The organism is Bradyrhizobium manausense, assembly GCF_018131105.1.
GTDB classification, from domain to species: domain Bacteria; phylum Pseudomonadota; class Alphaproteobacteria; order Rhizobiales; family Xanthobacteraceae; genus Bradyrhizobium; species Bradyrhizobium manausense_B.
Window position 1 is genome coordinate 168345 of the sequence record NZ_JAFCJI010000003.1, and the last position, 54488, is coordinate 222832.

At 64.3% G+C, this 54488-nt stretch carries 60 protein-coding genes (2 of these 60 cut by a window edge); 26 read left to right on the forward strand and 34 right to left on the reverse strand.

Annotation, left to right across the window (positions count from 1 at the left end; translation table 11 throughout):
* The 4 genes from JQ631_RS27490 to JQ631_RS27505 all read right to left on the reverse strand — a co-directional run.
* Positions 1 to 351: the 5' end (the start) of a glycosyltransferase family 39 protein gene (locus JQ631_RS27490; protein WP_212332071.1), read on the reverse strand. 1155 nt of this gene lie to the left of the window's left edge; the window shows 351 of its 1506 coding nt (coding positions 1–351); the start codon lies at positions 349 to 351; its stop codon lies beyond the left edge, outside the window.
* An 18-nt stretch (positions 352 to 369) separates the two neighbouring features.
* A complete protein-coding gene (locus JQ631_RS27495) occupies positions 370 to 1497 on the reverse strand; it encodes a glycosyltransferase (RefSeq protein ID WP_212332074.1) in 1128 nt (375 codons plus the stop codon).
* A gap of 243 nt (positions 1498 to 1740) precedes the next feature.
* Positions 1741 to 1944, reverse strand: a complete 204-nt coding sequence (locus tag JQ631_RS27500; protein ID WP_212332076.1) for a hypothetical protein — start codon at positions 1942 to 1944, stop codon at positions 1741 to 1743.
* 86 nt (positions 1945 to 2030) lie between these two features.
* A complete protein-coding gene (locus tag JQ631_RS27505) occupies positions 2031 to 2411 on the reverse strand; it encodes a hypothetical protein (protein WP_212332079.1) in 381 nt (126 codons plus the stop codon).
* Between the two features lie 116 nt (positions 2412 to 2527).
* On the opposite strand from JQ631_RS27505, the gene JQ631_RS27510 reads away from it, so the two are divergent.
* Positions 2528 to 3349 (forward strand): DUF72 domain-containing protein, encoded by an 822-nt coding sequence (locus tag JQ631_RS27510; RefSeq protein WP_212332082.1) that lies wholly within the window; start codon positions 2528 to 2530, stop codon positions 3347 to 3349.
* Between the two features lie 9 nt (positions 3350 to 3358).
* Positions 3359 to 3820, forward strand: coding sequence for a DUF488 domain-containing protein (locus JQ631_RS27515; RefSeq protein ID WP_212332085.1), 462 nt, complete (start codon positions 3359 to 3361; stop codon positions 3818 to 3820).
* Between the two features lie 30 nt (positions 3821 to 3850).
* On the opposite strand, the gene JQ631_RS27520 is transcribed toward JQ631_RS27515, so the two are convergent.
* From JQ631_RS27520 to JQ631_RS27550, 7 genes are all read right to left on the reverse strand, one after another.
* Positions 3851 to 4765 carry a PhzF family phenazine biosynthesis protein gene (locus tag JQ631_RS27520; protein ID WP_212332087.1) on the reverse strand — a complete coding sequence of 305 codons (915 nt, stop codon included), beginning with the start codon at positions 4763 to 4765 and terminating at the stop codon, positions 3851 to 3853.
* Positions 4766 to 4949: 184 nt separating this feature from the next.
* On the reverse strand, positions 4950 to 5150 hold the full coding sequence (locus tag JQ631_RS27525; protein WP_212332090.1) for a hypothetical protein: 201 nt from the start codon (positions 5148 to 5150) through the stop codon (positions 4950 to 4952).
* Between the two features lie 116 nt (positions 5151 to 5266).
* The gene (locus JQ631_RS27530; RefSeq protein WP_212332093.1) at positions 5267 to 6574 is read right to left on the reverse strand and encodes an adenylate/guanylate cyclase domain-containing protein; all 1308 of its coding nucleotides are present in this window, start codon (positions 6572 to 6574) and stop codon (positions 5267 to 5269) included.
* 30 nt (positions 6575 to 6604) lie between these two features.
* A complete protein-coding gene (locus tag JQ631_RS27535; RefSeq protein ID WP_212332096.1) occupies positions 6605 to 7768 on the reverse strand; it encodes an ABC transporter permease in 1164 nt (387 codons plus the stop codon).
* A gap of 5 nt (positions 7769 to 7773) precedes the next feature.
* The gene (locus JQ631_RS27540; RefSeq protein WP_212332099.1) at positions 7774 to 8709 is read right to left on the reverse strand and encodes an ABC transporter ATP-binding protein; all 936 of its coding nucleotides are present in this window, start codon (positions 8707 to 8709) and stop codon (positions 7774 to 7776) included.
* The gene (locus tag JQ631_RS27545) at positions 8706 to 9494 is read right to left on the reverse strand and encodes an HlyD family secretion protein (protein WP_212332102.1); all 789 of its coding nucleotides are present in this window, start codon (positions 9492 to 9494) and stop codon (positions 8706 to 8708) included. The genes JQ631_RS27540 and JQ631_RS27545 overlap by 4 nt, the downstream gene beginning before the upstream one ends.
* The gene (locus JQ631_RS27550) at positions 9491 to 10174 is read right to left on the reverse strand and encodes a TetR/AcrR family transcriptional regulator (RefSeq protein WP_249161131.1); all 684 of its coding nucleotides are present in this window, start codon (positions 10172 to 10174) and stop codon (positions 9491 to 9493) included. The genes JQ631_RS27545 and JQ631_RS27550 overlap by 4 nt, the downstream gene beginning before the upstream one ends.
* 108 nt (positions 10175 to 10282) lie before the next feature.
* On the opposite strand from JQ631_RS27550, the gene JQ631_RS27555 reads away from it, so the two are divergent.
* Genes JQ631_RS27555 through JQ631_RS27565 form a run of 3 tightly spaced genes read left to right on the forward strand, consistent with a single transcriptional unit; the run spans position 10283 to position 11505 of the window.
* Positions 10283 to 10618, forward strand: a complete 336-nt coding sequence (locus tag JQ631_RS27555) for an ArsR/SmtB family transcription factor (protein WP_212332105.1) — start codon at positions 10283 to 10285, stop codon at positions 10616 to 10618.
* Positions 10615 to 11079 carry an SRPBCC family protein gene (locus JQ631_RS27560; RefSeq protein WP_212332108.1) on the forward strand — a complete coding sequence of 155 codons (465 nt, stop codon included), beginning with the start codon at positions 10615 to 10617 and terminating at the stop codon, positions 11077 to 11079. Before JQ631_RS27555 ends, JQ631_RS27560 begins: the two co-directional genes overlap by 4 nt.
* 12 nt (positions 11080 to 11091) lie before the next feature.
* Positions 11092 to 11505: a GFA family protein gene (locus tag JQ631_RS27565; RefSeq protein ID WP_212332110.1), complete on the forward strand. Its 414-nt coding sequence runs from the start codon at positions 11092 to 11094 to the stop codon at positions 11503 to 11505.
* Between the two features lie 151 nt (positions 11506 to 11656).
* On the opposite strand, the gene JQ631_RS27570 is transcribed toward JQ631_RS27565, so the two are convergent.
* Positions 11657 to 12067: a DUF2000 domain-containing protein gene (locus tag JQ631_RS27570; RefSeq protein ID WP_212332420.1), complete on the reverse strand. Its 411-nt coding sequence runs from the start codon at positions 12065 to 12067 to the stop codon at positions 11657 to 11659.
* Positions 12068 to 12268: 201 nt separating this feature from the next.
* Here JQ631_RS27570 and JQ631_RS27575 point away from each other — a divergent pair, with 201 nt between their 5' ends.
* Positions 12269 to 14080 (forward strand): CYTH and CHAD domain-containing protein, encoded by a 1812-nt coding sequence (locus JQ631_RS27575; protein WP_212332112.1) that lies wholly within the window; start codon positions 12269 to 12271, stop codon positions 14078 to 14080.
* A gap of 6 nt (positions 14081 to 14086) precedes the next feature.
* On the opposite strand, the gene JQ631_RS27580 is transcribed toward JQ631_RS27575, so the two are convergent.
* The 9 genes from JQ631_RS27580 to JQ631_RS27620 all read right to left on the reverse strand — a co-directional run bounded on the left by JQ631_RS27580 (position 14087) and on the right by JQ631_RS27620 (position 21416).
* Positions 14087 to 14476 (reverse strand): DUF4189 domain-containing protein, encoded by a 390-nt coding sequence (locus JQ631_RS27580; RefSeq protein ID WP_212332113.1) that lies wholly within the window; start codon positions 14474 to 14476, stop codon positions 14087 to 14089.
* A 96-nt stretch (positions 14477 to 14572) separates the two neighbouring features.
* Entirely contained in the window at positions 14573 to 16177 is a 1605-nt protein-coding gene (locus JQ631_RS27585; RefSeq protein WP_212332118.1) for an NTP transferase domain-containing protein, read from the reverse strand.
* The gene (locus JQ631_RS27590; RefSeq protein WP_212332122.1) at positions 16174 to 16875 is read right to left on the reverse strand and encodes an XdhC family protein; all 702 of its coding nucleotides are present in this window, start codon (positions 16873 to 16875) and stop codon (positions 16174 to 16176) included. The genes JQ631_RS27585 and JQ631_RS27590 overlap by 4 nt, the downstream gene beginning before the upstream one ends.
* Before the next feature lie 2 nt (positions 16876 to 16877).
* Entirely contained in the window at positions 16878 to 17201 is a 324-nt protein-coding gene (locus JQ631_RS27595; RefSeq protein ID WP_148751517.1) for an XdhC family protein, read from the reverse strand.
* Between the two features lie 11 nt (positions 17202 to 17212).
* Positions 17213 to 18415, reverse strand: a complete 1203-nt coding sequence (locus JQ631_RS27600; RefSeq protein WP_212332125.1) for a vWA domain-containing protein — start codon at positions 18413 to 18415, stop codon at positions 17213 to 17215.
* Positions 18416 to 18540: 125 nt separating this feature from the next.
* Positions 18541 to 19446: an AAA family ATPase gene (locus JQ631_RS27605; protein WP_212332128.1), complete on the reverse strand. Its 906-nt coding sequence runs from the start codon at positions 19444 to 19446 to the stop codon at positions 18541 to 18543.
* A gap of 62 nt (positions 19447 to 19508) precedes the next feature.
* A complete protein-coding gene (locus JQ631_RS27610; protein ID WP_212332136.1) occupies positions 19509 to 20315 on the reverse strand; it encodes an FAD binding domain-containing protein in 807 nt (268 codons plus the stop codon).
* Between the two features lie 30 nt (positions 20316 to 20345).
* Positions 20346 to 20831, reverse strand: coding sequence for a (2Fe-2S)-binding protein (locus JQ631_RS27615; RefSeq protein ID WP_212332137.1), 486 nt, complete (start codon positions 20829 to 20831; stop codon positions 20346 to 20348).
* A 138-nt stretch (positions 20832 to 20969) separates the two neighbouring features.
* Positions 20970 to 21416, reverse strand: coding sequence for an SRPBCC family protein (locus JQ631_RS27620; protein ID WP_212332141.1), 447 nt, complete (start codon positions 21414 to 21416; stop codon positions 20970 to 20972).
* Positions 21417 to 21589: 173 nt separating this feature from the next.
* Here JQ631_RS27620 and JQ631_RS27625 point away from each other — a divergent pair, with 173 nt between their 5' ends.
* The 3 genes from JQ631_RS27625 to JQ631_RS27635 all read left to right on the forward strand — a co-directional run bounded on the left by JQ631_RS27625 (position 21590) and on the right by JQ631_RS27635 (position 24246).
* Positions 21590 to 22945, forward strand: coding sequence for a 3-carboxy-cis,cis-muconate cycloisomerase (locus tag JQ631_RS27625; protein WP_212332143.1), 1356 nt, complete (start codon positions 21590 to 21592; stop codon positions 22943 to 22945).
* Positions 22946 to 22960: 15 nt separating this feature from the next.
* The gene (gene pcaD / locus JQ631_RS27630) at positions 22961 to 23743 is read left to right on the forward strand and encodes a 3-oxoadipate enol-lactonase (RefSeq protein WP_212332144.1); all 783 of its coding nucleotides are present in this window, start codon (positions 22961 to 22963) and stop codon (positions 23741 to 23743) included.
* A gap of 110 nt (positions 23744 to 23853) precedes the next feature.
* Positions 23854 to 24246, forward strand: coding sequence for a carboxymuconolactone decarboxylase family protein (locus JQ631_RS27635; protein ID WP_008137537.1), 393 nt, complete (start codon positions 23854 to 23856; stop codon positions 24244 to 24246).
* Here the strand turns inward: JQ631_RS27635 and JQ631_RS27640 are convergent.
* Together JQ631_RS27640 and JQ631_RS27645 are read right to left on the reverse strand one after the other, a co-directional pair.
* Positions 24208 to 24738, reverse strand: a complete 531-nt coding sequence (locus JQ631_RS27640) for a hypothetical protein (protein ID WP_212332145.1) — start codon at positions 24736 to 24738, stop codon at positions 24208 to 24210. The genes JQ631_RS27635 and JQ631_RS27640 overlap by 39 nt on opposite strands.
* A 177-nt stretch (positions 24739 to 24915) precedes the next feature.
* Positions 24916 to 25095 (reverse strand): hypothetical protein, encoded by a 180-nt coding sequence (locus JQ631_RS27645; RefSeq protein WP_212332146.1) that lies wholly within the window; start codon positions 25093 to 25095, stop codon positions 24916 to 24918.
* Positions 25096 to 25383: 288 nt separating this feature from the next.
* Between JQ631_RS27645 and JQ631_RS27650 the strand changes: the two genes are divergently transcribed.
* From JQ631_RS27650 to JQ631_RS27670, 5 genes are all read left to right on the forward strand, one after another.
* The gene (locus JQ631_RS27650; protein WP_212332147.1) at positions 25384 to 26301 is read left to right on the forward strand and encodes an ABC transporter permease subunit; all 918 of its coding nucleotides are present in this window, start codon (positions 25384 to 25386) and stop codon (positions 26299 to 26301) included.
* Positions 26302 to 26314: 13 nt separating this feature from the next.
* Positions 26315 to 27640, forward strand: coding sequence for a high-affinity branched-chain amino acid ABC transporter permease LivM (gene livM / locus JQ631_RS27655; protein WP_212332148.1), 1326 nt, complete (start codon positions 26315 to 26317; stop codon positions 27638 to 27640).
* Entirely contained in the window at positions 27637 to 28470 is an 834-nt protein-coding gene (locus tag JQ631_RS27660; RefSeq protein ID WP_212332151.1) for an ABC transporter ATP-binding protein, read from the forward strand. The genes livM and JQ631_RS27660 overlap by 4 nt, the downstream gene beginning before the upstream one ends.
* The gene (locus JQ631_RS27665) at positions 28467 to 29210 is read left to right on the forward strand and encodes an ABC transporter ATP-binding protein (protein ID WP_212332153.1); all 744 of its coding nucleotides are present in this window, start codon (positions 28467 to 28469) and stop codon (positions 29208 to 29210) included. Before JQ631_RS27660 ends, JQ631_RS27665 begins: the two co-directional genes overlap by 4 nt.
* Positions 29211 to 29380: 170 nt before the next feature.
* Positions 29381 to 30499 carry a branched-chain amino acid ABC transporter substrate-binding protein gene (locus JQ631_RS27670; protein WP_212332156.1) on the forward strand — a complete coding sequence of 373 codons (1119 nt, stop codon included), beginning with the start codon at positions 29381 to 29383 and terminating at the stop codon, positions 30497 to 30499.
* Positions 30500 to 30572: 73 nt separating this feature from the next.
* Here the strand turns inward: JQ631_RS27670 and JQ631_RS27675 are convergent, their stop codons facing one another.
* Complete coding sequence (locus JQ631_RS27675) at positions 30573 to 30962, reverse strand: response regulator (RefSeq protein WP_212332160.1); 390 nt, start codon at positions 30960 to 30962, stop codon at positions 30573 to 30575.
* Positions 30963 to 31216: 254 nt separating this feature from the next.
* Between JQ631_RS27675 and JQ631_RS27680 the strand changes: the two genes are divergently transcribed.
* Together JQ631_RS27680 and JQ631_RS27685 are read left to right on the forward strand one after the other, a co-directional pair.
* Positions 31217 to 34021 (forward strand): PAS domain S-box protein, encoded by a 2805-nt coding sequence (locus JQ631_RS27680; RefSeq protein ID WP_212332171.1) that lies wholly within the window; start codon positions 31217 to 31219, stop codon positions 34019 to 34021.
* Between the two features lie 57 nt (positions 34022 to 34078).
* Positions 34079 to 35074: a P1 family peptidase gene (locus tag JQ631_RS27685; protein WP_212332174.1), complete on the forward strand. Its 996-nt coding sequence runs from the start codon at positions 34079 to 34081 to the stop codon at positions 35072 to 35074.
* Positions 35075 to 35089: 15 nt separating this feature from the next.
* On the opposite strand, the gene JQ631_RS27690 is transcribed toward JQ631_RS27685, so the two are convergent.
* Positions 35090 to 35893 carry an EF-hand domain-containing protein gene (locus JQ631_RS27690; RefSeq protein WP_212332176.1) on the reverse strand — a complete coding sequence of 268 codons (804 nt, stop codon included), beginning with the start codon at positions 35891 to 35893 and terminating at the stop codon, positions 35090 to 35092.
* A 253-nt stretch (positions 35894 to 36146) separates the two neighbouring features.
* Here JQ631_RS27690 and rpe point away from each other — a divergent pair, with 253 nt between their 5' ends.
* The gene (rpe, locus tag JQ631_RS27695) at positions 36147 to 36848 is read left to right on the forward strand and encodes a ribulose-phosphate 3-epimerase (protein WP_212332178.1); all 702 of its coding nucleotides are present in this window, start codon (positions 36147 to 36149) and stop codon (positions 36846 to 36848) included.
* Between the two features lie 504 nt (positions 36849 to 37352).
* Positions 37353 to 37544, forward strand: coding sequence for a hypothetical protein (locus JQ631_RS27700; protein WP_212332180.1), 192 nt, complete (start codon positions 37353 to 37355; stop codon positions 37542 to 37544).
* Positions 37545 to 37550: 6 nt separating this feature from the next.
* Here the strand turns inward: JQ631_RS27700 and JQ631_RS27705 are convergent, their stop codons facing one another.
* From JQ631_RS27705 to JQ631_RS27725, 5 genes are all read right to left on the reverse strand, one after another.
* Positions 37551 to 38999 (reverse strand): bifunctional serine/threonine-protein kinase/universal stress protein, encoded by a 1449-nt coding sequence (locus JQ631_RS27705; RefSeq protein ID WP_212332183.1) that lies wholly within the window; start codon positions 38997 to 38999, stop codon positions 37551 to 37553.
* A gap of 6 nt (positions 39000 to 39005) precedes the next feature.
* Positions 39006 to 39746, reverse strand: coding sequence for a metallophosphoesterase family protein (locus JQ631_RS27710; protein ID WP_212332186.1), 741 nt, complete (start codon positions 39744 to 39746; stop codon positions 39006 to 39008).
* A 118-nt stretch (positions 39747 to 39864) separates the two neighbouring features.
* Positions 39865 to 40470 carry a hypothetical protein gene (locus JQ631_RS27715; RefSeq protein WP_212332189.1) on the reverse strand — a complete coding sequence of 202 codons (606 nt, stop codon included), beginning with the start codon at positions 40468 to 40470 and terminating at the stop codon, positions 39865 to 39867.
* Positions 40463 to 41149, reverse strand: coding sequence for a DUF2135 domain-containing protein (locus JQ631_RS27720; protein WP_212332192.1), 687 nt, complete (start codon positions 41147 to 41149; stop codon positions 40463 to 40465). The genes JQ631_RS27715 and JQ631_RS27720 overlap by 8 nt, the downstream gene beginning before the upstream one ends.
* The gene (locus tag JQ631_RS27725; protein ID WP_212332196.1) at positions 41146 to 41931 is read right to left on the reverse strand and encodes a MotA/TolQ/ExbB proton channel family protein; all 786 of its coding nucleotides are present in this window, start codon (positions 41929 to 41931) and stop codon (positions 41146 to 41148) included. The genes JQ631_RS27720 and JQ631_RS27725 overlap by 4 nt, the downstream gene beginning before the upstream one ends.
* A gap of 181 nt (positions 41932 to 42112) precedes the next feature.
* Here JQ631_RS27725 and JQ631_RS27730 point away from each other — a divergent pair, with 181 nt between their 5' ends.
* From JQ631_RS27730 to JQ631_RS27740, 3 genes are all read left to right on the forward strand, one after another.
* The gene (locus JQ631_RS27730; RefSeq protein ID WP_212332199.1) at positions 42113 to 43480 is read left to right on the forward strand and encodes a sensor histidine kinase; all 1368 of its coding nucleotides are present in this window, start codon (positions 42113 to 42115) and stop codon (positions 43478 to 43480) included.
* Positions 43481 to 43487: 7 nt separating this feature from the next.
* On the forward strand, positions 43488 to 44138 hold the full coding sequence (locus tag JQ631_RS27735) for a response regulator (protein WP_212332202.1): 651 nt from the start codon (positions 43488 to 43490) through the stop codon (positions 44136 to 44138).
* Between the two features lie 109 nt (positions 44139 to 44247).
* Complete coding sequence (locus JQ631_RS27740; RefSeq protein WP_212332205.1) at positions 44248 to 44553, forward strand: hypothetical protein; 306 nt, start codon at positions 44248 to 44250, stop codon at positions 44551 to 44553.
* Between the two features lie 11 nt (positions 44554 to 44564).
* Here the strand turns inward: JQ631_RS27740 and JQ631_RS27745 are convergent, their stop codons facing one another.
* Positions 44565 to 45152 (reverse strand): TetR/AcrR family transcriptional regulator, encoded by a 588-nt coding sequence (locus JQ631_RS27745; RefSeq protein WP_212332208.1) that lies wholly within the window; start codon positions 45150 to 45152, stop codon positions 44565 to 44567.
* 651 nt (positions 45153 to 45803) lie between these two features.
* Between JQ631_RS27745 and JQ631_RS27750 the strand changes: the two genes are divergently transcribed.
* Entirely contained in the window at positions 45804 to 46976 is a 1173-nt protein-coding gene (locus tag JQ631_RS27750; protein ID WP_212332223.1) for a M20 aminoacylase family protein, read from the forward strand.
* A gap of 74 nt (positions 46977 to 47050) precedes the next feature.
* Here JQ631_RS27750 and JQ631_RS27755 read toward each other — a convergent pair whose 3' ends face one another.
* Entirely contained in the window at positions 47051 to 48958 is a 1908-nt protein-coding gene (locus JQ631_RS27755; RefSeq protein ID WP_212332226.1) for an acyl-CoA synthetase, read from the reverse strand.
* Positions 48959 to 49206: 248 nt separating this feature from the next.
* Here JQ631_RS27755 and JQ631_RS27760 point away from each other — a divergent pair, with 248 nt between their 5' ends.
* Together JQ631_RS27760 and JQ631_RS27765 are read left to right on the forward strand one after the other, a co-directional pair.
* Entirely contained in the window at positions 49207 to 50298 is a 1092-nt protein-coding gene (locus tag JQ631_RS27760; protein ID WP_212332240.1) for a SecDF P1 head subdomain-containing protein, read from the forward strand.
* Positions 50299 to 50556: 258 nt separating this feature from the next.
* On the forward strand, positions 50557 to 51363 hold the full coding sequence (locus JQ631_RS27765; protein WP_212332242.1) for a Crp/Fnr family transcriptional regulator: 807 nt from the start codon (positions 50557 to 50559) through the stop codon (positions 51361 to 51363).
* A gap of 5 nt (positions 51364 to 51368) precedes the next feature.
* Here JQ631_RS27765 and JQ631_RS27770 read toward each other — a convergent pair whose 3' ends face one another.
* Positions 51369 to 52010 carry a glutathione S-transferase family protein gene (locus JQ631_RS27770; RefSeq protein WP_212332245.1) on the reverse strand — a complete coding sequence of 214 codons (642 nt, stop codon included), beginning with the start codon at positions 52008 to 52010 and terminating at the stop codon, positions 51369 to 51371.
* Between the two features lie 189 nt (positions 52011 to 52199).
* Complete coding sequence (locus JQ631_RS27775) at positions 52200 to 52751, reverse strand: cytochrome b (RefSeq protein ID WP_212332249.1); 552 nt, start codon at positions 52749 to 52751, stop codon at positions 52200 to 52202.
* Between the two features lie 170 nt (positions 52752 to 52921).
* Here JQ631_RS27775 and murI point away from each other — a divergent pair, with 170 nt between their 5' ends.
* On the forward strand, positions 52922 to 53719 hold the full coding sequence (gene murI, locus JQ631_RS27780; protein WP_212332251.1) for a glutamate racemase: 798 nt from the start codon (positions 52922 to 52924) through the stop codon (positions 53717 to 53719).
* A 61-nt stretch (positions 53720 to 53780) separates the two neighbouring features.
* Positions 53781 to 54488 carry the 5' portion of an HpcH/HpaI aldolase family protein gene (locus JQ631_RS27785; protein ID WP_212332259.1) on the forward strand. It continues 66 nt past the right edge of the window, so the window shows 708 of its 774 coding nt (coding positions 1–708); the start codon lies at positions 53781 to 53783; its stop codon lies beyond the right edge, outside the window.

Consider the following 54488-nt stretch of genomic DNA (forward strand, 5'->3'; position numbering starts at 1 on the left):
GACCATCATGGTCACGTTGAGCAGAATCGCACTCGTCGCGGCGACCCGCGCACCGCCAAACAGGATCGCGGCGGAGCGATAGATCGCATAGCTCATCGGCAGCGCGAGCAGGATCGAGACCAGGCGGACGCCGAGCTCGGTATCCCCGGCGATCATCGTGCCGGCGCGGATCACATAGGCGACCATCGGCGGGTGGTCGTAATAGCCGCCCGCCAGATTCTTCGACCACATCCAGTAATAGGCTTCGTCGAAGGTGATCGGCGTGAAGGCGGCCGCGACCAGCCGCAACACGATCAGCGCAAGGATCACCAGCGCCGTATTGCGGACGATCCGCGCGTCAGCTCCGCCCATACCTGAATCCTTGGCGCGCTATTTCTTGCGCCAGACGAACAGTCCGGACATCGCGTAATTCCACACCACGCCCATCAGCGCGCCGGCCATGCCGGCCAGCCACCAAATCGGCTCCTGGTCGTAGACCGAGAAGGCGACGCCGACATTGGCGAGCAGCCCGACGCTGCACACGATGTAGAACATGATCAGGCCACGCAGGACCCCGAACCCCCTCAGACGCTGGTCGCGATAGGTGAGGAAGTTGTTCATGACGAAGTTGGTGGTCATGGCGACGATGGCGCCGCCAGCCTGCGCCTCGGCGAACGGCACCTTGATCAGCTCAAGCGCGATGAACAGCGTGGTGAGATGCACCACGAGGCCGATGCCGCCCACCATCGCGAACAGGATGAAGCGCAGCGAGACGACGTCGTTGGTCAGCTTCGCCAGCACGAGGCCGAGGAAGTCGAGCGCGACCATGGAGTCGAGCTTGCTCTCGCCGTGCTGGCGGGCACCGAACGTGTAGGGAATCTCGACCGCGCGCAAATTGCCCTGCGCGGTGGCGACCAGATCGAGCAGGATCTTGAAACCGTGCACCGACAGTTTTGGCGCCAATTGCTCGAAGCGGTCGCGGCGGACCATGAAGAAGCCGCTCATGGGATCGGCGATCTCGACCCGGAGCATCTTCCTGGCGACCTCGGTTGCCAGCGCACTGGCGCCGGCGCGCTGCTTGTTGAAGCCTTCGGTCTTGTAGCCCTCGATGTAGCGGCTGCCGACGACGAGGTCGGCCTGGTCGCTTGCGAGCAGCAGCAGCATCTTCGGCAGCTGGGTCTCGTCATGCTGGAGGTCGGCGTCGATCACGGCGGCATAGGGCGCGCTCGAGGCCAGGATGCCCTCGATGCAGGCGCCCGACAGGCCGCGGCGGCCGATGCGGCGGATGCAGCGCACGCGGCTGTCCTTCAGGGCCAGCTCGCGCACGACGTCCCAGGTGCCATCGGGGGAATTGTCGTCGACGAACACGACTTCCCAGGCGACGTTGACGAGCGTCGCTTCCAGCCTCCGGTACAGCACGGTGACATTGTCGCGCTCGTTGAAGGTCGGGACGATGACCGACAGTTCCGGCCCCTCTTGAGCCTGACTGTGGGCGTCCGGTCTGATCGCTTCATTCATGACGCAGCGTATATCCGCCGCGTCCTGCGATGCCAAGCCGGGGTTTTCTCAGGGAAGCAGGCCAAAAGGGGCCCTAAAATGCCAACGACCCCGGAACGGCAGACCGCGCGTACATCCGGCGCGAGCCCAAGCAATTCCAAGGTCGTCCCAGCGCCGGAGCTTTTGGCTCAACGTCGCCGTTAAAAACTAGATAGGAACGCGAGATCGGCTTCGCAAGAGGGCGAAAGCACCCATTTTCAGGGCTTACTGGTTCGGGACTTCCCGGATCACCGGACCCCGCGGCGCCGGCGCCGCAGGGGCGGCGGGCGCCGTGGCGGCGGGAGCCGGCTCGACCTTCGGCTTGGGGGGCTTGCCGTACTGCCCGATCGGTCCGTAGGCGACGGCGACCGCAAGCACGGTCGCCGCGACGATCACGCCACAAATGCCCCCCACCGACTCAGACGCCATGCCAGCCCGCCCCTGTTCCAGATCCCAGTCATACCACGGATGAACACGGGGCCGGAAGGGCTGCCGGACCGCATCGGTGAAGGCCGCTATTTCTGCGGCGGCCTGTGCTTGACGAAGGCGGTCACGATATCCTTTTGCGCCGACTCCACCGCCCTGTTCGCGGTCGCCAGATGAGCGCCGGAATCGATGTTCGGGTATTGCGCGGTGAGATAATCGAGCAGCGCCACCCGGTAATATTGCCGCTCCGACGGGCAAGCACCGGCGACCGAACGACCAAAAGCCTGCTCCGAAAGGCCCTGATTGCTGTCGCGCGAATATTCCCGCGCCAGGCAGTGCCAGTAATCATCGCGGCCCTGCATGGCGAGCTTCTGCGCACCCTTGGTGTCGTCGTCATCCGCCATCGCAGAACAGGTCATGGCAGCAGATGTCATCATGACGAGCGCAGCTCCCAGCATCAGCATCCGCATCTTGTTCTCCTTTTTGCGCAGATCGGGCGGAAGCTTAGACGGGAAGCGACAACTGGCCAATCACTTCTGGTTTGAATAGGATGCAGCCCTTCCCTCCCCGTCGATGCGAGATTCCCGTGGCCAAAGCAAAAACCGCGACCAAAAAATCCGGCAACATCTATATCGGCATCGGCGGCTGGACCTTCGAGCCCTGGCGCGGCGTGTTCTATCCGGAGAAGCTGACGCAGGCAAAGGAGCTGTCCTACGCGGCCTCGAAGCTGACGTCGATCGAGATCAACGGCACCTACTACGGCTCGCAGAAGCCGGAGAGCTTTCGCAAATGGGCGAGCGAAGTGCCCGAGGGTTTTGTATTTTCGGTAAAAGGGCCGCGCTTTGCCACCAATCGGCGCGTGCTCGCCGAGGCCGGCGATTCCGTCAAGCGCTTCTATGATTCCGGCGTGCTGGAACTCGGCGACCATCTCGGACCCGTGCTGTGGCAGTTCGCGCCGACCAAGAAATTCGACGGCGCCGATTTCGGCAAGTTCCTGGAGCTGCTGCCGCGCAAGCTCGAAGGCCGCGCGCTGCGTCATGTCGTGGAGGTACGCCACGACAGCTTCTGCGCACCTGATTTCATCGCACTGGTTCGCGAATTCGAGACGCCGGTCGTGTTCGCCGAACACGGCAAATATCCCGCGATCGCCGACGTCGCCGGCGACTTCGTCTATGCCCGGCTTCAAAAGGGCAATGACGAGATCAAGACCTGCTATCCGCCGAAGCAGCTCGACGCCTGGGCCGGGCGTTTCCAGGCCTGGGCCGAGGGAAGCGAACCCGACGATCTGCCGAAGGTCGACAAGGCGAAGCCGAAGAAGGAACCGCGCGACGTGTTCGCCTATGTCATCCACGAGGGCAAGGTGCGCGCACCGCATGGCGCCATGGAATTGATCGCGCGAGTGAGTTGAGGATCACTCATGGCCAGGGCGAAGAAGCTCTTCACCATCGGCTACGAGCAGACGCCGCACAAGGCTGTGCTCGACGAGCTGGAGCGGGCCGGCGTCAAGCTCCTCGTTGACGTGCGCGCCGTGACGTCGTCGCGTCGGCCGGGCTTTTCCAAGAAGCAGCTCGCCGCAGGCCTGGACGAGCGCGGCATTGCCTATGTTCATCTCGCAGGCCTCGGCACGCCGAAGGAAGGACGGCTTGCGGCCCGCAGCGGGCAGTACGATGTGCTGGAAAAGATCTTCGCAAAGCATCTGAAGACGCCGGAAGCGAGAGAGCAAATGGACGAGCTCTCCGCACTGGTGATGAAGGCCGGCCCCGTCTGCCTGCTCTGCTACGAGCGCGACCACACCCATTGCCACCGCCAGATGATCGCGGAGATCATCGAGGAGCGCGATGGTGTGGCGGTGACGAATCTGGCGGGGCGGCAGGTTTGAACGACTTCTCCGTCATGGCCGGGAGAGAGCTCAGCCCTCCCCCGCCAGCCTGAACGTCCCCTCCATCATCTGCACACAGCTGCCGCCGACATGCGCTGATACGATCTTGCCGTCCTGCTTGCGCACGCGGGTCCGGAGGATGCTGGGCCGGCCCATGTCAAAGCCCTGGCCGACCGTGAGCTTCAACTCGCCGTCGCTGACGGAATCGAGGTCGGCGAACAGCGCGGCGGCTGCGACGGTCGCGCTGCCGGTGGCGGGATCCTCGGCGAGGCCGCCTGCGCCGCGCATGAACATGCGCGCCTGCCGTTCGCTCGGCGCCTCCGACGCGGGCACATCGCGGGTATAGAACCACACCGAGCGGGCGTCGTCGCGCGGAAAGATCCTGCCGAACGCGGCAGCATCCGGCCGTGCACGCTTGAGCGCATCGCGCGAATGCACCTCCGCCACCAGGAACGGCGTTCCGACGCCAACCACTTGCGGCGCATGATGTTCAGTCCTGATATCATCAGCCGTCAACGAGATGCAGGCCGCAACATCAGCGGCGGAAACTTCCGCCAACCGGGACAGCGGCTGCGGCGCAGTGAGCTCGGTGCTGATGACCCTTCCCTGCTCGCGAAAAATGTCGACCGGCACGAGACCCGCCTTCTCCTCGAACAGCAAGCGCGGCTTCGGTTCCTTCGCGAGGCTCGCCAGCACGAAGGAGGTGCCGACATTGGGATGCCCCGCGAACGGCATCTCCCTGACCGGCGTGAAGATACGGACTTCGGCATCATGGGCCTTGTCGCGCGGCGGCAGCACGAAGGTCGTCTCGGAATAATTGAACTCGGTCGCGATCGCCTGCATCTGCTGCGTGGAGAGCCCGCCGGCATCCAGCACAACGGCAAGCTGGTTGCCGCCGAAGGCGCGGTCGGTGAACACGTCGACAGTGACGTAGCGGCGCTGCATGTCTAGCCCTCACGCAAATTGCGGCCGCAGACCGGCCACCTCGCGCAGCACTCTACAAGCGCGTCACATCGCCCGTCATGCCCCAAAATAGAGAGCAATCGGAGCAATCGCGCTCGCGTGTCAGAGGTGGAAAAATATGTGAGGCCGAGCCGGCGACCCTCGCCAACCCGGCCTGTCTCATCGTTCAGTTCGTTGTCTTCGGCATGCAGGGTGGCTCCTTGTAAGGCGCGGTCGCATACGCGCCGACCGCCGGCGCCCTGACGCAATCCGTCGTCGCGTGCACCGCACCGCGTCGCACAGGCGTGACGTCGCGGGCGGACGCGGCCTCGATTTGATAAGCAGAGGCGGCAATCAGGGCAGCCGAGACAAGGCTCAATCGGATCATGGATTTTCTCCGCGTGGCAAACGGATGTCGAAACAATTTCGACGTCCTGGATGCAGGAGCCGGGAGCCAGCCGGGATATTTCCGCGCGCATCTTCAAAGAAACGCGAGCGGTCCCCTCACCCCAGTTGAAACACCGCGACCGGCTGCTCGTAGCCGCGCACCGTGACATTGCCGAGCGCGACGGCATCGTCGCCGTCGTCGCCCAGCGCCTCGCGCACCGACGCCGAGATCAGGAGTTGCGAGCCGAACTCCTTGTTCAGCGCCTCGAGCCGCGAGGCGAAGTTCACGGTGTCGCCGATCACGGTGTATTCCTTGCGCCGGGGCGAGCCGATATTGCCGGCAACGACCTCGCCGAAATGAATGCCGATGCCAATTCGAAGCGGCCAGCTCGTCTGCGCATTGATGCGGTCCATCGCGGTCAGCATCTCGCGGCCTGCAGCGACGGATCGATGGGCCGCGTCGGACGCCTCCAGCGGCGCGCCGAACAAGGCGAGAAAGCCGTCGCCCAGGAACTTGTTCACGATGCCGCCATGCCGGTCGAGAATATCGACCAGCACCGCGAAAGCGCCGTCGAGCCGGTCGACCACCTCCTGCGGCGTGCGCGACTGGGCGCCCGCGGTAAAGCCGCGGAAATCGACGAACATCACGGCGACGCGGCGGAGATCGCCGGCAACGCTCGTCCCCTCCGCCATCAGCCGCTCGACCACTTGCGGCGAGACGTGCTGGCCGAACAGATTGGTCACCCGATCACGGGCGGTGGCGGCCGAGATGCTGGCAGCAAACTGCCGCCGCAGCTGTGCACCGACCGAGCCCGCGAGCACGCCGCAAACCAGGATGACGATGCTACGCACAACGTGGAAATAGATCAGCGGTTCGCCGGTGTCGCTGACCGAATTGTAATACAGCGCGACAGCCAGGAGCTCTGCTGCGGCGACAAATCCGGTGAAGGTAGACAGCCAGAAGTCGAGCCGCAGCGTCGAAAGAATGACGAAGATGAAATAGACCAGCGGCAACACGAAACCGAGCGCCTGGCTCGCGCCCATGCTGCGGATCTGAAGGATCAGAATGAACGTCGGCAGCGACGTTTCGATCAACGTCCCGATATAGCGCCTGATCACCGGCAGGTCGCGATCGAGCTTGAGGTTTCGGCTGATCTGGCCATGGACCCAGACTTCGAACAGCAGGAAAACCGCCAGCAGGGCGTATTCGCGGACCATGCCCTCGGTCCCGTGCCAGATCCGGTTCACGATGGCGGGGTCGACCAAGAAGGTTGCCGTGATCAAGACCAGCATGACCAGGCCCGTCATGATCAGCGCCTTCACCCGCAGCAGTTCGGTGCGCAGCACCTCGCGCGTCAGCTCGCGCTCGAACTCCTCCGACAAGACGGCCTTCGGCCGGGCTTTCCCGCTTGCAAGGCTAACCATTCCACCCCCTCGATTCCGGGGCAGTCTGCCTCAATCCAGCGTGCGGCGGAAGCGCGTCACGGCGATGGTCATGGCGACCAGCATCAGGACGGCGAGCGCCGCCGCGTCGAAACGCAGATTCGGCATGGACGCACCCTTCAGCATGATGGCGCGAACGATGCGCAGATAATGCGTCAGCGGCAGGCATTCGCCGACATATTGCGCCCAATTCGGCATGCCGGCGAACGGGAACATGAAGCCGGACAAGAGGATGCTCGGCAGGAAGAACATCATCGACATCTGCATGGCCTGGAGCTGGTTCTGCACGAGCGTCGAAATCGTGTAGCCGATCGACAAATTGGTGGTGATGAACAGCGTCGAGAGCAGCGCCAGCAGGAACAGGTTTCCGAGCACGGGCACGCCGAACAGGAACACGCCGATGCCGATGATCAGGAATGCCTGGACGAAGCCGACCAGCACGTAAGGAATGATCTTGCCGAACATCACCTCGACCGGCTTGATCGGCATCGACAACAGGCTCTCCATCGTGCCGCGCTCGACCTCGCGTGTCACCGACAACGCGGTGAAGATCAGCATGGTCATGGTGAGGATGGTGCCGACCAGGCCTGGAACGATGTTGAGGCTGGAATTCGCTGCCGGATTGTAGCGGGCATGCGCCCGGATCTCGAACGGCATATCAGGGGGATTTCCGATGTAGAGATCGTGCGCAAGCGCGGTCTGCACGATCATGCCGAGCGAACCGAGCGCGGCGCTCGCCGCGACGGGATCGGTAGCGTCCGCCGCGACCAGCAGCGCGGGCTTGTCGCCGCGCCGCACCGCGCGCTCGAAGCCGCGCGGGATCTCGACACCGAACAGCACCTTGCCGGATTTCAGCAGATTGTCGAAATCGTCGACGTCGTGGACCTCATAGATGAAGCGGAAATACTTGGTATTCTCCAGCGCCTTCAGGACCGAGCGGGCGAGATCGGAATCTTCCTGGAGCAGCACGGCGCTCGGCAAATTGTGCGGCGTGGTGTTGATGGCGTAGCCGAACAGCAACAGCTGCATCACCGGCAGCATCACGATCATCGCAAACGAGACACGATCGCGCTTGAGCTGGATGAACTCCTTGATCAGCATCGCATAGGAGCGCTTCCAGAAGCCGAAGCGCTCCCGGATTTCGTGCGCGGACGTCGGGTGATCGACAGCGCTCATTGACACTATCCTTGAAAATTGTCCTTGGAGCGGCCCATCAGCTCGATGAAGACGTCTTCCAGCGAGGGCGCTGACTTGTGCCAGTGCAGACCGCTTCTGTCGCGCCACGGCGCGATGCTGGCCTCGAGCGCGGCAACGTCGCGCCCCGAAACGTGCAGGGAGGTGCCGAACGGCGCCACCATGTCGACACCGGGCTTGCCCGTCAGCGCGGCCGTGAGATCATTGAGATCCTCGCCGGTCACGGTGTAGGTCGTGAGTTTGGATCCCGCGATCACCTCATCCACCGTGCCATGTGTCAGCAAATGGCCGTAGGCGATGTAAGCAATCTCGTGACAGCGCTCGGCCTCGTCCATGTAATGGGTCGAGACCAGCACGGTGAGCCCTTCGGCGGCGAGCGCATGGATCTCGTTCCAGAAATCGCGCCGCGCCTTGGGATCGACGCCAGCCGTCGGCTCGTCGAGCAGCAACAGTTTTGGACTGGGCAGTGTGCAGGCGCCCAACGCCAGGCGTTGCTTCCAACCACCCGAGAGCTCGCCGGCAAGCTGCTCCTCGCGACCGGAGAGCCCGAGCCGCTTGATCATGTCGCGCGCCGCACCGCGCGCGTCGGTCAGGCCGTAGAGCCGCGCGACAAATTCGAGATTCTCGCGCACCGACAGGTCCTGATACAGGCTGAAGCGCTGCGTCATGTATCCGACCTGGCGCTTGATCTTGTCGGCGTCCTTCAGGATGTCGTAGCCAAGACAAGTCCCCTCGCCGCTGTCGGGCGTCAGCAGGCCGCAGAGGATGCGGATCGTCGTGGTCTTGCCCGAGCCGTTCGGCCCGAGGAAGCCGTAGATCGAGCCGCGCTTCACCTGCATCGACAGATCATGCACGACCTCGCGGCCGCTGAACGACTTGGTCAGGCCCTTGACGTCGATCGCGATGTCGTTGCCGGCGTTCATCGCTTGTCCGCCACCGGAGTCTTTGGGTTGAGATAGACGTCGATCGGCTGCCCCACCCGCAACGCGTCGGGGCGCGACGGCCGCGCCTGAATGAGATAGACGAGCTTGTTGCGCTCTTCGAGGCTGTAGATGACAGGTGGGGTGTATTCGGCCGAGGTCGCGATGAAATAGATCTTTGCGGTGAGGTCGGCGGCGCAATTGTCGCAGGCAACCCGCACCTCGTCACCGATCGACAATTTCGGCAACTCCGTTTCCGGCACGAAGAAGCGCAGCTTCATGTTGCCGGGCGGCATGATCGAGAGCACCGGCCGCTGCGCCGCCACCATCTCGCCCTCGCGGAAATAGATCTGCTGGATGGTGCCTGCGACAGGCGCAAAGCCCTTGCGCCGCGCCAGCCGCGTCTCCGAGGTCACCACCCGCGCCTGCGCCACCCGCAAATCCGAGACGGCGGAATCGAGCGCGGCTTGCGTGCCCGAGCCGGTCTTGCGCAGGGAATCCGCGCGATCGAACACCTGCTGCGCATTGGCCAGCGTCGCCTTGGTCTGGTTGAGATCGGCAAGCTGGAGGTCGTCGTCAACCGAATACAGGGGATCGCCAACCTTCACCGCTTCGCCTTCGCGGATATCCAGCTTGGTCACCCGCCCGGCCTCGTCCGGGCTGACATAGATCATGTCGGCCTCGACCCAGCCCTGGAAGCCGGGATCGCGCTTCTCCTTGCAACCGGCAAGCGCGGTTGCAAGGACGGCGGCCAGTGCGATTGCAAATATTCCTTGCGACGACCTCATGTCGTCCTCCGTTCGCCAAAAATCAAATCGAGATGGACGCGCAGCATGTCCTGCGCATCGAGCGGCGCGTGCCGCGCAAACAGGCTCTGCCAGATCACCGCGATCATCGCGGGCGCGACCAGGATCTGCGGATAGCGCGCGAGGTCCTTCTCGCGGATCTCGCCGCGGGCAATGCCGAGCTCGATCAGCGCGCGCATGCCGGCAATCCCGCGCGAAACCACCTCGCGGTAGTAGAAGTCAGCCACCGATGGAAAGCGCGGTCCTTCCGCCACGATCAGACGGACGAGATCGCCACGCCTGGTGCCGATCACCTCCCTCAGGAAGTTGCCGGCAAACGCTTCGATCAGATCGCGGACCGAGCCCGTTGGCGGCGGCAGCGCATTCAGCTTCGCCACAACGGGTACGATCACGGTGCGGACAAGCTCCTCGAACATCGATTCCTTGTCCTTGAAGTGCAGATAGATCGTCCCCTTCGCGACGCCCGCGCGCTTGGCAATGTCGTCGAGCCGGGTCGCCGCAAAGCCGCGCGCAATGAACTCCTCCATCGCCGCCTCGACGATCGCATTGCGCCGTTCCGCCGCGCGCATGGCGCGGCTCGACACCGGCGCGGCGTCTCCGCCGGCTTCGGGCTTCCGACTTGCTGCCTTGGCAGCAACCGCTTTGGTGGGCTTCTTCGTCATTTCTTATTTATGACTGACTAGTCAGTCATAGTCAATCAAGATCATGCCAGCAGCGACAGGCAACAAATTAGCGTTGACTAATGAATTAGCATTCGCTAATTGATTGGCATGATGGAAGCCGCCTCAAACCCAGTTACCGCCGTGATGCGCGCCCTCGCCGATCCGACCCGTCGTGCCGTGTTCGAGCGCGTGTTCGACAGCAAGGAAATCAGCGTCGCCGAACTGACGCGCGGCAGCGGCGTGACGCAGGGCGCAATCTCGCAACATTTGAAATCGTTGAAGCAGGCGGGCCTCGTCGCCGAGCGCGCCGAGGGCCGCAACGTCTATTACCGCGCCGCGCCGCAAGGACTCGAGCCGCTGGTCACCTGGATGGACCATTACGGCGTGTTCTGGCGCGAGCGCTTCCAGAACCTGCGTGACCTCTTGAAGGAGATCGACCCGTGAGTACAGCCGCGTTGAATGCCGAGACCAAGAACATCGTGATCGACGAGGTGCTCCCTCATGCGCCGGGGACTGTCTGGAAGGTACTGACCAGCGCGCAACTGATCGCACGCTGGCTGATGAAGCCGACCGGTTTCGAGGCTGTCGAAGGCAAGGCCTTCACGTTTCAGACCACGCCGGGCGGCCACTGGGATGGTGTCATCCATTGCCGCGTTCTCGAGGTCGTTTCTGGCAGACGCCTCGTCTACGCCTGGAGGGGCGGCGACGAGCGCAACACCGGTTACGGCGCGCCGCTCGACACTGTCGTGACGTGGTCCCTCACCCCTGTCGAAGCCGGCACGCGAATTCAGCTCGTTCATGCGGGCTTCGTCATGCCCAGGAATGAGAGCGCCTACAGCGTCATGAGCGGCGGCTGGAAGAAGGTGGTCCGGCAGCTCGACGAAATCAGCGGCGAAGACCGTTAAGGAGGCATCACGATGGACAAGCCCTACACCGGCGGCTGCGCCTGCGGCGCGATCCGCTATTCGATCACCGGAGAGCCCCTGTTCTCCAACCATTGCCAATGCCGGGACTGCCAGCGCGAGAGCGGCACCGGCCACGGCTCCTACGCTACCTTCCCGCGTGCCGGCGTCACGGTGACAGGCGGGGCCAAGACCTGGGACATGACCGGTGACAGCGGCAACGTGAAGACGCGCGCGTTCTGTCCCGCATGCGGCGTGGCCGTCTATATGACCTTCAAGGCCATGCCCGACATATTCACCATCCGTGCGGCCAGTCTCGACGAGCCCGCCCGCTACAAGCCGCAAGCGATCACCTACGCCGTGCGGTCATATGATTGGGATCGGCTCGGTCCGGATCTGCCGAAGTTTGAGGGCATGCCTCCGGGGTAGCAACGCGCTGCGTCATTCCGAGTAGCTCGTGACAAAATTGCGCAGCAATTATGTACTGAAGCGACAAAGCAATCCAGAAAGCCTTCGAGAAACGTTTCTGGATTGCCTCGCTGCGCTCGCAATGACGATGCGGAAGCGGTCGATCAACCCGTTAACTGTGGAACTTCAGTCCATCGACGATTTTGTCGATGACTTTGCGTTCTCCGCGCATAGCGATGCCTACGAGATTGAGATCGGCGCGCGCAACCACCCTCACCGCTTCGCGATTTGCGGCATCATGCGTGGTCTTGAACATGTCCTCGGTATAGACCGCAGGCATGACATTACGCGTGAGCGCACGATCGAGCGCGCGTGACAGCGCCGCACCATCTGCACCATAGATCAGGATCGGCTGGCCGATCAGTGCAAGATATTTCGTGGACGAAGCGTCCTCATAAGCATCACCGATGCACTCCGGAAAGGCAGCAGCGACGCCGCCCGACAAGAACGATGCGACATTGAGCTTCTGCCAAGCCTGAAGATCGTTGCGAATGACAACGGCAATCTTTGTATCGAACTGCATGAATTCTCCCAACACTCATCCAAGCGTCGGGAAAGAAAAGAAAATTCCGCACGCCGAGATCATGACTGTGAATGTAACGCGGATTGGCCAATTGGGCACAGCGCAGAAATTTCAATCGAGGATGCGACCGGCAACGCTTCTCTCCGCAGGGCAAGTCGGGTATATCTCGGCGCTCTGTCACCGAACCGTCATAAACTGCGCATGTCCGAATCTGGCGCGATCAAGCGAGCCCTCGACACAGTACAACGGCTTGCGAAAGCCGACGGACATCCGATCCCCGAGAACGGGAAGAAGTCCAGCATCTTCGTCGTTCCCGCTGCTGGTGAGACGCCTGGATCCGCATTCCCGGACAACGCGTCGTCCGTTCAGGGCAACCTGTTCGCTGATGAAGCTCGTGCGTCGGAAGCTACGTCTTCCCTCGATACTGCAGCTCACGCGACCGAGATCGAGCTCAAGCTGATCGTTCCGTCCGACCGCCTGGCGGATTTCAACAAAGCCCCGATCATCGCCGCGAATGCGCGCAACAAGGGAACGCGCAAGCATCTCAAGGCGGTGTACTACGACACGCCCAAGCATGCGCTGCGACGTAGCGGATTGAGCTTTCGGGTTCGTCGGAGTGGCGCGCGTTTCACGCAGACGGTGAAAGCCGAATCCGCCAATGATCCGCTGCGACGCGGAGAATGGGAGGCAGCCGTCCCGTCGATGGCGCCGGACATCGCGCTGGCACTCCCCTTCCTTCCAGAGAAGCTGCGCGCCGATGTCGCGCGTCATCCGCTCGAAGCCGTCTTCACCACGGACATCCGCCGACATCAGCGCCTCGTCGACCTGCCGTCCGGCACCATCGAGGTCGCCTTTGATCACGGCCATTTGACGTCAGGCGATCGCTTACTTCCGGTCAGCGAGATCGAGCTGGAGCTCAAGAGCGGCAGCCCGTCCGCGATCTGGGAGCTTGCGCTCCGGCTCGCCGAGCATGGCTCGGTGAAGCCGTCGATCCGGACCAAATCAGCGCGCGGCTTCGATCTCGCGGCCGACACGCCGCCAACGCCGCCGAAACCGCCAAAGCTTCATCTTGATCCCTCTGTATCGCTCGATGAAGCTTTCTCCGAGATTCTGCGTTCCTGTCTCTTGCATGTGCTGCAGTCGCTGCCCGCCGCCGAGGATGGTCGCGATTCCGAAGGAATGCATCAGCTTCGCGTCGCGCTGCGGCGCCTGCGGTCCGCGCTCGATTTGATGCGATCGGTGGTGTCGCTGAGCAAGCTCGACCAGATGCGCGCCGAGGCGAAATGGCTTGCGACAAGCCTCGCCGGCGCGCGCGACTGGGACGTGTTTCGGCAGGAGACGTTGCGGACCGTCGCCGATGCCTGTCCATCAGTCGAGGGCTTCGAGACGCTGGGTGAACTCGCCGAGGAACGCCGCGTGGCCTGCTACGATCAGGCTCGTCTCGCCCTCGCCGACCGGCGCTGCCAATATTTCGTGATCGGGCTCGGTGCCTGGATCGAAGCACGCGGCTGGCGCAGCGAAGTTACTCTCGAAGGTCTGGCTCAACTGGCACAGCCTGCGATCAGTTTTGCACGCAACATCCTGTCGACGCAGCATGCGAAAGTGCTCAAGCGCGGGCGCAAGTTCAAATCGCTGCCGACGGAGGAGCGGCACCGCGTCCGCCTCGCTGCGAAGAAGTTGCGCTACGTCGCCGACTTCCTGCTGCCGCTGTGCGGCCAGCGCAAATCCGCCAAGCGCTTTTCGCGCAGGCTCGCCGACCTCCAGCAGGAGCTCGGGATCTACAACGACATGGCGACGACGACGTCGCTGCTTGCTGAGGTCAACGCGGGAGCGACTGGCAGCGGCATGGCTGCGGCGGCGATCGCCGGCTGGCAGGCCCATGCCATGGTCGGCATTGAAACGCGTCTGATCAAGGCTTGGTCGGAGTTCACCAGGGCCAAGATGCCCTGGTCGATCGACACGCCGGAGCAACCGGTCAAGCTGGTGCAGGCCAACGCGGGATGGCTGCGCTAGCTTGGATCAGCCCTTGGCGTCGCAGGCCCAGGCACGTATGACGCATTCCTTGCCGCCATATTTGTAGCATTCGCGGGTGGCGGCATTGAGCGTGGCCGATATCTTCGGTTTCACGGCGTAGCCGTAAGCGCCACAGGGATTGGCCATGTCGACCGACATCGCCGCGCAGGCGCGCTTCATCGTCACCGTTGTGCATTCGCCCTTGCACTGCTTTTGAGCAGCCGCACGCGCTTCGTGCTCGGCGCGGTAGTCGTAGGCCTGGCCATAGGCGCCGCATTTGCCGACGGCAAACGCGCCGGCCGCATGGGCTTCGGTGATATGACGGGCGCCGGCGACACAAATCGACAACCCAAAGAAAAACATCGCGCAACGGCGCGCGACGACGTTCGAAATCATGGAAAGCCCTCACCCCCAAGGCAGGTGCGGAGGACTCTAAGCGGCGGTCGTTTCCAGATGGTGAACGAGGCGTTGAAATCGGAGGATTGCGGTGGGCTATCCGCGTCGTGCTGCTTCCAGCGCCTGAGGCGTGTCGATGTCGAGAAAGGCACCCTCACCGTCGACCGGTACCTCGGCGACTGCCTCCGTATGCTTGGCAATCAAATGCCGCGCCCCGATGTCGCCGTCGAGCGTCATCAATTCCTGGAAGAAGCGGCGCGACCACAGCACGGGATTGCCGCGGCGGCCGTCGCTGACGGGCACGACGATGAGATTGCCGCGGTCCGGCGCAAATCCGTCGATCAGGCGATCGATCAGGCCAGCGTCGATCAGCGGCATGTCGCCGAGACACACCACGGCGCCGTCGCTGGTGTCGGACACGGCCGCGATTCCTGATTTGACCGAGCTCGCAATGCCGCCGGCGAAATCCGGATTCCTGACGAAACGTACATTCAAACCTTGCAGCGCCTGCTCGACCAACTCGGTCTGGTGGCCGGTGACGACGATCACCTCGGATGCTTTCGATGCCAGCGCCTGCTCGGTGGCGATCCGCACCAGCTTCTTGCCGTCGAGTTCGGCGAGCAGCTTGTTCGGTCCGCCCATACGGGTCGAACGTCCCGCCGCGAGCACGATGGCGGCAACCTGGCTGTTGCCTTCGATCTCGGGCTTGGCCCGCGGCTGCGGCCGCGTGACGATCTCCATCAGGAGACCACCGACACCCATGCCCATCAGCTCGGAGCGCGTCACCTTGATGCCGGCGAGCAACCGCATCAGCACCCAGTCAAACCCGTTCTCGACCGGCGAACGCGCACAGCCCGGCGCACCCAGCACCGGCACGTTGCCGGCGCGCGCGATCAGCAGCAGATTGCCGGGATCGACCGGCATGCCGAAATGCTCGATCTCGCCGCCGATCTCGGTGACAGCCGCCGGGATCACGTCGCGACGATCGGCAATTGCCGAGGCGCCGAACACGATGACGAGTTCGGCGCCAAGGACGAGCAGCTCCTTGATGGCGGCGGATAGCGCGCGTTCGTCGTGCTGCACCCGCCGCTCGGCGATGATGCTGGCGCCAGCCGGGGCGAGCCGCTCGGCGGTGACGCGCAACGTCTTGTCGACCACCTTGGATGACAGGCCCGGCAGCAGCGTCGAGACGATGCCGACGCGCTTGATGACGTAGGGCGCAATCTTCAGCACGTCACGGCCCGCGGCCTTCACCGCGGCATCGCGCAGATTTCCTTCAACGCCGAACGGGATGATCTTGACCGTGCCGACCATCTCGCCTTCGACCACCGGCTTGTAGGCGGCGAGCGTGGCGAAGGTGATGGCTTCGTCGATATTGTTGATGCGGTCGACTGCCGGGCGATCGATCACCAGCAAGCCTGGGCGCGCGGCAAAGAGATTGGCGCGGCCGGTGAAGGCGCGCTCGACATGAATGCCCTCGCCACCGATCGCGAGCGCGATGCTGGCGGCCGCGACGTCCTCGGAGACGTCACCCTCCTCCATCCGCACCACCACGACATCCTTGATGCCGGCGCGCGTCAGCGCCTCGACCTCGGCGGGCCCGATCGTCGTGCCCTTCTTCAGCACCAGCGGGCCCTGACGCAGGGTGTGGACGGTCACCCCGCCGATCGCGTCCTTGGGGCTCGCCGGGCCGAACTTCATGCCGCTTCTTCTTTTTGTTTGGGTGGCAGGCGAAGCACCGCCGTGATCTCGGCCATGATCGACACCGCGATCTCGGATGGCGAGACGGCGCCGATCGCCAGACCAATCGGCGCGTGGATGCGTGCGATGTCACTATCCCTGGCGCCCTGTGCCCGCAGCCGGTCGCCGCGCTTGGCATGGGTCTTCCGCGAGCCAAGCGCGCCGATATAGAAGCAATTGCGCTCGAAGGCGTGCAGCAATGCGGGATCGTCGATCTTCGGATCGTGCGTCACCGCGACGAAGGCGGTGTAGGCATCGACATTGAGCGGCGGCAGCGCCGTGTCGGGCCACTCGGCGACGAGCGGAATGTCGGGGAAGCGCTCGGGGCTCGCAAACGCCGTGCGCGGATCGACCACGGTGACGTCATAGCCGAGCGAGCGGGCCAGCGGCGCCAGCGCCTGGCTGATATGGACCGCGCCGACAATGACGAGTTTTGCGGTCGGCGCATAAACGTTGAGGAAGAGCTTCTTGCCGCCGGCCTCGACATTGGCGCTCTTGCCCATGCGCAACTGCTTGTCCAGCTCGGCACTCAGCGGGTCCTTGGCGAAATCCGCCGCCTTCACCAGGCGCTGCTCGCCGCTCTCGGTGTCGGTCACCAAAATCACCGGCCGGCGCGCGGCGCGCTCGGCATTGAGTTCGTGCAGGATTGCGAGCTTCACGGCTAGCCGACCTTCTCGACGAAGACGCGGATGGTGCCACCGCAGGACAGCCCGACATTCCAGGCGGTCTCGTCGGCAACGCCGAACTCCAGCATCCTGGGCTTGCCGCTCTCGATTACGTCCATGGCCTCGGTGACCACGGCGCCCTCGACGCAGCCGCCGGAGACGGAGCCCAGGAATGTCCCCTCGTCGTTGATGACCAGGCTCGAGCCCGCCGGGCGCGGCGCCGAGCCCCAGGTCTCCACGACCGTGGCCAGCGCGACGCCACGTCCGGCCTTCTGCCAGTCCTCCGCCGCCTTCAGAATATCCTCGTCGCGATCGAGCATGGCTTTGCCTCTCAGGCTGCGGGGCGGATCAGGCTGCGGTGATGCGGCGGGAGCGGCCGGGACAGCGTGGTGATCAGCTCCTGGATCGAACTCAAATTATGCACGGGACGGAATTCGTCAACGTGCGGCAGCATCATTTTGATGCCTTGGGCCTTGGCCTCAAAGCCGCCGAAGCGCAGCAGAGGGTTCAGCCAGATCAGGCGCCGGCAGGAGCGGTGCAGCCGATCCATCTCGAAGGCGAGCCTGGAATCGGCCTCCCGCTCCAGTCCGTCAGAGATCAGCAGCACGATGGCGCCCTGGCTCAGTACGCGCCGCGCCCACAATTTGTTGAAGTTGTGCAGCGAGGCCGAGATCCTCGTGCCGCCGGCCCAGTCCTCGACCGAGGCCGAGCAGCTCGCCAGCGCCTCGTCGGGATCGCGCTGGCGCAGTGCGCGCGTCACATTGGTGAGCCGCGTGCCGAACAGGAACACCGAGACGCGCTTGCGCGCATCGCCGATGGCATGCAGGAAGTGCAGGAACAGGCGGGTGTATTCGCTCATCGAGCCGGAGATATCGAGCAGCGCCACGATCGGGGCCGGCTTCTCGATCCGACCGAGGCGGTGAATGTCGATGATGTCGCCGCCGGTGCGCAAGGACGCACGCAGCGTGCGGCGCATGTCGAGCCGCAGGCCGCGCGGATCGGGCTGATGCCGGCGCGTCAGAAGCTCGGCTTGCGGCAGGTGCATCTTCTCGATGGCCCGGAGCGCTTCCGTGATTTCGGCCGCGCTCATCTGCGCAAAGTCCTTCTTCTGAAGGATTTCCTTGTCGGAGACCGACAGGCGCAGATCCTGCTCCTGGTGCTGCGGCGTCTCGGTCATGTGCGGCTGCGACATCGCCTCCTGCACGCGGCGCGCGCCGGCCTGCGGCTTCTTCTTGGCCTGCTCCGGCAGCGGCACCGAATCGAGCATGTGCTTCCATTCCTCCGAGGCACGGAAGAACAGGTTGAAGGCCTGCTTGAAGATCAGCGCATGCTCGTGGCGCATGACGAAGATCGACTCCAGCGTGGTGAAGACGTCGGCGCGGTTGCCGATGTCGATCACCTGCAACGCGCCCATGGCATCGATCACCGCGCCCGGCCCGACCGGCATGCCCGCAGAGCGCAGCGCGCGGGCAAAGCCGACGATGTTGTCGGCAAACTGCTCGGTCTGCTCAGGGGCAAGGTGGTTGATGGCCATGGTCTCGTATCCATCCCCTCGTCATTCCGGGGCACGCGAAGCGTGAGCCCGGAATGCATTTTTCCGCAATCCCTGCCGCCTGATGGATTCCGGGCTCGCGCTCACGCGCGCCCCGGAATGACGAACTAATCGCTGGTCGCTTCCTTCAGCACCTTCTGCAAGGTGTCGCCTTGCATGCGGGTGATGTCGTCCTGGTATTTGAGCAGCGCGCCCAGCGTGTCGCCGACTACTTGCGGAGTCAGCGAGCGGGCATCGAGCTCGGACAAAGCGGTCGCCCAGTCGATGGTCTCGGCGACACCGGGCGACTTGTAGAAGTCCTGGTTGCGCAGCGCCTGCACGAAGCGCACGACCTGCTGCGACAGCTTTGCCGAGATGCCGGGCACGCGCGACTTGACGATCGCGAGCTCGCGGTCGGCCGCGGGATAGTCGACCCAGTGATAGAGACAGCGCCGCTTCAGCGCGTCGTGGATCTCGCGGGTGCGGTTGGAGGTGATGATGACGATCGGCGGGCTCGGCGCCTTCACGGTCCCGAACTCCGGAATCGTCACCTGGAAGTCGCTGAGGATTTCCAGGAGATAGGCCTCGAACGCCTCGTCGGCGCGGTCGAGTTCGTCGATCAGCAGCACCGGAGGACCTGCCACGTCGGGCTCCAGTGCCTGGAGCAACGGCCGCTTGATCATGTAGCGGTCGGCAAAGATGTCGCTCGACAGCTGATCACGGTCAGTGTCGCCGGCGGCTTCCGCCATCCGGATCGCGATCATCTGCGCGGCGCTGTTCCACTCATAGACCGCGGACGAGACGTCGAGGCCTTCGTAGCATTGCAGGCGGATCAGCTTCCGTCCCAGTGCCGCGGACAATACCTTTGCGATCTCTGTCTTGCCGACGCCGGCCTCGCCTTCGAGAAACAGCGGCCGGCCCATGCGCAGCGAGAGATACGTCACCGTCGCCAGCGACCGCTCGGCGAGATAGCCGCGCGAGGTCAAAAGTTCGAGCATCGCATCGACCGATGCCGGCAAGGTCGCTGAAGTCATGAAAGAGCCAGTCTCGCTACGCCCCTATGAGGGACAACGTTTGGCCGAGGCGTGAGGTTCACTCACTCCTTGGCGTTGGCGGCGTCGAGGGCACGCCGCGTCAGCACGCCGATGAGATGGGCACGGTATTCGGCGCTGCCGTGGATGTCGCTGTTCAGCCCGTCCGCCGGCACCTCGATGCCATCGAGCACCTTGGACGAGAACCGCTTCTTCAGCGCTTCCTCAAAGGCCTCGACACGGAACACGCCGTTCGAGCCGGCGCCGGTGACGGCGACCCGCACGTCCGAGGGACGCCGCGCCACGAACACGCCCACCAGCGCGTAACGCGAAGCCTGGTTGCGGAACTTGATATAGGCGGCCTTCTTCGGCAGCGGGAACATCACCTTGGTGATGATCTCGTCGGCTTCCAGCGCGGTCGAGAACAGGCCCTGGAAATACTCCTCGGCCTTGAGGCGGCGCTTGTTGGTGACGATGGTCGCACCGAGTGCGAGCACGGCGGCCGGGTAATCCGCGGTCGGATCGTTGTTGGCGAGCGAGCCGCCGATCGTGCCCTTGTGGCGTACGGCGGGATCACCGATCTGGCCGGCGAGATCGGCCAGTGCCGGGATCGCCTCGCCGACGATCGCGGAGGTCGCGACCTCCGCATGCCTCGCGGTGGCGCCGATCACCAGCGAACGGCCCTTCATCTCGATCGTGTTCAGCCCCTCGATATGAGAAAGGTCGACCAGATGCGGGGGGCTCGCGAGCCGCTGCTTCATGACCGGAATGAGCGTGTGACCGCCGGCGATCACCTTGGCGTCTTCGTTCTTCACCAGGAGATTGGCGGCCTGCCGGACGGTCCCGGGGCGGTGGTATTTGAATTCGTACATGGGGGTGTCCTGATCGCGGAGGGCGCGCGGTTACGCGAGATCGGATTTCGACATCGCCTTCGCGCCGGCGGCGATCGAGGCGACGATGTTCTGGTAGCCGGTGCAGCGGCAAAGATTGCCTTCCAGCTCTTCGCGGATGGTGTGGTCGTCGAGCTCATGGCCCTTGCGATGCACGATGTCGATCGCGGTCATGATCATTCCGGGCGTGCAGAAGCCGCACTGAAGGCCATGATGCTCACGGAAGGCTTCCTGCATCGGATGCAGCGGCGCGCCATCGGCCGCCAGTCCCTCGATGGTCTTGACCTCGTGGCCGTCGGCCATCACGGCAAGCGTGGTGCAGGATTTCACGGCCTTGCCGTCGAGATGCACGACGCAGGCGCCGCACTGCGAGGTGTCGCAGCCCACATGGGTGCCGGTCAGCCGCAGATTCTCGCGCAGAAACTGCACCAGAAGCGTGCGCGGGTCGACATTGCCGGTAACAGGATTGCCGTTCACGATGAGGGAGATTTTTGCCATAAGCACTCTCTATCAGCGCCCCGACGGGTCCCGTCGAAGCGGTTCTTTTTTATAATTATTCCAGCCCATCATATGGGCCATTATGGCCGGGGGCAACATCGCCCCAAGCGCAAGGTGCCATGACGAAAGTGAGGGCGTTCAGCCCTGTACCGCCTTGGCGAAATTCGCGAAAAACTCGTCGGCCAGCTTCTTGGCGGTGCCGGCGATGAGGCGCTGTCCGAGCTGTGCCAACTTGCCGCCGATCTGCGCCTCGACGTCATAGGAGAGTAGCGTGCCGCCATCCTTGTCGGCGAGCTTCACCGCAGCGCCGCCCTTGGCGAAGCCGGCAACGCCGCCCTCGCCCTCGCCCGATATCTTGTAGCCGTTCGGCGGGTCGAGATCGCTGAGCATCACCTTGCCCTTGAAGCGCGCGGAGACCGGGCCGACCTTCATTTTTGCGGTGGCGCGAAAACCGCCGTCGTCGGTCTTTTCCAGCTCTTCGCAGCCGGGAATGCAGGCCTTCAGGACCGCGGGATCGTTGAGTTTTTCCCACACGGCCTCACGCGGCGCCGCAAGCTGGACTTCGCCGTTCATTGTCATGGCCATGGGGCGCCTCCCGGGATCTCATTCAGAATAATATTGCTCAAGTAACGCACGGAGGCCGCAAAGGAAAGAGCAGCCGCCGGTCACGTGCAATGCATATTCGCACCTGCAAAATCCCTTGTTCGGCCCGCGTGGGATTGGCACAGCCGGGGCAAGGTGATTAGGTCCCGCGCAACATGAGCACAGCCCTCTCCCCCCTGCTTGCGCCGATGCTGTCGAGCGCGGCCATGCGCGCCGCCTGCGACGACCGGTCCACCCTGCAAAACATGCTCGATTTCGAGGCAGCCCTGGCCCGGGCCGAGGCCGCCACGGGTGTGATTCCCGGATCCGCGGTGAGCCCGATCGAAGCGGCCTGCAAGGCCGATTCCTTCGACACGGCTGCTCTTGCCGGGGCCGCGACCCGATCGGGCAATCTTGCGATTCCCCTGGTCAAGATGCTGACGGCCAATGTCGGCAAGGCCGATAGCGAGGCCGCGCGCTACGTGCATTGGGGCGCGACCAGCCAGGATGTCATCGACACAGCGACCATGCTCACGCTTCGCGCCGGCATCGATGCGCTGGACGCCGACCTCAGCCGCGCCATCAAGGGTTTTGCTGCGCTCGCCCGTGCCCATCGCAACACGGCGATGGTGGCGCGGACCTGGCTTCAGCACGCGTTGCCGATGCCGTTCGGATTGAAGGCCGCAGAATATGCCGCGAGCCTCGCGCGCAGCCGCTGCCGCCTGCGGCGGCTCCGCCGCGAGGGCCTCGCATTGCAATTCGGCGGCGCCGCCGGCACGCTCGCAGCCCTCGGCGACAACGGCCTCGCGGTCGCCGAGCGGCTGGCGCAGGAGCTGAGCCTGCCGCTGCCTGAGGCGCCCTGGCACACCCATCGCGACCGCATCGCGGAGGCCGCTTCAAGCTTTGCGATTCTCGCTGGCAGTTGCGGCAAGGTCGCGCGCGACGTCTCGCTGATGATGCAGACCGATGTCGGCGAAGCCTTCGAGCCCGCCGGCGAAGGCCGCGGCGGCTCGTCGACCATGCCGCACAAGCGCAACCCGGTCGCGGCCGCAAGCGCACTCGGCTGCGCGACCATGGCTCCGCAGCTCGCGGCGACGATTTTGGCAGCCCAGGTGCAGGATCACGAACGCAGCGCCGGCCCCTGGCATGCGGAGTGGCCGACACTGCCCCAATTGATGCTGGTCACGTCAGGCGCACTTGCTGCCATCGTCGACATCGCCGAGGGCCTCGACGTCGATGCCGCGCGTATGCGCAGCAATCTCGATGCGACGCATGGGTTGATCATGGCGGAAGCCGTCACCTTCGCGCTGGCCGGCAAGATCGGCAAGAGCGACGCGCATCATCTGATGGAGGCCGCGAGCAAGCGCGCGGTTGCCGAGAAGAAACATCTGCGCGAAATTCTTGCCGCCGATTCGCAGGTCACTGCGCATCTGACGCCTGAGAAAATAGCGGCACTATTCGAGCCGATGGCCTATCAGGGGGCGTCGCAGGCCATGATTGATCGGCTGCTCGACAGCCTCGACCGCGAATAGATACGGAGACGCCGCATGCCCATGATCGATGCCGACGGTTGCCTGATCAACGTCTCCGTCGAGGGCCGCGACGGCGGGCCGACGCTGATGCTCTCCAACTCGCTCGGCTGCACGCTGCAGATGTGGGAGCCGCAGATGAAGGCGCTGACGCAGGTGTTCCGCGTCATCCGCTACGACCGCCGCGGCCACGGCAAGTCCAACGTCGCGCCCGCCCCCTATACGATGGAGCGCTTCGGCCGCGACGTGCTGGCGATCCTCGACGACCTCAACATCGAGAAGGTGCATTGGTGCGGCCTGTCGATGGGCGGCATGGTCGGGCAATGGCTGGGCGCGAATGCGCCTGAAAGGTTCGGCAAGCTCATCCTCGCCAACACGTCCTGCTACTATGCCGAGCCGACCAAATGGCTGGAGCGGATCGACGCCGTCAAGAAGGGTGGCATCGCAGCAGTCGCCGACGGCGTGATCGCAGGTTGGCTGACGCAGGATTTCCGCGAGCGCGAGCCCGACATCACCGCCAGGATGAAGGCGATGCTGGTCGCGACCCCTGTCGAGGGATATCTCGCCTGCTGCGAGGCACTGTCGACGCTCGACCAGCGCGCGCTGCTGCCCAAGATCAAGAGCCCGACACTGGTGATCGCCGGCCGCCACGATATGGCGACGCCGATCTCGGCGGGCGAATTGATCCGCTCGAACATTCCCGGCGCCAGCATGACCATCATCGACGCCGCCCACATTTCCAATGTCGAGCAGCCGCACGCGTTCACCGATGCGGTGGTGGGATTCTTGACGCAACGCTGACAACAGCCGTCATTGCGAGGAGCGTAGCGACGAAGCAATCCAGACCGGCTCCGCGGACACATTTCTGGATTGCCTCGCGACGCTCGCAATGACGGAAAGGAGGAAAGACCATGGACGACCAGAAGCGCCGCGATGCCGGCATGAACGTGCGCCGAAAAGTGCTGGGCAATGCCTGGGTCGACAAGTCGATCGCCAACCGCAACGCGTTCAACACCGACTTTCAGGACATGATCACGCGCTATGCCTGGGGCGAGATCTGGACGCGGCCGCATTTCGACGAGCGGACGCGGCGGGTGCTTGTCATCGGCACCATGGTTGCGCTTGGGCAATGGGATGAATTCCGCCTGCACGTGCGCGCGGCGCTGGCCGAAGGCGGTTTCACCCCCGACGACATCAAGGAAATCCTGTTGCAGCAGGCGATCTATTGCGGCGTTCCCGCGGCGAACCACGCCGTCAAGGAAGCCTCAGCGATTGTGCAGGAACTCGGCCTTATCAAAGGCTAGCGGCGCGGTCTCCGCGACGTCGACGGTCTTCGGCGCGGGCGCCGGCCGTTCGATCACCAGGACGATCGCGGCGCTGAGCAGCATCAGAAGTTCGGTCGCGTGCAGCCGAAGCGCAGCCATCTCGCCGACCTTGGAGGCCATCACCATGCTCGCGAACGAGATCAGGCTGCCGATCGCGAGCGCAATGCCGAGCGCCTCGTCGCTGGCGCCGCTCTTGCGGGTGCGCGGAATGGCGAGCAGCGCGAGATAGATCGCAAAGAACGCCACCACCGTCAGCCGGCCGAGCGCCAGCAGCCAGGCCGCGCGCACCGTGCTCATGCCGGACATCTGGAGGTGATCGCTGAGAAACAGCGCCACCGCGACACTCGGCCGCTCATAGAGGCCGTGCACAGGCGCCATGAAGATGCTGAAGGCGACCAGCGTCCAGGCCGGGATGAAATAGGCCGCCAGCAATGCGCCGTTGATCGAGCCGATCCGCCAATTCCTGAACATGCCGCTTCCCGCTTCGTGTAGGCGCCTTCGGGGGAAGGCTTTGCGGGGAGCTAACTCGCATCGGACTGTGGCGGCAATTTAAACCCCTTGTTTACCTTAATTCGCCCGGACGGCTTATCCAACGAAAAAAGGGGTCCCGCCTTTCGGCGGGACCCCTTCTCGCTACTCCCTGGACCCTTAATCCAATTTGTTGTCCTGCTGACCGCCCTGCTGCTGGCCTGGCTTGTCGCCCTGGCGCATCGGGTCATGTTGCTGCTGCTGGCCGGGGCTCTGCCCGCCGCCCTGCTGCTGCCCTGGCCGCTGCTGGCCGCCGCTCTGGCCCTGCTGACCCGGCTTCTGACTCTGCTGCTTCGTCATTGGGGGAAACTCCCTTGTTGGACGTCAGTGAGAGACAACAGCCGACAACTGATTTGGTTGCCCTGCGGAACCCGGTTCCTCGCAGTTGCGGGAACTGGGAGATGACAGCCGTCGCCGAAATGACCTCTGTACAAGCCTTTATGCCGAGACATCGCCAGTTGCAGCCGCCAGTTCCCTGCTGTTACAAAACGGGAAGAACGCTCAAGGGCTGCCGGGGCCCGAGAAGAAACGTAGGCACTCTCTCGAAGACCTCCCTTTCAGTCGCGTCAGGTTTGGGTACGGCAGCGCATGGATTATTTCGCCCAGCAGCTCATCAACGGCCTCGTGCTCGGCTCCATCTACGGCCTGATCGCGATCGGCTACACGATGGTCTACGGCATCGTCGGCATGATCAATTTCGCCCATGGCGACATCTTCATGATCGGCGGCTTCATTGCCCTGATCACCTTCCTGATTTTGGTTTCGCTCGGGCTCACCGCGATCCCGGTGATCCTGCTGGTCGTGCTGCTGGTCTCGATGGCGATCACCGCGCTCTACGGCTGGACCATCGAACGCATCGCCTACCGCCCGCTGCGCCATTCCTTCCGCCTCGCGCCGATGCTGTCGGCGATCGGCATGTCCTTCGTGCTGACCAACTACTCGCAGGTGGCCCAAGGCGCGCGCGTCAAGCCGATCCCGCCGTTCATACCCGGCGGCCACACTCTGCATGAAAGCCCGGACGGCTTCGTCATCCAGCTCTCCAACATCCAGATCATGGTGGTCCTCACCACCATCGTACTGCTCGGGATCTTCACCTGGCTGGTCTCGCGGACCAGACTCGGACGCGACATGCGCGCCTGCGAGCAGGACCAGACCATGGCCGCGCTGCTCGGCGTCGACGTCGACCGCACGATCTCCATGACCTTCGTGATCGGTGCTGCGCTCGCCGCGGTCGCAGGCTTGATGTACCTGCTCTATTACGGACTGGTCGATTTCTTCATGGGCTTCGTCGCGGGCATCAAGGCCTTCACTGCCGCCGTGCTCGGCGGCATCGGGTCGCTGCCGGGCGCCATGCTCGGCGGCCTCGCGATCGGCCTAATCGAGACGTTCTGGTCGGCCTATTTCTCGGTCGAGTACAAGGACGTCGCCGCGTTCTCGATCCTGATCGTGGTGCTGATCTTCATGCCGACCGGCCTGCTCGGCCGTCCCGAAGTCGAAAAAGTCTGACGGACAGCCCCGCGTGACAAGCAGCTCCCACGAGACCACCACCGCAAGTCGCACCACCGGCATCCCCGCCCTTCTGAAGACCGCCTTCATCAACGCCCTGATCGCGCTGGTGCTGTTCTCGCTGATGATCGGCATCCGCACCGAGGCGGGCTCGGACGGCCAGCTCACCTACTGGACGCGCTTCGGTGACCTCGCTTCGATCGTCGCTGCGGTGTTCGGCGGCTCGATCGTGATCGATCTGCTCAGGCAGTGGATCGGCCCGACCGGCGCGGAGAAGCTGGTGCCGGCGTCCGTGCAGAGCGGGATGTCGTTCATCGGCCGCTATCTCGCGCCGGCGCTGCTGATCTTCGCGCTGCTGGTGCCCGTGATCTTCTATAACCAGCGCTACATCCTCGACCTCGCGATCCTCGTGCTCACCTATGTCATGCTCGGCTGGGGCCTCAACGTGGTGGTCGGGCTCGCGGGCCTGCTCGATCTCGGCTATGTCGCGTTCTATGCCGTGGGCGCCTATTCCTACGCCCTGCTCGCGACCAATTTCGGCTGGTCGTTCTGGGTCTGCCTGCCGCTCGCCGGCATCCTGGCCGCATTCTGGGGCGTGCTGCTCGGCTTTCCCGTGCTACGCCTGCGCGGCGACTACCTCGCGATCGTGACGCTCGCCTTCGGCGAGATCATCCGCCTCGTCATCATCAACTGGCAGGATTTGACCGGCGGTCCCAACGGCGTCTCCGGCATTCCGCGCCCGTCCTTCTTCGGCATTCCGCTCGACAACAGCGACGACGGCCTGGCGGCCAAGCTCGGCATCGAATACTCGCCGACCCATCGCATCGTCTTCCTGTTCTACCTGATCCTGGCCCTGGCGTTGCTCACCAACTGGGTGACGATCCGCCTGCGCCGCCTGCCGATCGGCCGCGCCTGGGAGGCGCTGCGCGAGGACGAGGTCGCCTGCCGCGCACTCGGCATCAACACCACGACCACCAAGCTCACGGCGTTCGCGACGGGCGCCATGTTCGGCGGCTTTGCAGGCGCGTTCTTCGCGACGCGCCAGGGCTTCATCAGCCCGGAATCCTTCACGTTCCAGGAATCGGCACTCGTGCTCGCCATCGTTGTGCTCGGCGGCATGGGCTCGCAACTCGGCGTCGCGCTCGCCGCACTCACCATGATTGGCGGCTTCGAGCTGTTCCGCAGCCTCGAGACCTATCGCATGCTGGTGTTCGGCATGGCGATGGTGCTGATCATGATCTGGCGGCCGCGCGGAATCATCGGCCATCGCGCGCCGACCGTGTTCCTGACCAAGGCGCAAGCCATCTCGTCCGACCTCGTCAAGGAGGGCCACGGATGAGCGGCGAGACAATTCTCAGCGTCGACCGGCTCACCATGCGCTTCGGCGGCATCGTCGCCGTGCAGGATCTGTCGTTCGCGGCCGAGCGAAAGAAGATCACCGCGCTGATCGGACCGAACGGCGCCGGCAAGACCACGGTCTTCAACTGCATCACCGGCTTCTACAAGCCGAGCGGCGGCGCCATCCGCCTCACCCATGACGACGGCCGGCAAATCGCGCTGGAACGGCTCAACGATTTCCGCATCGCCAAGCAGGCCAAGGTCGCCCGCACCTTCCAGAACATCCGGCTGTTTCCCGGCATGACGGCGCTGGAGAACCTGATGGTGGCGCAGCACAACACATTGATGCGTGCTTCGGGCTTCACGTTTCTCGGCCTGATCGGCGTCCCCACCTATCGCGACGCCGAGAAGCAGGCGATCGCGCTCGCCACCGACTGGCTCAAGCGGATCAATTTGCTCGACCGCGCCGACGACGCCGCCGGTAATCTCGCCTATGGCGACCAGCGACGGCTTGAGATCGCACGCGCGATGTGCACCGAGCCCGCGCTTCTGTGTCTCGACGAGCCCGCCGCCGGCCTCAATGCACGCGAGAGCGCCGCGCTGAGCGAGCTCCTGCAATCGATCCGCAACGAGCTCGGCACCTCGATCCTCCTGATCGAGCACGACATGTCCGTGGTGATGGAAATCTCCGACCACATCGTTGTCATGGATCACGGCGTGAAGATCGCGCAGGGCACGCCGCGGGAGGTGCGCGACGATCCCAAGGTGATCGCCGCCTATCTCGGCACCGACGAAGATGAGGCCGCAGCCGTGATGGAGAGCGGGTCGTGACGTCGGCTTCCACACCCCTGCTCGCGATCCGCGGCTTGCGTGCCGCGTATGGCAAGATCGAAGCCCTGAAGGGCGTCGACGTCGAGATCAATTCCGGCGAGATCGTCGCCCTGATCGGCGCCAACGGCGCCGGCAAGTCGACGCTGATGATGACGATCTTCGGCAAGCCGCGCGCCCGCGCCGGCCAGATCCTGTACGAAGGCCGCGACATCACCGACGTGCCCACCCACGAGATCGCGCATCTGCGTATCGCGCAGTCGCCCGAGGGACGCCGCATCTTCCCGCGCATGAGCGTGGCCGAGAACCTCCAGATGGGCGCGGACGCCACCGCGTGCACCGATGCCGAACGCGAGGCGACGCTGGAGCGCGTGTTCACGCTGTTTCCACGGCTGAAGGAGCGCTACGTCCAGCGCGGCGGCACGCTCTCCGGCGGCGAACAGCAGATGCTGGCGATCGGCCGTGCCCTGATGAGCCGCCCGCGCCTGCTCCTGCTCGACGAGCCCTCGCTCGGGCTCGCACCGCTGATCGCGCGCCAGATCTTCGACGCGATCCGCACCCTGAACCGCCAGGACGGCCTGACCGTCCTGATCGTCGAGCAGAACGCCAACCACGCGCTCAAGCTCGCACACCGCGGCTATGTCATGGTCAATGGCCTGATCACCCTGGCCGGAACGGGCGCCGAGTTGCTGCAGCGCCCCGAGATTCGCGCCGCCTATCTGGAAGGCGGCCGCCACGGCTGAGCCTGTCCGGTGCCGGGGAAGCCGGGTTCGGTGCGGCTGAATGCGCCGAAATATCTGCGCCCATGCCCGTATTTTGCCGGTGACTTCTCCCGCAATTCATTCAAGAATGGCGCCGGTTTGAACCGGGCCAATCCGGCAACTTCCACAGACGATCACCCGCGAGGTATCTCATGAAATCACTGAAGCTCATCGGTCTGGCATTCGGCGCGTCGATTGCGCTGTCGGGCGCGGCATTCGCGCAGGATGTCACCATCGCAGTCGCAGGCCCGATGACCGGCGGCGAATCCGCCTTCGGCCGCCAGATGAAGAACGGCGCCGAAATGGCCGTGGCCGACATCAACGCCGCCGGCGGCGTCAACGGCAAGAAGCTCGCGCTCGACATCGAGGATGACGCCTGCGATCCGAAGCAGGCCCGTTCGGTCGCCGAGAAGATCGCAAGCGCGAAGATTCCGTTCGTCGCCGGGCATTACTGCTCGTCGTCGTCGATCCCGGCTTCTGAAGCCTATGCCGACGGCAACGTGCTCGAGATTACGCCTGCCTCGACCAACCCGCTTTTCACCGAGCGCAAGCTCTGGAACGTGGCGCGCGTCTGCGGCCGTGACGATCAGCAGGGCCTGATCGCCGCGCAGTACATTGCCAAGAACTTCAAGGGCAAGAACATCGCGATCCTCAACGACAAGACCACTTACGGCAAGGGTCTGGCCGATGAGACCAAGAAGGCGCTGAACAAGGCCGGCATCACCGAGAAGATGTACGAGTCCTACAACAAGGGCGACAAGGACTTCAACGCGATCGTCTCGCGCCTGAAGAAGGACAACATCGATCTCGTCTATGTCGGCGGCTACCACCAGGAAAGCGGCTTGATCCTGCGCCAGATGCGCGACCAGGGCCTCAAGACGATCCTGATGGCCGGCGACGCGCTCGCCGACAAGGAATACGCGTCCATCACCGGCCCCGCCGGCGAAGGCACGCTGTTCACCTTCGGCCCCGATCCGCGCAACAAGCCGACCGCGAAAAAGATCGTCGACGCCTTCAAGGCGAAGAACATCGATCCCGAAGGCTATACGCTCTACACCTACGCGGCGATGCAGGTCTGGTCGCAGGCGGCCAAGAAAGCCGGCACCACCGATGCCAAGAAGGTCATGGAGGCGATGAAGGCCGGCAAGTGGGACACCGTGATCGGCCCGATCGAGTATGACGCCAAGGGCGACATCAAGCAGCTCGACTACGTCGTCTACAAGTGGGACGCCAAGGGCGGCTACTCCGAGATCAAGGGCAACGGTACCTGAGACAGCGTGCCTGACCTTTCAACGATCGACGTCAACGCCCCGGTTCGCCGGGGCGTTTTCTTTCGCAGCACCGTCAGACGGCCGCCGCGGACAATTCGTCGCCCGACGCTTGCTGCGCCCTCCGGAGCGCTTGCAACAGGTCGTTCGGCCGAAACGGCTTTTGCAGACAGACGACGCCGTCAAGGCCCGGCGCCTCGCCCATGAAATCCAGCGCCGTCATCCCCGATACCGCCACGATCGGAAATCCGGGAGCCCGCTCACGAATGGCGGTCATGACCTCGATACCGCTGGTGTCGGTCAGGAAAATGTCGACAATCGCCGCGTCGAAAACGTCTTCGCCAAAGGCCTTCAGGCCGGCCGCGCCGCTCTCGGCTTCAACCACGTCATATTGGTTGACCCGAAGGACGATCGAGACCATGGCGCGGACGTCCTTCTGGTCGTCGACAACAAGGACACGGGGCATGGGAACAACTTCCGAATTCGTATCATTAATTGGTTCAATTCAAACGGCGGGGTGCGCCAAGGCAGTATGGGGGCGGTCCAGTAAAGCCAACCTTACTGATTCCCTATTCCGATTCCCTGTCCGAGTTAAGTAAGCTGTAACCCTCGGTTGAGTCGCGGGCATATCCCCTCGGGACACGCGCCCGGAGCCGGCTACCATGGAGGCCAAGGCCGAAGTACGAAGGTAGCCGGCCAATGAAGTCACGTGGACTACCCATGCCGACCCAACGAGAGGTCAACGTGCACGCCAGGAACGACCGAAGCACATTCCTTTCGACGTTGCCGGCCACGCAGAGCGATCGCACTGCAGCATTGGCGATCGTCGGGATCTCCGCGATCCTGTTCGCACTGGCCGTCCCCTTCGCAGGGACTCCGCTGATCCAGGTACCGGCCTTCGTGGCCAGCTACCAGTCGGCGCTCGCCGTCAACGACATCATCACCTCGGTCCTGCTGCTGTCGCAATTCGCCGTGCTGCGCAGCCGCGCACTGCTGCTGCTGTCGACCGGCTATCTGTTCACAGCTGCGGCGGCGGTGACCCACGCCCTCACCTTCCCGGGTTTGTTCGCGCCGACCGGACTGCTGGGCGCCAGCACCCAGACCACGGTCTGGCTCTACATGATCTGGCACGGCGGATTCCCCTTGTTCGTGCTGGCCTATGGATGGCTGAAGGACGGTAACGGCGGCAACAAGGTCGATGGACCGACCGAGCGCTCGGTCGTGCTCGCCGTCCTCAGCGTGATCGCCGCCATGATCGCCATCGCCTGGATCGTCACGGCACAGCACGATCTGCTGCCGGTCCTTTTGAAGGACGGCCGCTACACCACCACCATGATCGGTGTGGTATCCTTTGTCTGGTCCTTGAGCTTCGCGGCACTGATCACGCTGTGGTTCCGCAAGCCGCATACCGTGATCGACGTCTGGCTGATGGTCACGATGTGCGCGTGGCTGTTCGACATCGCACTGTCGGCCATCGTCAACATCGCCCGCTATGATCTCGGCTTCTATGCCGGCCGTCTCTACGGGCTTTGCGCCGCAAGCTTCGTGCTCGTCGTGCTCCTGATCGAGAATGTCCGCCTTCAGGCGAACACGATGGGCCTTGTCGGCCGGCTGCGCGAACAATCGGCGTCCGACCGCGACTATTACGGCAAACGCCTCGCGCTGTACGGCGCAGTGGTCGAGTCCTCCAACGATGCCATCATCACGGAGTCGCTCGACGGCCGCATCACGGGTTGGAACAGGGCCGCAGAGCGCCTGTTCGGTTATTCGGCGGCCGAAGCCGTCGGCCAATCGATCTACCTTGTGGTGCCGGAGGACCGAAGGGCCGAAGCCAGGGGTCTTCTCAACCGCGTCAGCACCAGCGAGTCGATTGCCCAGCACGAGACGGTCCGCATCCGCAAGGACGGCCGTCAAATCGACGTCGTCCTGAACGTGTCGCCACTGCGATCGGACAGCGGCGAGATCATCGGTGCATCCAAGATCGCCCATGACATCACCGAGGAAAAGCAGTCGCGCGAAAAGCTGCGCCGCGAAATCGAGGAACGTGAACGCATCTTCGAGACCTCGCAGGATCTGATCCTGGTCACCGACGGCTACGGCAATTTCGTCCAGGTCAGCCCGAGCGTGAAGGACATCCTCGGCTTCAGCCCGGAAGATTTCATCGGCCACAGCGCGACTGAGTTCATCCACACCGACGACCTCGAAAAGACGCGGAGCGAGATGCGCAAGGCCCGCCGCGGCCGGACCAAGCGCAGCTTCGAGGCGCGCTACTATCATTACGACGGTCACGAGGTGACCCTGAACTGGGTGGGCAACTGGTCAGAGCCGGTGAAGCGCCATTTCTTCATCGGCCGCGACCTCACCGACAAGCAGGCTGCGGAGGCCCAGTTCCGGCAGGTCCAGAAGATGGATTCGATCGGCCAGTTGACCGGCGGCGTCGCTCACGATTTCAACAACGTCCTCACCGTCATTACCGGCACGATCGGTATTTTGGCGGACGCGGTCGCAGACCGGCCCGAGCTTGCCGCCATCACCAAGCTGATCGACGACGCCGCCGAGCGTGGCGCGCAGCTGACCAAGCACCTGCTCGCCTTCGCCCGCAAGCAGCCGCTTCAGCCGCGCGAGATCGACGTCAACGCCCTGGTGCTCGAGGCCGGCAAGCTGTTGCACCCGACGCTCGGCGAGCAGATCACCATCATGCCGCAGCTCACCGAGGATGCCTGGCCCGCACTGGTCGACCCGGGGCAGCTGTCCACGGCAATCCTCAATCTCGCGCTGAATGCGCGCGATGCCATGCCCGACGGCGGCACCCTGGTGCTCGAGACCCGCAACATCTTCCTCGACGACGGCTATGCCAGCATGAACCCCGATGTCGTCGCCGGCAATTACGTGATGATCGCGGTCAGCGATACCGGCTCGGGCATTCCGGCGGAGCTGCTCGAGCGGGTGTTCGATCCCTTCTTCACCACCAAGGAGGTCGGCAAAGGCACCGGCCTCGGGCTGAGCATGGTGTTCGGCTTCGTCAAGCAGTCCGGCGGCCACATCAAGATCTACAGCGAGGAAGGCCACGGCACGAGCGTGAAGATCTACCTGCCGCGGTCCACCGGCGTGCAGGAGACCGAGTACGAACAGCTCCAGAACGTGCCGATCACCGGCGGTGACGAGAAGATCCTGATCGTCGAGGACGACGCGCTGGTGCGGCAGTATGTGGTGACCCAGGTCAAGAGCCTCGGCTATGCCGCGCTCGAGGCCGCCAACGCCGCCGAAGCCCTCGTCATCATCGATGCCGACAAGGAGATCGACCTGCTCTTCACCGACGTCATCATGCCCGGCAGCATGAACGGCCGCCAGCTCGCCGACGAAGCCGCGCGGCGACGACCGGAACTGAAGACGCTGTTCACCTCGGGCTACACGGAAAACGCCATCGTCCATCACGGCCGGCTGGATTCCGGCGTGCTGCTGCTGGCCAAGCCGTACCGCAAGTCGGAGCTCGCCAAGATGCTCAGGACGGCGCTGGCGAGTTGAGCGCGATGCGCGCGTGCGCTATCGCTGAGGCCGTGCTAGCCGCATGGAGTGCCGTCCTTGAAAAACCTCATCACCGATATCGCCGGCGTCCGCGTCGGCCATGCCCATGACGCGAAGCTGGCCTCCGGCGTGACGGCCATCGTGTTCGACGAGCCGGCGGTGGCGGCGATCGACGTCCGCGGCGGCGGCCCCGGCACACGCGAGGACGCGCTGCTCGATCCCGCCAATACGGTCGAACGCGTCGACGCGATAGCACTGTCGGGCGGCTCCGCCTTCGGGATCGAGGCCGGCGGCGGCATCCAGGCCTGGCTCGCCGAACAGGGCCGCGGCTTCCGCGTGCGCGAGGCGCTGATCCCCATCGTTCCGGGCGCGATCCTGTTCGACCTGCTCAATGGCGGCGACAAGGCTTGGGAGCGCTTTCCGCCCTATCGCGAGCTCGGCTTCGCCGCAGCGGCCGCCGCGGGGACGGAGTTTGCGCTCGGCAGCGTCGGGGCGGGCTTTGGGGCCACCACCGCGACGTTCAAGGGCGGGCTCGGTTCGGCGTCCGCCGTCACCAGCAACGGCATCAAGGTCGCGGCCATCATCGCCGTCAATGCGGTGGGCAGCGCCACCGTCGGCGACGGACCGTGGTTCTGGGCCGCGCCGTTCGAGGTCAACGGCGAGTTCGGTGGTCGCGGACTGCCCGACAAATTCACCGACGACATGCTCAAGATGCGCATCAAGGGCGGCCCTGCCGCAACCGAGCGCGAGAACACCACGATCGGCGTCGTCGTCACCGATGCGGTGCTGACCAAGCCCCAGGCCAAGCGGCTGGCGATGATCGCGCACACGGGCTTTGCGCGAGCGATCTATCCGGTGCATGCCCCGACCGATGGTGACGTGCTGTTCGCCGCCGCGACATGTGCGAAGCCGATCGATCCGATCGTCGGCATGACCGAGCTCGGCATGGTCGCCGCCAACGTGGTCGCTCGCGCCATTGCCCGCGGCGTCCATAGCGCAACCGCGCTGCCGTTCCCGGGCGCGCAGTCCGCGTGGAATGATCGGTTCGGCTAATGCCTCAGAGCGTGCTTACACGCTCATCGACATGCTGGACGTCGCAGATCCCGACGATCCCTGCGTCTGGTTCTGCATCATCTGCGCAAACCAGTCATAGGGCGAATTGCCGGCGCCCGACCCATGCGAAGAGCTGGAAGCGCCGGGCACCGTCGTCGTCATCTTGAAACCATCGGCATAGGTGACGGTGGTGGTGCTGGAGCCGTCGGCACCGGTCGTCGTGGTCGAGGTCGACCCGCCGCTCGACGATGAGGACGAATTTGATTCGCTGCCTGACGCATCGCCCGAGCCGCTCGCGGCGTGCGCATGGTGGTGGCCACCGTGATGGCCACTGCCCTTCAGCGCCTTGGACATCTCGTCCAGGCTGACGCTGTCGTCGGAATTGCCATCGAGCTTGGAGAACACGTCGTCGGCCTGCGCGAGGTTGGTGCCACCGGCACCCAGCGCGTTCTCGAACTCGGACTTGGTGATCTGGCCGTCGCCATTGGCGTCGATCTGCGAGAACAGGTCCTTCAGCGCGTCGTTCCGGCTCGTCGATGTCGAGGACGTCGCGCTCGACGATGTGGAGCTGGTCGAGTCCGACGACTGGCTTTGTGCCGCGAACAGCGCATTCATGGTCTCTGGCGAGATTTGCGGGTATCGGCCGGCATTGACCGACGAGGTCGCGGTGCGCGTCGTGCTGTTGTCGCTGTCGATCGCGAACGGATTGGTCGACGCGCCTTGTGACGAACCCGCCTGTTGCGTCGAGGACGTTTTCGAGTTCGTCAGCGATTGAATGGCATCAAGCGCACTCGAGACGGCACCAAGCGCAAACAACATTGCACAACTCCAACCCATGCGGCATTGCCGCAGCCAATGTTCCGCCGTGAGGTCAGCAAGCGACGTGCCAACGCGAAAAGCTCAATGAAATCCGTATCCGTCGTGTCGTGCGAGGTGCGGGACCATCGGCAATTCATGCCGCCGCCGGCAGAAATTTCCGCCCACAGGAAGCTCACCCTCCCTGCATTGCCCGGCCGGGAGGCCCATGTTAGGCGAGGCCGTCAGCCTCTATGCCGCCCCGGGAAACCGCGCCATGACCCAAGCCTTCGCCCCCCGCCCCCTGGCCATTGCGCCTTCGATCCTGGCCTCGGATTTCTCCAGGCTCGGCGAGGAGGTCCGCGCGGTGGATGCGGCCGGCGCCGACTGGATCCATCTCGACGTGATGGACGGGCACTTCGTGCCCAACATCTCCTACGGCCCCGACGTCATCAAGGCGATGCGCCCGCACACCAAGAAGGTGTTCGACGCTCATCTGATGATCTCGCCTTGCGACCCCTATCTCGAGGCCTTCGCCAAGGCCGGCTGCGACCACATCACCGTGCATGCCGAGGCAGGTCCGCATCTGCACCGCTCGCTCCAGGCGATCCGCGCGCTCGGCAAGAAAGCCGGCGTCTCGCTCAATCCGGGTACGCCGATCAGCGTGCTCGAATATGTGCTCGATCTGGTCGACCTCGTGCTGGTGATGTCGGTCAATCCGGGCTTCGGCGGCCAGGCGTTCATCCCCTCTGCGATCGGCAAGATCCGCGACATCCGCGCGATGACGGCGGGCCGGCCGATCGACATCGAGGTCGACGGCGGCGTCGGCCCCGACGTCGCGGGAGCGCTCGCCGCCGCCGGCGCCAATGCCTTCGTCGCCGGCACCTCCGTGTTCAAAGGCGGCACGCAGGACGCCTACAAGACCAACATCGCGGCGATCCGCAACGCGGCCGCGAGCGCGCGCGGCGAAGCGATCTGAGCCACCACACTGTCACCTCGACACGACGGCAAGTACGACTGTTCTTGCCGCGTCGCAGCGCGCAATAGTTAAAATTGCAACCTCATTCCGTACTCCTCCGGACTTCCCTGATTCGCGCAAATCACTGCTAGTGATTCTTGCCTGTTTCGCGGGAGCACATCATGACGACGACCCTGGTTTGGACTGGCGTGGCGTTGTGGCTTGGTTTTTGTGCGTTTGTTGTGTTTGGCCCGTCGGCCGGACCAGTGCAGGTCCCGGCACGCTCGGCCAGTAACCTGCGTCGCAGCCGGATCTGACACCGTGCAATTCGCGCTCGTGAAGCGTCAGCCGAAACGCAGGTGTCGCATCCCGCGACGTCCGCATCCGAACCTCGACTATTTCTTCGGTCGGCTCGAACGCTCCGAAGGCGAGATGCGCGATGAACCGGGCGCCGAGACGACGGATCTCGACACCTCATTCCGGTCACCACACCGGCATTGAAATTCTGAATTGGACTCTGAACTGATGAAACCGCACTGCCCGAACTGCCTGAAGGAAATGACCAAAGCGTCAGCGTCGCGTAACCTCTTCAACTGCGAGCCCTGCCGCGAGATCATTCAATACTTCGGCGGCAGTCCGGATCACGGTGAGCCCGGCCCGCAGTTCTCCTGGCCGATCCGCCGCAAGCGCGTCGTCCACACCGCGCACGCGGCCTGATCTCTCCTAGCCCCATACCACGCCGGCGTCCGGTTTTGCCGCAGCCATCCGCGGCGGCCGCACCACGGTGACGGTGCAGGTCGCCTCGGCAGCCACCTTGGCCGAGACGCTGCCGAGCCAGGTACGCCTGAACGAATTCTGCCGCGCCCCGATGATGAGATGGTCGACCGAGTTCATCTCGGCGAATTCCAGCAGCGCCGTGGCGGGATCGACCGCCTCCAGCACGTGAACCGACAGCCGGCTCTCGTCGAGCTTCAAGGGCATCGCCCAGTGCCGGAGCGCGACGAGACGATCGATGTGCTTGTTGGAACCCTGCTCATCCAGCGTCTTGTCGACGGCGATGCGATTGAGCTTCAGCACGTTGACACAGGTGAGCCGTGCTGACGGCAAGGTTGCCAGGATGCGTTCCGTGGTGACCCGCAGCGCCTCGTTCAGCTCCGGCGCCCCCTCCACGGTATCGAGCGCGACCGCGACGATCGGGCTCATCGCCATTTGCGTCGCAAGATCTGATCTCGCACCCGGCTGCCTGACGTCAGGGTTGAACCGGCGGCGCCAGGCGACACTGAGGGGATCGCGCTTCATCCGCTCCGCGCGCGCTGTGAGCTTGACCTGGTCCGGATGGGTGAGATCGAAAGCGAGCTGAGCGGCTGTCGGATAACGCCAGTCCGGCTCGATCTCGAGGCATCGCAGCACCACCTCCTGGAGCCAGGGCGGATAGTCGCTGCGGAGCGCGCGTGGCGGATAAGGGTCGCGCCACAGCCGGCGCCGTATCGCGCGCAGTGTCTCACCCTCGCCGAAGGGACGTTCGCCGGTGGTGAAGAAATAGAGCAGCACCCCGAGCGAGAACAGATCGCTGCGCGGATCGTCTCGTACCCCGCGAAGCCGTTCCGGCGCCATATACGGCGCGGTACCGTAAGGCAGGCGGAACTCCGCCTGCAACAGATCGGGCAGATGGTTATGATGCGACAGGCCATAGTCGATCAGCACGGCCTCGCCCAATCCCTTCTCATCACCACCGCGGAACATGATGCTGCTCGGCTTGATGTCGTGATGGATCACGTTCTGCCGGTGCAAATCGGCGAGTGCGGTCGCGATCTTCGCGACGAGAAGCCGCACTTCGTCGTAAGGCAACGGCAGATCGGGCAGCCGCTTGTAGAGCGTGGTCCCTGCAATGCGCTCGATCACGGCATAGGCCTGGTGCGCGAAATCGCCGGTGCCGTAGCAGTGCGGCACATGGGGGCCTGTCAGCCGGGGCAGGATCATCATCTCCATCTCGAAGGAGACGATTGCCGCCGGGTCCTCGCCCTCCGAGGCCCGCGGGATCTTCATCAGCAGCAGCGCGTCGATGCCGGCATGCGTGACGGTCCAGAGCGTCGCCATGCCGCCGGCATGAACGCATTCGCCGATGGTGTAGCCGTCGATCACGGCGCCGGCTTTGACCAGGGGGATCGGCATCGGTCTCTAGCGCCCTTCCGACAGCCGGTCGGCGAGCCAATGTGGCAGGCCGTTCTCGCGGATCCGGTTTGCCGCGCTCGCGACGTCATAGGGCGCGCGGCAGTAAGTGATCTGGCATGAGGCCGTATCGAACAGCACGAAAGCCGCCGACGGATCACCGTCACGCGGCTGGCCCACCGCGCCGAGCACGGCCAGCCATTGCCGACCGCGCAGGAGCGGCACGGACACATCGGTCTTGGGCACGAGGCCCGTCATCTTCGCTGTCACCGACATCGAATAGAGCGCGGGCCGGTGAATGTGGCCGCAAAAGGTCACGTGGGCGGGGGTCGATATCAGGCTCCTGGCAGCGTCGGCGGTCGAGCGAATGTAGTGCCAGCGCTGGGGATGAGAGGCTTCCGAGTGCACGAACAGACGGTCGCCGTCCTCGACGAGCATCGGCAGTTCGGCAAGAAACCGGCGCTGCGCGGCGTCGAGCCGCCCGCGCGTCCATTCCATCGCAATCTGCGCCGCGCTGTTCATGGTCTCGGATGAAGAATTCACCGCCTGGTCGTGATTGCCGCGGATAGCGACGGCGCCCTGGGCGACCAGATCCATTGCAGTATCCACGACCCATTCCGGATCGGCACCATAGCCGACGAAATCGCCGAGCATGACGAACCGCTCCGCACCCTTGGCGCGGGCCACCTTCAGGCACGCCTCGAACGCCTGCCGGTTGCCGTGGATATCCGAGAAGACAGCGAAAAGCACACACCCTCCACCCTCAAATTCCTATTGGACGCCGATAAAGCCAATTTGAGGGAGGTCAACAAGATGCGCCAGCGCGGGGCGGTTTACCAGCGCCACACGGGATACGATGGTGAAGGGCCTATTGCTCGTCCTTGGGCGGCATCCGGGGCGGTGGCAGCGGCGTGAAGACTGCGCCCTGCGCGCCGGCCGGCGGGGCATTGAACTCCCCGGTCGAGGAATCGCCGCCGCTGGTCTCGAGGATGACCTTGGGCGTCACATATTCCCGGACCATGTCGATCAGACTGCCCTCGCCACCGCCGAAATCCGCCGCGCGCCCGCCTTGCGGATGGCCTGCCGCGATCTCGTTCTCGGCCGCATGGGTCTTGTCGGCCAGGGTGTCGTTGTACGGGACGCGGAAGGCGCGCGGGATGCCGCTCGGACGATGATCCTCGTCGAGTTCTTCGACCCAGAGATAGATCGAGCCTGGATCGCCCTCCAGCGAATGCGGCTCGACGATCCGCGCCTTGAGCAGCTTGAAGGCGGTGGGCAGCCGGTCGGTGCTGGCCCAGCCCAGCAGCCCGCGCATCTCGGTGAAGCTGACGACATAGAAGGCACTGGTCACGACCACCGCGACCGCCTTCAGCGACCAGTGCAGCCGTGCATAGACCAGCACGACCAGCAACAGCGCACCGATCACGGCATAGGCGATCGACAAAGTGAGGATGACCGTCTGCAGATTAATCACGGCGGATCCTCTTTACGTTCGCGCTCACACCGGTGCTCGGGTCGAGATCAGCCCCGTTGCGCCACTTGCTGCGGAACGTCTCCATCAGCGATTTCGGCCGCTGGCTCACGTCGATGACCTTGCCCTCGGCGTCGAGCCGGAACCTCACCGCGGTCTTCTCGTCGCCGGTGTGGTCGAGCGTGAACTTGTTGTCGAAGACCACCTGCGCGGTCGGATTCAGCTTCTGCACCTTCACATTGGCGGTCACGGGCTCGCCGGTCGTTGCGACGAAATGCGAGACGTTGACGGTGTATTCGCCGGGGACAATGCCGCGCAGCGTCACGATCTCCTCGCGGATGGGCGAAGCGATCTTCTTTCCGGCGACCATGATGAAGTCGTTGGCCCCGCCCCGGTCGTCGCGATCGAGCGTGAGGAAGCCGGCCTCGCGATGGCGATACCAGGCGATGTTGCCGGCGGGATCCTGCACGAACAGGTCGAGATCATCAGGATGGTTGTCCGGCCAGTCCAGCGTGATCATGAACTCGGCCTTGGAGTCGATCTTGCCCTCCTTGGCATCGGGGGAGACCGCGAGCAGCGCGAGGAAGAACAGGAAGGCGACCACCTGGAGCGCCTTGAACAGCATCACACCCAGCGGATCGAACGACTCCTCGCGCGGATAGAGACCGAAATCGTCCATCATGACGGCGTTCCAGCGCCCTTATTTCCAGCGCCGTGGCGCTCGAGAACCGGCGTCACGTAGGTCTCGGTCAACACCACCGCGTCCGAGAACACCCGCTGGGTCGCGGCGTCGAGCATGTAGTACTGGATGCGGACTAGTATGGAGCCGACAAGGCCCGCCAGCGTCGTGTACATCGCGACCGCCATGCCGTCGCTCATCAATCCCATCGAGGAGCGCATCGCGACCTTGTCGGCGGCATCCAGCCCCGCGATCGGCGCCAGCATGATGATGAAGCCGACGATGGTGCCGAGCAGGCCGAGCTTCATCAGCGTGTCGGAGACGAACGCACCGAACCCGTTGGAGCCGCGCAGGCGGTCGGCGAGCGTCCGCAGCAGCAGCGTCTGGTCGACCGGGCGATAGTCCTGTGCCGCGGCTTTCGTCACGAGACTGTCGATATGATCGCGCACCAGGCCGCGCGGCAGCGCGGACGTGCTCGCATCGAGCGCTCTGCTGCCGTCGGGAGCCGCCAGCACCGCGCGGCAGCGCCGTGCAGCCGCGCCCTCACGCGCGATCGCCCGTGTGCGCAGGAAGCAATGACCGCAGGTCAGGATATAGAGAACCGCGATGACGCTCGAAATGTAGGTCCGATCCGAGGTGAGCATCAGGTGGATCAGGCCGAAGCGCCACAGCAGCACGACCGCGAAGATCGACAGCCCGGTAAAAATCATCCAGAACAGCAGCGCGCTGCGCTCGGAGGGGTCGGTCGCAGTGTTCGCGATCGGTCCAATCGTCATCGAACTCATGCTGCACTGCTCCTGACCTGCGATTCCACCCCGATTAGATCAAAGCCGCCGTTTCCGGTCCAAAGACCCATGCCCAATCCGGCTTGGGAAATTTGCCCGAACTGCAATCCTGCCGTGCCTTGCAATTGGCAAGGCGCGGCGGCGTTGTTAGGCTGAGCTTACCAAACTTTGGGGTGATCGCATGCGCCTCGTGCTTCAGCTTGTCGCCCGCCTGCTTCTCATTGTGGCGCTGTGCCTTGGCGCAGCAACCATATGGGCCACGTTCGATGCCTATCGCAGCGTCGACCGCGCGACTGCGGCGTCCGCGCAACGGGTCGCGCAGGCCCTTCAGGGCCTTTACTGGCACGAACTCTTGCTGCGCAGCAGCAGGATGCGCGAGCATCTCGTACCGGTTCCGGAGTGGCGCACGCTGGAGACGATGAAACTGATCTCGCCCGGCGTCTGTGTCGAGTTCCAGCCCGCGACCGCGTTCGAGAAGCCGCTGTGCGGCCAGAGCCAGGGGATCGGCCGAACGCCGCCACGCTGGTTCGCGGCCATCGTTCCGATCTTCCTCGGCAGTCATGCCGAGGCGGTACGGCCCGTCAGCCCCCGCGCCGCAGCCGCCGGAACGGTCGTTGCGACGCCGGATCAAGCAGCCTCGATCTCGCTTGCCTGGGAATATATCCTCAACGTGATCGACGTCGCGCTGCTGATGGCGGCGGCGATCGCCCTGCTCGCCTCGCTCGCGATCGCCCACACGCTGGCGCCGGCGCAGGCCATCGTGCTTGCCCTGCAGCGGATGGCGCGCGGCCAGTATCGCACCAGGCTGCCGCGCTTCCGCTCGATGGAGCTCGCGATGATCGGGGGCGCCGTCGGTGCGCTCGGCGGCCGGCTTGAAGAGGCCACCGAACAGCGCGCGGCGCTGACGCGGCGCCTGATCGAGATCCGCGACGACGAGCGCCGTGCGCTCGCCCGCGAGCTCCACGACGAGTTCGGACAAAATCTCTCGGCCATCCTGGCTTTCGCCAACACGATCGAGATGGCGAGCACGCAGCAGAAGGACGGCGGCACCGCGCAGGATGCGCGCATGATCTCGCAGGCCACGCACCATCTGATGGCGTCGCTGCGCGATGCGCTCAAGCGCCTGCGCAATCCCCTGCCCGAGGAGCTCGGGCTCGAGGCCAGCCTCGTCAACCTCGTCGATAGCTGGCGCTCGCAGAGCGCAACGCAGCCGACCATCCAGCTCGACCTCAAAGGCGATCTCACCGACATCAGCGGCCCCGCCGCCACCACCGCCTATCGGGTCGCCCAGGAATGCCTGACCAACGCGCTGCGCCACGGTGCGGCGCGCGAGATCTCGTTGCACGTCGAGCGGTGCGCCGGCGAGGACGACGCACTGCTGATCCGCGTCGAGGACGATGGCGGCGGCGATGCGGCGCGCGTGGCGCGCTCGGCCGGCTTCGGCCTCACCGGCATCCGCGAGCGCGTGACCGCAGCCGGCGGCTCGCTGTCGATCCTGCCCGCGCGGCGTGGGCTGAGCGTCGCCGCGACGATCCCTCTCGCTGCGTGAGGCCGCCATGAGCGATGTCGCAGCAACAGGCATCTCGGTGCTGCTGGTCGACGATCACCCGATCGTCCGCCAGGGCTACCGACGCGTGCTGGAGAGCCAGGGCGATCTCCACGTCGTGGCGGAAGCCGACAACGCCGCTGATGCGTACTCCGCCTTCAAGGCGCATGACCCCGACGTGATCGTGATGGACATCTCGATGCCCGGCGCCAGCGGGCTCGAGGCGATCCGCAACATCCGCGCGCGCAATCCGCGGGCCCGTGTCCTTGTGTTCACCATGCACAATGAGGCGGTGCTGGTGAAAGCCGCCTTCAATGCAGGCGCCTCCGGCTTCGTCACCAAGAGCAGCGCGCCCTCTGCCGTCGTGAACGCGATCCGCGGCGTCGCGCGTGGCGAGCGCGCCATGAGCGACGACATCGCGCATGTGCTGGCCGACGACAGCCTGTCGGCAGGCTCGGCGCTGGATCAATTAGGCGAGCGCGAGATCGAGATCCTGCGCCAATTCGCCGGCGGCGCCACCACCGAAGAGATCGCGGCGCATCTCAATCTCAGCGTCAAGACGGTCCAGAACTATCACTACCTGATCAAGACGAAGACCGGCGCGCGGACGGACGCTCAACTGGTGAGGTTGGCTGCGGGGTGCGGGCTGACCAGGATCTAGCAGCAGGACTGCCGCACTGACTGGCATGACATGAAATTTCTCAATCTGCCGAGCGGAATGGAACAGAGGCTATTCCATTCAAGTTGATAGCGCAGCGTAGGAGAAGGTCATGAGTAAGGGTCATCACAACGCCGTCGCCCATCCTCCGATCATCACTGTAGGCGAGCTCATCGACGAGCTCTGCCGCCTGCCTGATACCGCCGTCGTCCACTTCCGCTGCCCCATGCTCGATCAGGAGCTGACATTCTATCGCCTTCGCAAGCGATCAAAGGACGACGTCGAAATCGCGGTCAATGCATATCCGGATAGTCCGCCGGTCGTACCGGGATCCAACGGCAATTTTCAAGCGCGCAAACATGCGGCAGCTTCGCGCCCGGTTCGCGACGGCGCCGCTCTTCACAAGGCGCGAGAGTAAGTCAGGCGGGTCTAACCGGCCTTCAGCCCACGCAGCACCAGCGCGAGCGTCGCGTCGACGCGCGCGGGCAGTTCGGCATCCTTCCATTCGTCGGCATGGGCCGGATGATGGAAGCGGCAGGTCGCGTCGAACAGCGCGCGTGCCGTCGTCTTGACGTCGTCGACGGCAAACACGCCCTGCTTGACGCCGTCAGCCAGGATCGCCGCGATCTGGTCGACCATGGTGTCCTTGTGGCACTTGACGGCCGCGCAGGCCTCGCGTGCCAGCGTCAGATAAGTCTCGAACATCTCGGGGTCGTCGAGCACGCGCGAACGCTTGGCGGCGAACAGCGTGCGCAGCCAGCGATCGAGGCGCGCGGGCGCAGGACCCTGCTCCTCGGCGATCGCGAGCAGCGGCGCGTCGATGCGGTCGAGCCAGCGCTTGGCCACAGCCTCGCGCAGCGAAGCCTTGCTTGGGAAATGGCGATAGACGCTGCCGTGGCTCACATCGAGCGCGCGGGCAACGTCGACAACGGTAGCCTTGGCAAGTCCGTAGCGCCGCAAGACGTCCTCCGTGACCTCGAGGATCCGCTCCGGCGTCAAGACAACGGCTTCGTTCATGCCAGCACCATGTTCCCGTTCAGGGTCCAGTTTACCCGGCGATGGAGGCTTACCGAAGCGCCCATACCGGTCGGTTCGGAAAGCGTCTCGCCTTAATGAGGCAGTTTTGCAGCCTGCGCCGCGATCTGGCGCGCGACCAGCAAATTGAGCCAATGCCCAATCGTGCCGGTGAAGTTGATGATTTCGGTCGTCATTTTCTTAAGTCTCCATTCGTCCGCGGTCCCCACCCCAAAATTACGCGCCTTGATCCGTCGTTGTTTCGGACCTCGTGCTCCCCGGGAGGGATGACCGCGGGACGCCCAATCGGAGCGTCCGGGAACGGATATACAAGGCTCGATGACAGATTTCAATATCTGTTATTCAATGATCCGTGAATGACAGCTAATTTCTGCGGCCGGCGGCGTGCCGCCTAGCCCGACGGTTGCCCTTCCCAGCCTCCCATCATTTGACTTGGCAGATACGCTGCTAAACCCTGGATACAAAAGGTATTTTTGACGCCCGCCGCCTTCGGTCACCCTGTCAACGCATGCTCCGCGAAAGCTGAGAAATCCCTGAGGAGCGGATGATCGCAACGTGATCCGCCTTTCACCCCGGCATCAGGGCGGGTTACGCTGCGGCACCAGCCCTACGAACAAGAAACGGATCCGCCCCATGCCCATCGTCAACCGCATCGCCGCCCTCTCCGATGAAATGGCCGCCTGGCGCCATGACCTGCACGAGAATCCGGAGTTGCTTTACGAAGTCCACCGCACCGCCGGCATCGTCGCCGACAAGCTGCGTGAGTTCGGCTGCGATGAGGTGGTGACGGGTATCGGCCGCACCGGCGTCGTCGGCGTGATCCGCGGCCGCAAATCCGGCTCCGGCCGGACAATCGGCCTGCGCGCCGACATGGACGCGCTGCCGATCATGGAAACCGCCGATGTGCCCTATGCCTCGAAGATCCCGGGCAAGATGCACGCCTGCGGCCATGACGGCCACACCGCGATGCTGCTGGGCGCCGCAAAGTACCTCGCCGAGACGCGCAATTTCGACGGCACCGCGGTCGTGATCTTCCAGCCCGCAGAGGAAGGTGGCGGCGGCGGCAAGGCCATGGTCGAGGACGGGCTGATGACGCGCTGGAACATCGAGCAGGTCTACGGCATGCACAACATGCCGGGCCTCCCCGAAGGCCATTTCGCGACGACGGCGGGCCCGCTGCTCGCCTCCTCCGACAACATCCGCATCACTGTCCGCGGCAAGGGCGGCCACGCCGGCGCCACGCCGCACCAGGCAATCGACAGCGTCCTGATCGGCTCGCAGATCGTCAATGCGTTGCAATCGATCGTCGCGCGCAACATCGATCCGCTAAAATCGGCGGTGATCTCGGTGACGCAATTCCATGCCGGCACCGCCTTCAACATCATTCCCGAAACCGCCGAACTCAGCGGCACCGTGCGCACGCTCGACCCTGACGTGCGCGATCTCGTCGAGCGCCGCATCGGCGAAGTCGCCGACAGCGTCGCCCGCGCCTATGGCGGCTCGGCTGAGACGAAATATTCGCGGATGTATCCGGTGACGATGAATCATGCGCGCGAGGCCGGCGTCGCCGCCGACGTTGCCCGTGACATCGTCGGTACTGAGCGCGTCAACGACCGCATCATCCCGATGATGGGCGCGGAGGATTTCTCGTTCATGCTGGAGGCACGTCCCGGCGCAATGGTGCTGGTCGGCATGGGCGACAGCCCGGCGTGCCACCACCCGGCTTACGTCTTCAACGACAACATCCTCGGCCACGGCGCCTCGTTCTGGGTGCGCCTCATCGAAACGGCGATGCCGGCCGGCTAACGTCGATCTCGGGTGGGTCAGCCTCCAGGATTGCGCTGAGCGTAAACCGCTCGGCGTAACCCACCCTGCGACGTCTACGCCTGTACCACCTCGTGCCGCATCACGAACGGCGCGAGCAGCGTGTGCACCTCGCCCGCAACGATGTCGCGCTGATCGGCCGGCAGCCCGGCAAGCGTTACCGTCGCGATCGAGCCGTGACTGCCGTGCGCGCCGACCTTCACCTTGCAGTCGATGCCGCGTGCGACGATCGGGGTCAGCACCCTGGTGAACACGCGCTGCGCCGCGTCCCAGCGAAGTTGCGGCTTGAACACCTTGCCGACGCCGGTCACCGGCATCGGGTCGATCGGAATGACCTGCACCGGCACCGCGGCGCGCTCCGGCGTGCGTTCGCGCACCCACGTCTCGAGTTCCCCGGGCTCGACCGATGCGCCGGGCTTCAACTGTACGTACCCCACCGGCAGCTCACCGGCATAAGCATCGGGCTGGCCGACCACCGCGGCAAAGCCGACGGCGGGATGACGGAACATGATCTCCTCGATCGGCGCCGGATCGATGTTGTGACCGCCGCGGATCACGAGGTCCTTGGCGCGGCCGGTGATCCAGAGATAGCCGTCGGCGTCCAACCGGCCGAGATCACCGGAATTGACCCAGACCTTGTCGACGAAGGCGCCCGTGTTGTGGGCATCGTTGAGATAGCCGCCGAACACGCCGGGCCCGGCCATGATGACGACGCCGATCTCGTCGGGCTTGCAGTCGCGGATCAGGTTGCCGTCGGCGTCGAGCTGCACGATGCGGACGCGCGCATAAGGCATGGGAAGGCCGACCGAGCCGAGCCGGATCGGTCGCGACGGATAGGCCAGCGTGTGCACGCTCGAAGTCTCGGTCATGCCGTAGACCTCTACCACCGGCAACCTGAGCTTTTCCTGGATCGCAGAGCCGACCGCAACCGGGATCGCCGAGCCGCCGCCGGCTGCATATCTGAGACTGGAGATATCCGCATTCCCCGGCGGCACCGCGAGCGCTGCGGCGAGCACCGTCGGCACGCTCGACAGCGCCTCGGGCCTGAAGCGCTCGACCAGGCCCCAGATGTTCTTCACGGCGTTGGGATTGCGCCAGCCGCTCGGCGACAGCACGACCAGCGAGCCGCCGGCGGATAGCGTCAGCAGCACCTGCGTCAGCGATCCGCCGACATGAAACAGCGGCATGCCGAACAGCATGTTGGCGCCGGGCTTCGCCTTCAGCAGCAGGTTGAGCGCCCAGGCCTGATAGACCTGGTTGGCATGCGTGTGCCGCACCAGCTTTGGCGTGCCAGTGGTGCCACCGGTATGGAAATAGGCGGCGATGTCGCTGCCGAGAATCTTGCGCCCGCTGATAAGCCGATCGGACGGCTGCTGCTTGATCAGATCGTTGAACGCAAAAACTGCCTTGGCGGGATCGCCGCCGCCCGCCACCTGCACGATTGCCTTGAGGTGCTTGAGCTGCGGGCGGATCTGCTCGACCTTCTGCCAGATGTCGGTGCCCGGCATCGGCCCGAGCGCCACCAGGATTTTCGTGTTCGCCGCTTCCAGAATTTCCGCGATCTGGTGCGGCTCGAGCAGCGGGTTGACGGGATTGGCGATGCCGGCAGCCTCGGCGCCGAACAGCGTCACGAAGGCGTCGGGCAGCAGCGGCAGCATGAAGGAGATGACGTCGCCCTTCTCCGCACCGAGCGCGTGAAACATGTTGGCGGCCTGCGTGACGCGCGCGATCAAGTCGCGGTAGCTGACCACGAGCGGCGTATCGGCCGGATCGGCATTTTGCAGAAACTGGATCGCAGCCCCGTCGGGGTTGCGCGCGGCCCCAAGCTTGATCGCATCATAGGTACTCTCGGCCGCAACGCGATCGGCGTAAGGGACCTGCTCGAAGGCTCGGACCTCCTCGTCCGTCAAAAGCTCGGGATAATCTTTACCAATGAGCCGATCGAGCGCGTGGATGCCCGCCATGGAATTCCGTCCTCCCTCAGATCTCGTCCCTCGCCGCCTGTCTTTTTGACATTGGTTCAACGGGGCCTCGACAGATTGACCCGTCGAGCGCGACCACAATGATGGATGATTTGGCGTTCGTCCATTGCCTGCCGGCTGTGGCGATGAACAACGCCTGACAGGCCTTTGAACCTCCCTGCCCGATCCGGGTACCAAGATCAGGGATTGGATTCATCTGCCAGCGTCCTGCCGCAAGACTTGAGGTGATCATGACTACGCCCAAGCGGGACCGCACCACGCGATTGATCTTCGCCTTCGCCATGGCCGCGATGGTCACCCTGCCGAGCGCAGCATTCGCCGAGGGCCAGTTCGACAAGATGCGCGCCAAGATCGCGGCCTTCGTCGGCGACAAGATGGAAAAGCTGGGCGGGTCGCGGGTCATCTACGTCGTGGACAGTGACGCCTTGCGCGAAAGCGTCGTCACGGATCTGCGCGACGACGTCTACAAGATCTTGCACGACGGCCATATCGCCTTCTCCAATCTTGCCATCCGCGATGGCGGCGTTGATGTGAAGATCGCGGACGCCAGAGGTCGCGACCAGCTCGCGCGCAAGCTCGCCTCCGCCGCGGAGGGACTGCCGTCACACGTGGTCTCTGTGACTGACGGCGGCGATGGAGCGATTCGGCTCGCGCCGACCGATGCCGCGTCCAAGGCTCGGCTGAACGAACTGGTCGAAGATTCCATCGCCATGATCGAGCAGCGCCTCAAGGACGCGGACGTCCAGCTCGTCAGTGTCGTCCCTGACGGGACCGACCGCATCCGCATCTTCCTGCCCGGGGTGACCGACCCCGAGCGCATCACCGCGATCTTCGCCCGGAAGGTCAAGGTCAGCTTCCACCCGATCGATGCTTCGATGTCCGCGGAACAGGCACAATCCGGCACGCCGCCCGAAGGCTCGGAAGTCCTGCTCGGATTCAAGGACAAGCGGCCCTATCTGGTCGTCAAGGACAGCTCGAAGGACAGCGCGCTCGACGGCGAAGACATCAGCTATGCGGCGCCGGGCTTTGCGGCCGGCACCAAGGATCCGGTCGCCCAGTTCCGCTTCAACGGGCGCGGCGCGCGACGTTTTGCCCATCTCACCGAAGAGAGCGTCGGCAGAGCTCTGGCCATCGTACTCGACGACAAGGTGATCTCCGCTCCTGTGATCCGCGAGCCCATCACAGCCGGCTCCGTCCAGATATCAGGCAATTTCACCCTCGAGGAGGCCAACAGCGTGGCCATGCTGCTGCGCGCCGGTGCCCTGCCCGGACACCTTACGCTCGTCGAGCAGCAGGTCGTCCAGCCGGGCGCCAAGCCATAGGACTTGCTGGACGGCCTTTTTCGTGCCGACCGCCCCTCCGGACGCCACGTCCTGCCTCGGGCCCCCGCCCCGAATCACGTTGTGCGCCGGGATCATGCGCGCAACCAACGGGCAATTGCCGAAACCGCCGATCAGGCTAAAATTTGTCCCTTGCGGCAAGGCGACCGAAGGCCTCATTTCAAGCGGTCGTCATTCGATTTCGGCTATAGGTGTCGCGGATACCGACCAGGACTGAAGGCCTTACGCGGGATTAGTACCATGCCGTCCGGCAGTGCAGACATTTCCTCGATCCTCGACCGCATTCTCGACGCGGCCACGGATAACCTCAGGATCGCGAAGATCCTGGTCCAGATCGGCCTCGATCCCAACAACGTCACCTGGGACGCGATCTTCAACCGGCTGCTGGAGATCTTCGTCCACAACATCACGCTGGCCAATCTGTTCGCTACGATTGGCGCCGGCTTCTTCGTAGCCACCCTCCTGATGCGGACGATGGTGCCCCTGCGCGTCGCCAACATGATCGGCTGCGCCTTCTTCGCCATTTTCGGTGCGCTCTCCGCCAATGTCTCGACGTTCCTGCTCTATCTCCTGATGCTTCCGATCAACGCCTTGCGCCTGCGGCAGATGCTCAAGCTGGTCAAGAAGGCGCGTCATGCGGCGGAAGGCGACATGTCGATCGAATGGCTCAAGCCGTTCATGACCGAGCGCAAATACCGCCGCGGCGACACGCTGTTCAAGCTCGGCGATCCGGCCAAGGACATGCTGCTCACGGTCACCGGCAAGTTCCTGGTCAAGGAGATCGGTGTCGAGATTCAGCCGGGTGCGCTGATGGGTGAGCTCGGTTTCCTCACGCCGGATAACCGGCGCACCGGAACGATCGAATGCATCGAAGACGGCCAGGTGCTGACGATCACCTATGACCGCCTGCTCGAGATCTACTTCCAGGATCCGCAGTTCGGCTATTACTTCCTGGTGCTGACCAGCCAGCGCCTCCTGCAGAACATCGATCGCCTGCAGAAGCAGCTGGCCTCGGCACGGTCCGCGACCACGAACAAGATCGCCTGACGAGGCTAGCTCAGCAGCAGCGCCATGCCCGGATCGCCCTTCTCCATCGCGCGCTGATAGGCCGGACGCGCACCAATGCGGCCGAGATATCGGGCCACGTTCGGACAGCGCGTGAGGTCATAGGGCTGGAAATAGCGCATCGTCGTCAGCGAAAAGCCGGTCATGATATCGGCCGTGGTGAAACTACCGCCCGCCAGATATTCGGCATTGCGCACGCGGGCATCGACCAGATCGAAGGCGCGGTCGACGCGCGCCTTCGTCGCCGCCAGCATCGGATTGTCATCAGTGAGCTTGAGCCGGTTCAGCAACATCAGGCGGCCCATGCCGGCTTGCAAGGTGCCGTTGGCGAAGTGAAACCAGTACAGGAATTGAGCGAAGCCGGGATCATCGGCGCGGAGCATGAGGCGACCGTTGCCATACTTGGCCAGGATGTAATCAACGATGGCGCCTGACTCGGCGAGCACGAGGTCACCGTCGGTGATGACGGGTGCTGCTCCGATCGGATGCAGCGCCTTGTAATCGGGCGGCGCCAGCTTGGTGACGGGGTCGCGGGCATAGCACTTCAGCTCGTAGGGAATCCCGAGTTCCTCGCAGAGCCAGACGATGCGTTCCGATTGCGATTTGCCGAGGTGGTGTACGGTGAGCATGACGTCTCCCTGCGATCGCGAGCTGGATCGGTTGTGACAGAGTATCCTAACCTGTCATTGCGAGCGCAGCGAAGCAATCCGGACTGCTGCCCGCGGCACGATTCTGGATTGCTCCGCGGAAGCCTGTCATCGGGCCGCGCGTTGCGCGGCCCCGTTGGCTCGCATTGACGAGCCGAGCGGAAGCCTGCCCTACCCGGCCTCGTCCGTCACCATGCGCGCGACCACGCGGTCGCGGCGGATGAAGTGGTGCCAGAGGGCTGCGATCAGATGGACCGCAATCAAGGCCAGCAGCACATAGGCAAAGAAAATGTGGCGGTCCTCAAAGGCATCCGCCGCCGCCTTGTCCGGAGAGGTGAATTGCGGCACGTGAAACAGGCCGAAGAAGTCCGAATAATTGGTCGCACGCGCGCCCGAATGGGCCCACCCCAGCATCGCGACCAGGATGACGACGAGATAGAGCGCGCCATGGCTGACATGGGCCGCGACCTTCTGCCAGCGCGAGGTCTCGGCCGGCAGCGCCGGCGTCGGGTTGAGGGCGCGCCAGACCAGGCGCAGCGCCGTGAGCAGCAGGATCACATAGCCGATGTCGGCATGGATCGAGCGGTAGAAGAACTTGTCGGCGCGCGCCGGGATGTGGTTCATCCACCAGCCGAAGCCGATCATGCCGATGATCGCCAGCGCCAGGCCCCAGTGAAACCACCGGGCGACGCTGCCCCAGCTGGTCGTCGTGTTTCTGATCATGTCGGCTCCCGAAAATTTGCGGATGTCCCAACCGCAGCGCAGCACGGCTGCTGATAGCGGGAACAGGCGGCAATCACGAAATTGAATCGTTCCAAACTGGCCGTCGGGCACCTCGGCCGCAAAACCGCCCCAAAAACCGAATGGTAACCATGGCGGGCTAGGGTAACGACGTGACCAATTCCCCGACGATCCTGGTATTCGATTCCGGCCTTGGCGGGCTCACGGTCCTCCGTGAGGTCGTCGCCGCGCGACCGGATGCGCATTATACCTACGTCGCCGACGACGCCTTCTTCCCCTATGGTCACCACAGCGAGGACGAGATCATCGCCCGCGTGGTGCCGCTGATGGGGGAGCTGATCGGCACCCATGATCCTGATCTCATCGTAATCGCCTGCAATACGGCGTCCACCCTGGTCCTATCGCACTTGCGTGCCGCTTATTCCGTGCCCTTTGTCGGCACGGTGCCGGCGATCAAGCCGGCCTGCGCCCGCTCGAAGACCCGCCGCGTCTCGGTGCTCGGCACCAAGGGCACGGTGAAGCGCGAATACACCAAGGCGTTGATCCGCGATTTCGCACTGGGATGCGAGGTGACGCTGGTCGGTTCGCCCGAATTGGCCTCGCTTGCGGAGCGTGAGCTCAGTGGCCACCCCATCAGCGACGGCGACATCCTCGCCGAGCTCGTCCCCTGCTTCGTCGGCGATGCCGCGGACGCAGGTGCGCGCACCGACACTGTGGTGCTCGCCTGCACGCATTATCCGCTGCTGCTCGATCGGATGAAAAAGCTCGCGCCCTGGCCGGTGGAGTGGATCGATCCAGCGCCGGCGATCGCCCGCCGCGTTTCGGATCTGCTCGGTCCGCCCACCTGCGGCATCGCGCAGTCCAGCGCCGAGATGATCTTTACGTCGAACCGCGTGCATGGCCTCAGCGCCACGCTGACCCCGTTCTTCGGCGGGCGCGCAGTCGCCTGACTTTTCGCAGACACGGCGCGCTGCTAGGCTTCGCCGTCGTCATCAGCGCACAGGTCATCCCATGCCGGTCCCCGCAACGCCGCTCAATCGCCTCCGCCAGATGTGGAGCGAGGGGCGCCCCGCCTTCGGCGCGATTGCGACGATCCCGAGCGTGCAGATGGTGCAGATCATGGCGCGCTCGCTCGACTGGATCATCGTCGATCTCGAGCACGGGCCGATCGGGCTCACCGAAGCGCATGCGATGATCGCGGCGACAACAGGCACTCCGTGCACGCCCCTGGTGCGGATCGCGGCGAACGAGCCGTGGCTTGCGAAAGCGCCGATGGACATCGGCGCCTTCGGCATCAATTTCCCGATGATCACCAATCGCGACGAGGCCGAGAAAGCGGTGCGCAGCGTGCGCTATCCGCCGCGCGGCGATCGGCTCTGGGGTCCCTTCCATGCTCCATTCCGCTGGGGCCAGTCGATGCCTGACTACATGGCGTCAGCCGACGACGAGATGATCTGCATGATCACCATCGAGCATGTCGATGCCGTCAACCGCATCGACGAGATCATGGCAACGCCGGGCATCGACGTCGCGGTCATCGGTCCCGGCGATCTCGCCACCTCCATCAACAAGCGCGGCCAGATGGACGATCCGGAATTGCGCGAGCTGATCGCGCGCGCCGAGGCCGGCATCCTCAGAAGCGGCGTGCCGATCGGCGGCGTGGCACGCAGCGCCGACCAGGCCAACGCCCTGATCGATCGCGGCTACCGCGCGATCGCG

Excerpts from the sequence above, each read along its gene's own strand:
- JQ631_RS27675 (WP_212332160.1), bottom strand. The coding sequence starts at position 30,962 with ATGCCCCGTGTCCTTGTTGTCGACGACCAGAAGGACGTCCGCGCCATG.
- JQ631_RS27725 (WP_212332196.1), bottom strand. The coding sequence starts at position 41,931 with ATGAGTTCGATGACGATTGGACCGATCGCGAACACTGCGACCGACCCC.
- JQ631_RS27575 (WP_212332112.1), top strand. The coding sequence starts at position 12,269 with ATGTCCGAATCTGGCGCGATCAAGCGAGCCCTCGACACAGTACAACGG.
- JQ631_RS27580 (WP_212332113.1), bottom strand. The coding sequence starts at position 14,476 with ATGATTTCGAACGTCGTCGCGCGCCGTTGCGCGATGTTTTTCTTTGGG.
- JQ631_RS27660 (WP_212332151.1), top strand. The coding sequence starts at position 27,637 with ATGAGCGGCGAGACAATTCTCAGCGTCGACCGGCTCACCATGCGCTTC.
- JQ631_RS27770 (WP_212332245.1), bottom strand. The coding sequence starts at position 52,010 with ATGCTCACCGTACACCACCTCGGCAAATCGCAATCGGAACGCATCGTC.
- JQ631_RS27495 (WP_212332074.1), bottom strand. The coding sequence starts at position 1,497 with ATGAATGAAGCGATCAGACCGGACGCCCACAGTCAGGCTCAAGAGGGG.
- JQ631_RS27565 (WP_212332110.1), top strand. The coding sequence starts at position 11,092 with ATGGACAAGCCCTACACCGGCGGCTGCGCCTGCGGCGCGATCCGCTAT.
- JQ631_RS27620 (WP_212332141.1), bottom strand. The coding sequence starts at position 21,416 with ATGGCCATGACAATGAACGGCGAAGTCCAGCTTGCGGCGCCGCGTGAG.
- JQ631_RS27635 (WP_008137537.1), top strand. The coding sequence starts at position 23,854 with ATGGACGACCAGAAGCGCCGCGATGCCGGCATGAACGTGCGCCGAAAA.
- JQ631_RS27555 (WP_212332105.1), top strand. The coding sequence starts at position 10,283 with ATGATGGAAGCCGCCTCAAACCCAGTTACCGCCGTGATGCGCGCCCTC.
- JQ631_RS27760 (WP_212332240.1), top strand. The coding sequence starts at position 49,207 with ATGACTACGCCCAAGCGGGACCGCACCACGCGATTGATCTTCGCCTTC.
- pcaD (WP_212332144.1), top strand. The coding sequence starts at position 22,961 with ATGCCCATGATCGATGCCGACGGTTGCCTGATCAACGTCTCCGTCGAG.
- JQ631_RS27550 (WP_249161131.1), bottom strand. The coding sequence starts at position 10,174 with ATGACGAAGAAGCCCACCAAAGCGGTTGCTGCCAAGGCAGCAAGTCGG.
- JQ631_RS27645 (WP_212332146.1), bottom strand. The coding sequence starts at position 25,095 with ATGACGAAGCAGCAGAGTCAGAAGCCGGGTCAGCAGGGCCAGAGCGGC.
- JQ631_RS27755 (WP_212332226.1), bottom strand. The coding sequence starts at position 48,958 with ATGGCGGGCATCCACGCGCTCGATCGGCTCATTGGTAAAGATTATCCC.
- JQ631_RS27690 (WP_212332176.1), bottom strand. The coding sequence starts at position 35,893 with ATGTTGTTTGCGCTTGGTGCCGTCTCGAGTGCGCTTGATGCCATTCAA.
- JQ631_RS27775 (WP_212332249.1), bottom strand. The coding sequence starts at position 52,751 with ATGATCAGAAACACGACGACCAGCTGGGGCAGCGTCGCCCGGTGGTTT.
- JQ631_RS27525 (WP_212332090.1), bottom strand. The coding sequence starts at position 5,150 with ATGATCCGATTGAGCCTTGTCTCGGCTGCCCTGATTGCCGCCTCTGCT.
- JQ631_RS27735 (WP_212332202.1), top strand. The coding sequence starts at position 43,488 with ATGAGCGATGTCGCAGCAACAGGCATCTCGGTGCTGCTGGTCGACGAT.
- JQ631_RS27650 (WP_212332147.1), top strand. The coding sequence starts at position 25,384 with ATGGATTATTTCGCCCAGCAGCTCATCAACGGCCTCGTGCTCGGCTCC.
- JQ631_RS27515 (WP_212332085.1), top strand. The coding sequence starts at position 3,359 with ATGGCCAGGGCGAAGAAGCTCTTCACCATCGGCTACGAGCAGACGCCG.
- JQ631_RS27540 (WP_212332099.1), bottom strand. The coding sequence starts at position 8,709 with ATGAACGCCGGCAACGACATCGCGATCGACGTCAAGGGCCTGACCAAG.
- JQ631_RS27700 (WP_212332180.1), top strand. The coding sequence starts at position 37,353 with ATGAAACCGCACTGCCCGAACTGCCTGAAGGAAATGACCAAAGCGTCA.
- JQ631_RS27545 (WP_212332102.1), bottom strand. The coding sequence starts at position 9,494 with ATGAGGTCGTCGCAAGGAATATTTGCAATCGCACTGGCCGCCGTCCTT.
- JQ631_RS27705 (WP_212332183.1), bottom strand. The coding sequence starts at position 38,999 with ATGCCGATCCCCCTGGTCAAAGCCGGCGCCGTGATCGACGGCTACACC.
- JQ631_RS27765 (WP_212332242.1), top strand. The coding sequence starts at position 50,557 with ATGCCGTCCGGCAGTGCAGACATTTCCTCGATCCTCGACCGCATTCTC.
- JQ631_RS27670 (WP_212332156.1), top strand. The coding sequence starts at position 29,381 with ATGAAATCACTGAAGCTCATCGGTCTGGCATTCGGCGCGTCGATTGCG.
- JQ631_RS27535 (WP_212332096.1), bottom strand. The coding sequence starts at position 7,768 with ATGAGCGCTGTCGATCACCCGACGTCCGCGCACGAAATCCGGGAGCGC.
- JQ631_RS27730 (WP_212332199.1), top strand. The coding sequence starts at position 42,113 with ATGCGCCTCGTGCTTCAGCTTGTCGCCCGCCTGCTTCTCATTGTGGCG.
- JQ631_RS27720 (WP_212332192.1), bottom strand. The coding sequence starts at position 41,149 with ATGATGGACGATTTCGGTCTCTATCCGCGCGAGGAGTCGTTCGATCCG.
- JQ631_RS27600 (WP_212332125.1), bottom strand. The coding sequence starts at position 18,415 with ATGGCCATCAACCACCTTGCCCCTGAGCAGACCGAGCAGTTTGCCGAC.
- JQ631_RS27570 (WP_212332420.1), bottom strand. The coding sequence starts at position 12,067 with ATGCAGTTCGATACAAAGATTGCCGTTGTCATTCGCAACGATCTTCAG.
- JQ631_RS27520 (WP_212332087.1), bottom strand. The coding sequence starts at position 4,765 with ATGCAGCGCCGCTACGTCACTGTCGACGTGTTCACCGACCGCGCCTTC.
- JQ631_RS27615 (WP_212332137.1), bottom strand. The coding sequence starts at position 20,831 with ATGGCAAAAATCTCCCTCATCGTGAACGGCAATCCTGTTACCGGCAAT.
- JQ631_RS27605 (WP_212332128.1), bottom strand. The coding sequence starts at position 19,446 with ATGACTTCAGCGACCTTGCCGGCATCGGTCGATGCGATGCTCGAACTT.
- JQ631_RS27625 (WP_212332143.1), top strand. The coding sequence starts at position 21,590 with ATGAGCACAGCCCTCTCCCCCCTGCTTGCGCCGATGCTGTCGAGCGCG.
- JQ631_RS27740 (WP_212332205.1), top strand. The coding sequence starts at position 44,248 with ATGAGTAAGGGTCATCACAACGCCGTCGCCCATCCTCCGATCATCACT.
- JQ631_RS27505 (WP_212332079.1), bottom strand. The coding sequence starts at position 2,411 with ATGCGGATGCTGATGCTGGGAGCTGCGCTCGTCATGATGACATCTGCT.
- JQ631_RS27640 (WP_212332145.1), bottom strand. The coding sequence starts at position 24,738 with ATGTTCAGGAATTGGCGGATCGGCTCGATCAACGGCGCATTGCTGGCG.
- JQ631_RS27500 (WP_212332076.1), bottom strand. The coding sequence starts at position 1,944 with ATGGCGTCTGAGTCGGTGGGGGGCATTTGTGGCGTGATCGTCGCGGCG.
- JQ631_RS27610 (WP_212332136.1), bottom strand. The coding sequence starts at position 20,315 with ATGTACGAATTCAAATACCACCGCCCCGGGACCGTCCGGCAGGCCGCC.
- JQ631_RS27595 (WP_148751517.1), bottom strand. The coding sequence starts at position 17,201 with ATGCTCGATCGCGACGAGGATATTCTGAAGGCGGCGGAGGACTGGCAG.
- JQ631_RS27745 (WP_212332208.1), bottom strand. The coding sequence starts at position 45,152 with ATGAACGAAGCCGTTGTCTTGACGCCGGAGCGGATCCTCGAGGTCACG.
- JQ631_RS27530 (WP_212332093.1), bottom strand. The coding sequence starts at position 6,574 with ATGGTTAGCCTTGCAAGCGGGAAAGCCCGGCCGAAGGCCGTCTTGTCG.
- JQ631_RS27585 (WP_212332118.1), bottom strand. The coding sequence starts at position 16,177 with ATGAAGTTCGGCCCGGCGAGCCCCAAGGACGCGATCGGCGGGGTGACC.
- rpe (WP_212332178.1), top strand. The coding sequence starts at position 36,147 with ATGACCCAAGCCTTCGCCCCCCGCCCCCTGGCCATTGCGCCTTCGATC.
- JQ631_RS27680 (WP_212332171.1), top strand. The coding sequence starts at position 31,217 with ATGCCGACCCAACGAGAGGTCAACGTGCACGCCAGGAACGACCGAAGC.
- JQ631_RS27750 (WP_212332223.1), top strand. The coding sequence starts at position 45,804 with ATGCCCATCGTCAACCGCATCGCCGCCCTCTCCGATGAAATGGCCGCC.